Below are 55,292 nucleotides of genomic sequence, written 5' to 3' on the forward strand. Positions count from 1 at the left end.
AGGCCGTCGCCGTCGCCAACAAGATCGTCAGCCAGAAGATCAAGTACGTGATCGGTCACGTGTGCTCGGGTTCGACGATCCCGGCATCGGACATCTACGAAAACGAAGGCATCGTGATGGTCACGCCGTCGGCCACCGCGCCGCAGCTGACCGAAGGCAAGAAGCGTCACTTCATCTTCCGCACGATCGGCCGTGACGACCAGCAAGGCCCGGCCGCCGCGCAGTACATCATCAACCACGTGAAGCCGAAGAAGGTCGCGGTCCTGCACGACAAGCAGTCGTACGGCCAGGGCATCGCAACGTCGGTGAAGAAGGACCTCGAAGCCGCGAAGATCCCGGTCGTCCTGTTCGAAGGCATCAACGCCGGCGATTCGGACTACTCGGCGATCATCACGAAGCTGAAGTCGCAAGGCGTCGACTTCGTCTACTTCGGCGGCTACCACCCGGAAATGGGCCTGCTGATGCGCCAGGCGCGCGAGCAGGGCGTGAAGGCCACGTTCATGGGGCCTGAAGGCGTGGGCAACAAGGACGTGACGGCCATCGCCGGCCCGGCTTCGGAAGGCATGCTGGTCACGCTGCCGGCCGACTTCTCGGCCGACCCGGCCAACGCAGCGCTGGTGAAGGCGTTCGCGGACAAGAAGCGCGATCCGAACGGCCCGTTCCAGATGCCGTCGTACGCAGCGGTGAAGATCATCGCCGACGCGATCGCCGGCGCGAAGTCGACGGACCCGACCAAGGTCGCCGCGTACATGCACAAGACGACGTTCGACACGCCGATCGGCAAGGTCGCGTATGACGCACAGGGCGACCTGAAGGCGTTCAAGTTCGTCGTCTACACGTGGCACAAGGACGCGACGAAGACCGCCGCCAAGTAAGACGGAGTACCCGCCCGCGCGCACCCGCCCTGTCCGAGACCCGGACGGGGCGCGTGCGCATTGGGTCGCGCATTCCCCGTGCGCGACCAAAGCGGGCGGCCCGAGACGACACCGTGCGTTGCGCGCGGCCGACCGCCGTGATCCGGCGACGGCATGCGACACAGCGCCAACGGGAGCTTCCCGCACATGACTGACTTCTTTCCGCAATTCGCCCAGCAGCTGGTCAACGGCCTGACGCTGGGTGCGATCTATGCGCTGATCGCCATCGGCTATTCGATGGTCTACGGCATCATCGGCATGATCAACTTCGCCCACGGCGAGATCTACATGATCGGCGCGTACGTGGGCCTCGTAACCCTCACCGCCATCGGCATCTCCGCAGGTTATCCGCTGCCGCTCGTGCTCGGCGCCGCACTGATCGTGTCGGTGATCGTCACGGGGCTGTACGGCTTCGCGGTCGAACGCGTCGCGTATCGCCCGCTGCGCGGCGGCCCGCGCCTCGTGCCGCTGATCTCCGCGATCGGCATGTCGATCTTCCTGCAGAACTACGTGCAGATCGGCCAGGGCGCGCGCGACGTATCCGTGCCGATCCTGATCTCCGGCGCATTCGACATCCCGCTCGGCGGCAACTTCGACGTGACGATCCCGTATGCGCGTCTGCTGATCGTCGGCGTGACGATCGTGCTGATGATCGCGCTCACGCTGTTCATCTCGCATTCGCGGATGGGCCGTGCGTGCCGTGCGTGCGCCGAGGACATGAAGATGGCGAACCTGCTCGGCATCGACACGAACCGCGTGATCTCGTTCACGTTCGTGCTCGGCGCGATGCTGGCGGCCGTCGGCGGCGTGCTGATCGGGCTGACGATCGGCAAGCTGAACCCGTACATCGGCTTTGTCGCAGGCATCAAGGCGTTCACCGCCGCGGTGCTCGGCGGGATCGGCAGCATCCCGGGCGCGATGCTCGGCGGCGTGCTGCTGGGCCTGGCTGAAACCTTCGCCGCAGGCTACATGCCGGCCGAGTACAAGGACGTCGTCGCGTTCGGCCTGCTCGTGCTGATCCTGCTCTTCCGCCCGACCGGCCTGCTCGGCAAGTCGGACATCGAAAAGGTCTGAGGGAGACGCAGATGAGTCAAGTCATTTCCGTTCGCCGCCCGGCCGCCGACGCGTCGGTCGGCCAGGCGCTGAAGAATGCCGTGGCCGCCGCGATCCTGACGGCGATCCTCACGATTCCGGTGCTCGGCCTGCAACTGAAGCTCGACGGCTATCAGGTGGTGCTCACGCCGCACTGGCGTCCGGTGTGGATCGCGGTCGCGGGCGTGTTCCTGTTCCAGCTGTTCAGGCCGTGGCTCGTGCGCGCGAAATCGGCGGTGAAGCTGCCGGCGATGCCCGCGATGGGCGCGCAGCAGCAGCGCGTGATCATCTGGGTGATGCTCGCGGTCGGGTTCGTGTGGCCGTTCTTCGGCTCGCGCGGCGCGGTGGACGTCGCGACGCTCGCGCTGATCTACGTGATCCTCGGCCTCGGGCTGAACATCGTGGTCGGTTTCGCGGGGCTGCTGGATCTCGGCTATGTCGGGTTCTACGCGGTCGGCGGCTATACGTACGCGATGCTGAACCAGTATTTCGGGCTGTCGTTCTGGGAGTGTTTGCCGATCGCGGCCATCGCGGCGGCGACGTTCGGCTTCCTGCTGGGCTTCCCGGTGCTGCGTCTGCGCGGCGACTATCTCGCGATCGTCACGCTCGGCTTCGGCGAAATCATCCGCCTGCTCGCGAACAACCTGACCGACCTGACAGGCGGCCCGGACGGCATCTCGAGCATTCCGAAGCCGACGGTGTTCGGCTTCGAGATGGCGCGCACGGCGAGCGTCGAAGGCGCGAAGACCTTCCATGAACTGATCGGGCTGGAATACAGCGGCGAGCACATGGTGATCTTCCTGTACCTGATCGCGCTGCTGCTGGTGGGCTTCACGCTGTTCGTGACGAGCCGCCTGATCCGCATGCCGATGGGCCGCGCGTGGGAAGCGCTGCGCGACGACGAGATCGCATGCCGTTCGCTGGGCCTGAACCCGACGCGCATCAAGCTGTCGGCGTTCACGCTCGGCGCGGCATTTGCCGGCATCGGCGGCGCGTTCTTCGCGGCGCGTCAGGGCCTCGTGAATCCTGAATCGTTCACCTTCATCGAATCGGCGCTGATCCTCGCGATCGTCGTGCTCGGCGGGATGGGTTCGCAGCTCGGCGTGATTCTCGCGGCGATCCTGCTGACCGTGCTGCCGGAAGTCGCGCGCGGGTTCGCCGAGTACCGGATGCTGATCTTCGGTCTGGTGATGGTGTTGATGATGATGTGGCGTCCGCAGGGCCTGTTGCCCGCGAGCCGTCCCCACGTGGAGTTGCCGCAATGAGCGCGAATGCAGAACTGTTGAAGGTCGCCGGGCTGCAGATGCGCTTCGGCGGGTTGCTCGCGGTGGACGGCATCGATTTCGACGTGCGCCGCAACGAAGTGTTCGCGATCATCGGGCCGAACGGTGCGGGCAAGACCACGGTGTTCAACTGCGTCGGCGGCTTCTACAAGCCGACCGGCGGCGACGTCGTGCTCGACGGCCATGCGATTGGCGGGCTGCCGAGCCACAAGATCGCGTTGAAGGGCCTGGTGCGCACGTTCCAGAACATCCGTCTGTTCAAGTCGCTGACGGTGGTCGAGAACCTGCTCGTCGCGCAGCATCGCAAGGTGAAGGCGGGGCTGCTGCCGGGCCTGTTCTCGACGCCCGCGTATCGTCGCGCCGAGAAGGAAGCGCTCGAACGCGCGGCGGTGTGGCTCGACCGGATGGGATTGAAGTCGGTAGCCAACCGGCAGGCGGGCACGCTGTCGTACGGGCACCAGCGGCGTCTGGAGATCGCGCGCTGCATGATCACCGAGCCGCGTCTGTTGATGCTGGACGAGCCGGCGGCCGGTCTGAACCCGCAGGAAAAGATCGAGCTGCAGCACCTGATCGACAAGCTGCGCCACGAGTTCGGCGTATCGGTGCTGCTGATCGAACACGACATGAGCCTCGTGATGGGCGTGTCGGACCGCATCCTCGTGATGGAGCACGGCCGGCCGATCGTGATCGGCACGCCGGAAGCAGTCCGTAACGACCCGCGCGTGATCAAGGCGTATCTGGGGGAAGAGTGATGCTGAAGCTGGAACAGGTCCATACGCACTATGGCGCGGTCGAGGCGCTCGCGGGCGTGTCGATCGAGGTGAACAAGGGAGAGATCGTCACGCTGATCGGCAGCAACGGCGCCGGCAAGACGACGCTGATGATGACGGTATGCGGCACGCCGCGCGCATCGTCGGGCCGCGTGCTGTTCGAGGGCAACGACATCACCGGGATGTCGACGCACCAGATCATGCGGCAGGGGATGGCGATCTCGCCGGAAGGGCGGCGCGTGTTCCCGAGCCTGACGGTGCTCGAGAACCTGAAGATGGGCGGCTTCTTCGCGAGCCGTCACGAGATCGACGACGGCATCGAGCACGTGTTCAAGCTGTTTCCGCGGCTGAAGGAGCGCGCGACGCAGCGGGCCGGCACGATGTCGGGTGGCGAGCAGCAGATGCTGGCGATCGGCCGTGCGCTGATGAGCAAGCCGCGCCTGCTGCTGCTCGACGAACCGACGCTCGGCCTCGCGCCGCTCGTGATCGCGCAGATCTTCGACATCATCCGCGCGATTCGCGACGAAGGCGTCACGGTGTTCCTGGTCGAACAGAACGCGAACAAGGCGCTGGGTGTGGCCGATCGCGGCTACGTGCTCGAAACGGGGCGCGTGGTGCTGGCCGACACAGGCGCGAACCTGCTCGCGAACGACCGGATCAAGCAGGCGTATCTCGGCGGTTGACGCGGGAAACCGCCGGCCTGCAACGGGCCGGCGGTGCTTGCCGCTTGCGCTTCGCATGCAGCATTCCGCATGCCGATGCAACGAGCCCCGTCGCGGCCTCGTCTTCTCTTTTCCTAGCTGATCCTGAACGTGCTTTTCAGCACGTCGCGCAAATGCAGCGCGGCGCGATTGCTGTCGTCCGTCAGGACGGTAATCAGATGCGGCGGCAGATCGGGTAGCGCGACTCTGGCGACATGGCTCGTCAGGTTGCCGGTCACGCGATCATGCTCGATGATCCCGACCGCGAGGCCGTTGGCGATACAGGCTTCGACGGCCGGCGAGCTGGCACTCTCGAGCAGTATCCGGTGCGCGATCTTCGCCTTCTTCAGCGCGGCCAACCCGATGTCGCGGTACGGGCAGCCCGGCAGCTGCACCGCGATCGGCAGCGGCGCGTCGGGATTGAACTTGAACGTGCGCGCGGCGACCCACACCGGATGCGTCTTGCCGAGCAGTTCCGCGTGCGGCAGCAGCTTCGGCGCGACGGCGATCGTGATGTCCAGCTGACCGCGGGAGAACAGCAGCTGCAGTTCGTCGCTGGCGCGCGCTTCGACGGTCAGTTCGAGCAGCGGCCGGTCGGCGGCGAAGCGCGGCAGGAATTCCGCCATGAAATGCGCGGCATACGAATCGGGGATGCCGAGCCGCAGCTTGCCGGTCAGCATCTGCGGCGACAGCGATTCGACGAGGCGGTCGTGGCTCGACAGAAACTCCACGGTGTCGCCGAGCAGCTTGTGGCCGAACTGCGTCAGTTCGACGGCCTGGTTGTTTCGCGTGAACAATCGCTGCGCGACCATCTCCTCGAGCTTCTGAATCTGCGCGGTGACGGACGACGGACTGCGGTTCACATAGGCCGCCGCATCCTTGAAGCGACCGAGCTTCGCGACGGCGTGGAAGGTATGCAGCAGGTCGATGTCGAGGGTGCGCGGCATGATTTGGATATTCCGAATCAGTGATTCAGGTAATGTCGATTGACGGAATTATTGGGTCTCCCTATTCTCAGGTCAACAGGCGGACAACGACAGGCATTCGATCGAGCGTGACGCGTATCGCAGGGTGCGCTTCAGGTTTATCCGGCGCTGCAACGCAGCCGCCGCGACGCATCGCTTCGCCTTGGGCTCGAACCGATTCGATTCGAGGATCTCGGTAATGCACGTACGTCCACGGTCACGTTCCGAGGGTCGATGTTTCCATGAAGCGCTTCCTGATCCAGCTCGCTTTTGTGTTGTCGTGGAGTTCCGGCTTCATCGGCGCCAAGATCGGCGCGCCGACGGCCGGCGCGTTCAATCTGTTGTTCTGGCGATTCCTGTTGGTCACGCTGTGTCTCGCGATCGTCCTCAACCGGCGGCTTGGGCGGCTGACGCTGGAAAAGCTCCGCTATCACGCGGCGATCGGCTTCCTGTCGCAGTTTCTCTATCTGAGCTGCCTCTACGTAGCGATCCAGCATGGCCTGCCGCCGGGCGTTGCCGCGATCATCGCGGCCTTGCAGCCGCTCATCACGGCCGCGATGACGACGTTCGATGGCAGCGAGCGTAGCGGGGTACGCCAGTGGGTCGGGCTCGTGGCCGGCTTCATCGGGGTCGGCATCGTGATCGGCGGACAATATGCACTGCAGACCGAATCGGTCGGCATCGTCATGTACCTGCTGCCGCTGGCGTCCGCGCTGGTGCTGTCGATCGCGACGATCTATCAGCGCCGGCGTGCGCTCACGACCGCGCGCGGCGACGAGGACGGCCTGTGCCTGCCGCTGTTCGTGCAGGCGAGCGTGAGCCTTGTGCTGTTCGCGGCGTGCGGGCTCGTCACGGGTGATCTGCATGTGCCGACCCAGCCGAACGTGTGGTTGTCCGTCGTGTGGCTGACGGTGTTCTCGACCTTCGTCGCCTACCTGACGTTGTGGGCGCTGCTCAAGCGCCTGTCCGCGACGCGCGTGGCGACCCTTGTTTATCTCGAACCGCCGGTGACGCTGACCTGGGCCGCATGGATGTTCGGCGACCGGATTCCGGTGACGACTTATCTCGGCATCGTCGTCGTCGCGATCGGCGTGTGGCTCGCCAGCAAGCACGGCGAACGGCCCGCGCGGGCCCGGCAGACGAAAATGGTGGCGGCCGGCCGCCAACGTACTGGTTGCGCGCGCGATTCCCGTGTAGTTTCTCGAGACAGCCCGACTTGCTAAGGAATCCGATGAAAGTGAAGCGAGTCGTCACCCATGTCGGCACACGATCGAGGTCGACGATGCCGATGAAGCGCTCGAACGTGTGCGTGCCGCCGGCATTCCCGTCGAATACGGGCCTGCCGACGAACCGTGGGGCGTGCCGTTTTTACGTCTGCGATCCGTCCGGCAAGCTCGTCAACGTGCTCGCTCACTGCTGACCCGAGGCGGCTTGACGCGCACCGACATGGGCGCGAACCGGCTTGCCAGCGACCGGATCAAGCAGGCTTGTCTGCGCGAGCGATGCAGGACGCCGCCGGCCTGCAACGGGCCTACAACGCGCAGGCATGTACGTACGTGCATGCTTCACGGACGGATGCGGTCCGTGCTTTTCGGCATGTCGCGCTCGGCATGAAAGACCGCCGGGCGCGTGTCCGCTCGCCGTCTATCCGTCGGCCGTGCATGGTCGCGCCATCGCTACCCCCACCCGATACACGAGCGACCATGCCGCGCCGGATACCTGTTGCTACTGGCCGCCACCATACAACTGGTTGAGACGCTGGAGTTCTCCCGACTTCTGCATACGCAGGTATTCATCCTTGACTTGCGCGCGCGTGAGCCCGGTCGGCCCGCCTGCCTGCGAACCGGCGCTGGGCATGCTGCCCATCGACGTCGCGCTGATCGCCGAGTCGGACGGCGTGCTCGACGCTGCCGCGGCACCCTCGTCCTGCGCCCGGGCGAGACCCGACGCACCCAACACACAAATGACGGCCAGTGCCGCCTTGCACATGCTCTTCATCGTGGCACCTCACATGAAAAAGCGATGCAACAACAACGACGCGGATCCGCATCGTCCGCGTATGTCGACACGCCGCATGCATGCGGCTGCCTTCGTCGCGCTCACCTGCATCGTGACGCGCGACGTGCCGGCATCCGCGGCCGACAGGCCTGCGCCTGCTACGCCCGCATGCGTCATGTCGATCCTCCCCCGGCAATTCCCCAACGTTTCCGGCGACTGATGCATCGGCATGCGCCGCTTCGCACCGGACAAAATCCCCATGCCGAACGCAGCAGCGGGTTCGTCACGCAAATACAGCCGGAATGGCGGAATGATAGAACTCGCATGCCGGTTTAACGCCCTCTCGAAAGGGGGTAATTGCCGTCGTTGTCATGTGGAATGTCTACACTGAACAGGTATCGCGGAACGTGTGAAGTCGTGCGTCTCGCCCCGGCCCGCGAGCGAATCCGGTGCATGTTCGAGGAGCGCATTCATGTCTGACAAACACGTCGCGCTTGCGAGTCATATTCGTCGGCTCTGTTCGCTTGCCGTCGAGCCGCGCTTGGTCATTCCTCATGTGATTGAGGCGGCCCGGCACATCGTCGGTGCCGATTGGGGCATGTTCTTCTATGCCGACGAGCACTACGCGGTGTCGGACGTGTGCAGCGAAAACGATGTGGTCTACACGTTGTTGCCGACGTATTTCGCGAACATCCACAACACGTCCCGGCAGGAGGTGCTGGGCATCACGTTTTCCGACGCGATGCGTCGCGGGCGCGGTTTCGACAACAGCGCGCACTACGACGATGCACTGCTGTCGAGCGAGATGTATGTGGACCTGTGGCGGCCGGTGTCGATGCGCCACTGTCTCGAGCTGACCGCGACGGATGGCACGCGCGGCTGGGGCAGCCTGCTGCTGTCGCGCGCACCAGGCGGCCGTCCGTTCTCGGACAAGGACCATCGCGACATCGAACCCGTGGCACGGCATCTTGCCCATGCGCTGTCGCGGCCCGTGCAGCCCATGCTGCACGAATCCGAATGCAGCGAGTCCGCGATCATGGTGGTCGACGACGACGGCCGGCTCCTGCTGCACAACGCAGACAGCATCCGGATGCTGTCGCTCGCAACCGGCGAGCCGCGCGCGTTTTATCATCACGAGCGCTTGCCGGATTGGCTCGCTCCGCTGCGGTCGAACATCAACCGCATCTGGCTTGGTTACCCGGCGCCACCCGCGACGCTCGAGCGTCGCAACCATGCGGGGCGTTTCCGCTTCAAGGCCTATCGATGTACCGACGCGGTCGCATTGCAACGCGATGCCGCGATCGTCATCTATATCGAACACTTTCCGCCGCTCAGCCTGATGGTCGAACGCCTCGGTTTCGCGTTCGGCCTGACCGAGCGGCAACGCGAACTCTGCGTGCCGCTCGTGCTGGGCCACTCGCACAGCGAGATTGCGCGTGATTTCGCGCTGCGCGACAGCACGGTCGTCGATCACGTTCGCAAGATCTATCGCCGGCTCAACGTCCACAATCATGACGAATTGCGCAGCGTGTTTCGAGCCGGGAGGCTCGACTAGGTTTTGAGGCGCGCGGCGCGGCACGCCTGGTGCGGCTCGAATCACGCCGCACGCTGTTTGCGCGCGACGTTGCGCCTGGCGTTTCGTTACAGCGCGCGCGCGATCGCCTGCTCCAGCAGCGACAGGCCGAGATCGATCTCTTCCTCGCTGACGGTCAGCGGCGGCGCGATCCGGAACACGCCGCCCATGCCGGGCAACTGCACGATGTTCATGCTGAGTCCGAGGTTCATGCACTCGCGCGTGATCTTCGCGCCGAGGCCGTCCGCCGGTTCCTTCGTCCGGCGATCCTTGACGATCTCGACGCCGAGCAGCAAGCCGCGCCCGCGCACGTCGCCGATGCAGTCGAAGCGTTCCATCAGGTCGAGCAGGCCGCGCCGCAGTCGGTCGCCCATCACGTTCGCGCGCTGGACGAGGCCGTCGCGCTGCACCACGTCGAGCACGCGCAGGCCGACCGCGGCGGGCAGCGGATCCGATACGTGCGTCGTATAGAACAGGTAGCCGAGCTCGTGCGCGCGTTCCTCGATCGCGGCGGACGTGACGATGGCCGCGAGCGGCAGCCCGGCGCCGAGCGTCTTCGACAGCGTGAGGATGTCGGGCGTCACGCCGTCGCGCTGGCACGCGAACATCGTGCCGGTGCGCCCGACGCCCGTCTGCGCTTCGTCGAGGATCAGCAGCATGCCGCGCGCCTCGCACTTGCGCTTGAGCGCCGCCATGTAGCCTTCCGGCAATTCGATGATGCCGCCCGAGCTGAGGATAGGCTCCGCGATGAACGCGGCGAGGTTGCCGCTCGACTGGCGGTCGATCAGGTCGAACGCGTAGTCGAGTTCCGCGAGATAGTCGTACGCGCCGTTGTGCTCGAAGCGCGGCCGGTACGTGAACGGTGCCGGAATCGCGAACGAGCCGACGGCGGCCGGGCCGACGCCTTTGCGCCCGGCGCTGTACGTGGCGGACGCCGCGGCGCCCGTCATCCCGTGCCACGACTGCGCGAAGCCGACGATCTCATACTTGCCGGTGACGAGCTTCGCCATCCGGATCGCCGCTTCGTTCGATTCCGCGCCGGTGCTCAACAGCAGCGCGCGGTCGAGCCCCGGCGGCGTGATGTCGGCGAGGCGCGTGGCAAGGTCGACGACCGGACGCGACAGCATGCCGCTGAACAGGTGGTCGAGCTTGCCCGCGTATTCGCCGATCACGGAGACGATCTCCGGATGGCTGTGGCCGAGCACCGCGCTCATCTGGCCCGACGTGAAGTCGAGGATCGCGCGGCCGTCCGCGTCGTAGACGAAGCTGCCTTGCGCGCGCTCGATGATCATCGGCTCGAACGTGCCGCCGTAGCGGATCAGGTGCTGTCTGGCGTTGCGCCAGAAGGTTGCGTCGTCGTTCAGGGACATCGGGCTTCTCCGGGCAAGGGCAGGGATCGCTTGCAGTCTAGGTGCCGGTCTGGTTTTATGGAAACGAATAATGCTTATGCAAGGTAGAAAAGGAGCTAATACCTTGGGACGCTCGCTTGAAATCGACCTGCTGCGCTCGTTCGTCGTGATCGCCGAAGTGCGCTCGCTCAGCCGCGCGGCGGCGCGGGTCGGCCGCACGCAGTCCGCGCTGAGCCAGCAGATGCGGCGGCTCGAGGAGGTCGTCGATCAGCCGCTGTTCCAGCGCACCGGCCGCGGCGTGCTGCTCACGCATCCCGGCGAGCGGCTGCTCGCGCATGCGCAGCGGATCCTGAGGCAGCACGACGAGGCGATGGCCGACCTGTGCGGCACGGGGTTGTCGGGCAGCATCCGCTTCGGTTGCCCGGACGATTACGCGGCCGTGTTCCTGCCGTCGCTGTTGCGGCAGTTCTCGAACCAGCATCCGCAGGCGATCGTCGAAGTCGTGTGCGGGCCGACGCCGCGCTTGCTCGAGCAACTCGACAAGCGGGCGGTCGATCTGGCGATGATCTCGTTGCCGGACGACGACGGGGCGGCCGATGATTTCATCCGTCGCGAGCAACTGGTCTGGATCGGCTATCCAGGGTTGGATGCCGCGCAGTTCGATCCGTTGCCGCTCGCGCTGTCGGATCCCGATACGCTCGATCACATCGCGGCCTGCGAAGCGCTCGATCGAGCGGGGCGCGATTATCGCGTCGCGTATGCGAGCAGCAGTCTCGCGGGGCTGACCGCGCTGGTGCGCTCGGGGCAGGCGTTCGCGGTGATGACGCAAACGGCGGTGCCCGCGGATCTGGCGATACTCGCCGGCGATCGCGGGTTGCCGCCGTTGCCGGCGGTGGGGATTACATTGAGGTTCGACCGGAAGCGGCCGTCGCATCTGACCGTGGCGTTTGCGGAGCATATTCGGGCGGTGTTGCCGGTGCTGTGAGGGCGACCGGGACATCTGCCCGGTCGGCCGATCAGCGGTCTCGCTTCATGGCGATGCGTACGCACCAGTCAGTTTGATTGCCGTTGATGCGTCTCGCGCATCGCTCTACATCGAATCCTGATTAGAGATAACGCACGATCGCGATCGAAGATGGAGAAGGCTCGCCGGCTTGTTCGCCGCTGGATTGGCAAAGCCGGGTTCGACGGGAGTTCGGTGTCGAATGGCCGGAGGTGATTCTCGATACGCCAAATATTACAAAATCAAATCTCAACGATATTTATGAAATAAAAAATAAATGTTGAAGTTTGCTTAATGAAATTAAATGGCGCAAAAAATACCGGCCATAGACTTCTTGATGACTCGTATATCAATCTTTGACGCGGAATATTGTTGTTTTGGAGATTACGTACATTCTCACGACTTGTTGATTTGGCTAGAATTGCGACGGCATAAAACGGGGAGCCGTCCCCGTGAGAGCGCGGGCCGCTGCGGGCTTGCAAAAACAAGAAGACGGATAATTAATGAACATGACCGAAGTGGTTCAGGCAATTCGTGGCGGCCTGATCCAGCAAGATCGCTTGCTCAAGACGAGTATTCCGGCGTTGCCAGAGAACGCACTCGTCCCGCGGCGTGCCATGACCCGTGCCGACCTCGGCCGCGACTTCAGTGTCACCCTGGATATGGTATCCGCGGCTGGCGACATCGAGCTCAAGGCGCTGATCGCACAACCGATGACGCTTTGGATTCAGCAAGCGAACAAGTCTTATCTGCCGATCAACGGATACATCCACACCGCTCGCAGGCTGGGGGCTGACGGTAGTCTGTCGAGCTATCAACTGGCTTTCGCATCGTGGATGCATTTCCTCAAGTTCCGCAGCGACATGCGGTATTGGCAGGACAAGAGTGTCGATGCCGTCATCACCGACGTATTCAATGCACATCCGCAAGCTCGCGGGCAGTTCGAATTCGCATTGCGCAAGCCACTACCTGCGCGTTCATACTGCCGCCAGAGCGAGACCGACTGGAACTTCGTCCATCGCTTGATGGAAGAAGAAGGCCTGTTCGGTTTCTGGCGGCAGAGCCAGGACGGGAACGCCCACCGGCTGGTCGTGACGGATGACATTTACTCGCTCGACGAGATGTCTCCGCATTCGGTCAGGTTCTCGAGGTCAGGCATCGGCGGCGAAACCAACACGTTCACGCAGTGGGCGGGATCGCGTACCTTGCAGAGTACGGTTCACACGACGCGTACGTTCGACTACAAGGCGCCATCGTCGCTCGTCAATCCCAAAGGCACGACATTGCCGACGATGTCCGGCCAGGGGGATTTGCCGGAGCAGGCCGAAGTCTACGAATACACGGGCGCGTATACCTACCTGGACCGGAATCGTGGCGAGCATCTTTCGAAGATGCACCTCGAGGAATGGGAGTCGCGGGCCAAGCGATTCTTTGGTGCCGGCAGTGTGCGGGCGATCGACGCCGGGTGCCGCTTCGTGTTGACGGGGCATCCTGAACACGAGCGCGATCCTGCCGGTCAACGCGAATTTGCTGCGATCAAGGTACAGCGGTATATCGAGAACAATTTGCCGCTCTCGAATCATGAGGCGAGCTTTCCGTACAGCCTGCAGGCCGAACTGACGCAGGCCAAGCGCGGGCAAGCGGGTGGCGTCGTTACGCATGCCGACGGTTCAGCCGGCTTTTATCTGGTCGAAGTCGAGGCGCAGCGTGTGATGGTCCCGTATCGGAGTCCGTTCGAGCACAAGAAGCCGCAGATGGAACTGGAGACGGCAATCGTCGTCGGGCCGCAGGGCGAAGAGGTGTACACCGACGCACTGAACCGGGTCAAGGTCATGTTCGTCTGGGATCGGCAGAACTCGGGAGACGTGAACGCATCGTGCTGGGTGAGGGTTGCGCAGTCGGATACGGGCGGAGGCTACGGTAGCGTTCATATTCCGCGAGTTGGTGAAGAGGTGCTCGTCGGCTACATAGGTGGCGACTGCGACAGGCCTATCGTGCTGCATCGCGTGTACAACGGGAACGTGCAGCCGCAGTGGCACAGCAACGGCATCTTGTCGGGCTATCGGTCGAAGGAGTATGCGGGCGCTGGTTACAACGAGATGGTTCTGGACGATGCGACCGCGCAGAACCGGGTTCGACTGTTCAGCAGCAGTTCGAACACGTTGCTTCATCTCGGCTATCTCGTCGATCAGGATGGCAACACTCGGGGCCCCTATATTGGTAGCGGCTTTGATTTGAAATCGGATGCCCACGGTGCGATTCGCGCGGCACAGGGCCTTTTCGTGTCCAGCTACGACGCCTCGGTCAAGCAGCCAATGGACGCACGTCATGCAACCGGGCCGCTCGTCAATGCACAAGGCGTGGTCCAGTCGCTTTCAGGTGCAAGCGTCAGGTCTCAAGCGGAAAGTCTCAATCCAGGCGGTGAAGCGTTGCGTGCATTCACCGACGCGACGCAGTCGAGCGTGGCCGGTACCTCTGCCGGCGGTCGAACCGCCGGTGGCGGTGTCGGCAGTGCGAACGGTTTCAAGGCGCCCATCATGTTGTTCGCGAGCCCGGCCGGCATCGCGACGTCGACTCAACAGTCGACGCAGATCGCGGCGGATCAGCACGTGAATGTCGTCAGTGGCGAAAGCACGCATCTGGCTGCGGGGAAATCACTGGTCGCAAGCGTTGCCGAAAAAATCAGCCTGTTCGTCAAGAACGCGGGGATGAAGCTGTTCGCAGCGAAGGGCAAGGTGGAGATCCAGGCGCAATCAGACAACGTCGAAATTATCGCCGATCAGGTGCTGAAGTTGATCAGCGCGAAGCAGCGGATCGAGATCACCGCAGCCGAAGAAATTGTATTGAACGCACGCGGTAGCTACATTCGAATCAGCGGTGCGGGAATCGAGCAAGGCACTCCCGCACAATGGACGGCGTATGCGGGCAATCATGCGCTGCCGGGGCCCAAGTCGCTACCTGTCGTCGTGCCCGGCTTCGATATGCCGAAGGCGTTCAGTAACCGGCTGGATGTCTACGATGTCTACTGGCAGAGAGCGTTCGGTGATGTGGAGTACACGGCGCGGCGGGAGAATGGCGACATTGTCGCGCAGGGGGCGCTGGACGAGCATGGTCGCACGTCGCGCCTGACGACGGACCAGCCAGAGACGCTCCAGGTACTCGTCGGTACTCAGGGCTCGTGGCTTGTCGAATGCGTCACGCCATCGGCCACCGATTCTGACGAGGTTATTTCAGACGACCCGAACCACTACGTCAATCAAAGCGCCTGACTGCCATCCGCCTTCATCCGAATAAACCATGAACACCCGGGACAACAACACCGATCCGCTGTCAGCCGTGACGGTCTATTTCAAGGACCATTTCGGTCAGCCGATCCAGGATTTGAAGATCGAAATCAAGGGGATGGAAGACCGTGCGAACCACGTCTATCACACCGCATCGACGAATGCGCAGGGCGCCATCCAGTTCTCGGTCCAGATGGGTGCAGCGCTATCCGTGCACGTGAAACGCTGGACCAGCGACACGATGAAGGAGGTGGCGCGACTCAACGCGTCTTTGTCCGAGATCTGCTTCAATCTGACGAGCCCGAAGACGAAGCATGACCTGCCGACCAAGGTCGACGATACGTCGAAAGGCGACTACTGGCGTGGCACGTACATTGTCAAGGCACACGACAACCTGACGACGATCGCGAAGAAGTATCACACGAGTGTTGATTTGCTCAAGCGCGTGAACCGACTGAAATCGGACCTCATTATGGTCGGTCAGAAGCTGAAGGTGCCGCCTGTCGAGTCGCGGAAATCTGACGAGCCTACGCCAAAGAAGCCCAGCCCAAAGGGTAGCCCGCCACACGACGACCACCCGAACAATGACCGTGGGGCGCCGACGTCGACGCCGCGTCAGGGTGCTGCACCGATCATCTTTCCGATACAGAGCCGTCCACTCAATGATGAAGGCGGTAAATACGGTACGGCGTCGTGCGACTACACGTGGACCAAACCGTTGCATGGCGGCGGCCATGAGCAGCCCAGATTCGGGGCCAATCGAGGGGGCGGCCGCAAGCACGCGGCTCGCGATCTATACGTGCAGGCGCACACGCCAATCGTCGCAATTGCACCTGGTGTCGTCATCAAGCGCGAGATGTTCTATTGCCAGACGTGGCAGATCAGTATCCACCACAAGACTTCCGACGGTCGCGAATTTATCGTCCTGTACGGAGAAGTCGATCCATCGTCGGCTACGGTGAAAGTTGGAGACACGGTCAGTCAGGGGCAAGTCATTGCGAACAGCGGTGTGCTGCTGAGGGATAACGGCGCACCGGTGCATATCGTAGGTAGCGAAAACGTGTCGATGCTCCATTTCGAAGCATATTCAGGTGCGCTTGGATTTGATCCGCATGCCAAATTGAATGGGAAGGCGGTGGGTGGACCATTCCAGCGGCGTGCCGATCTGATGGATTCGCTGGCGATTCTTCAGGAGGGCTACAAAGCTACATTCCTGGATGCGTTGCCGCTGAAACCTGTCGGCCAGCGTATCCCGATAGCCCAACTGAAGACGTCGGATCAAGGCAAGGCATTTATCAAGGGTTGGGAGGGGGTGCACTACGACACCTCGAAGGCGAACACCTACTATTACAACGACAGCAAGGGCTACTGCACGGTCGGTTGGGGGCATCTGATTGCCGAAAGTAGCTGCGCGGCGAACGGATACATCGCGATGTCAAGCAAGATAACTGTTGCCGAGGCGCAGACGTTGTTCGACGACGACGTCGCGGTGTTCGAGGGGCGCGTCAAGAATGCGATCAGCGTGCCGCTCTATCAGCATGAATACGATGCGCTTGTCTCCCTTGCCTTTAACATGGGCAGCCTCGGCAAGGCCCCCAATCTGTGCCGAAAATTGAATGGTGGAGACTACGCCGGCGCGCCCGTGGAGTTCCTCGATATCGAAAACAAGACGCGTCGGGAACGTGAGCACGATATGTTCTGCCAGGGCACGTACAATTCCAACCATTGAACGAACGACGTCGAATTTCGCCATGAAGAAACTCAAGCAGTGTCTACTCCTTTTGATGTCGGTACTTCTGTTGCCGGCCTATGCCGCTGCTCAGGACACGTATCGCATGACGGGGGCAGCCCAGTTCGAACAGGGCAGTGATACGCATAACCTGCCATTTCCGGTCAATCCGCTGACGGCGGGATCCCTCACGTTCGATGGCAGCGCGTTCGTCTTTCATTACACCGGGCACAGTTGCAGCGTAAAGGTCGACAAGAAGATGAAGTTCTATGTTGACCCGGTTATCTCGCACTCCTTTGGCTCGCGAGATAAATTCAATGCCTTTCTGAACACCAAGTTCCATGCGAAAGGTGCGGCGCTGACCGACACCTACATTCTCGGCGATGTCGACGCACCGCTTTGTCAGGGGCTGCGTTCCGCGATGATCTACCAATCGCCGGACGAAATGGTTCTGCTGGACGGCTCCTGGGCGTACCTGTTTGAGCGCCAGACGCACGCGCCCGTCAATGCGGAGCAGAGTTTCGATTGCGGCAAGGCCGGTACGAACGTCGAGCAGCTCATATGCAAGAATCCGGACCTGACCAAGCTGGATGCGACGGTCAATCGCGGCTACGTCGCGATGCTGCTGACTGACTCGAAGGAAATTTCATATCAGGACCCGGTGCGGCAGAATCAAATCAGCTGGATCCGGACTGTGCGGAACACGTGCACTGATGCCGCGTGTTTGCTGAAGGTGTATCGTGCCCGCGTCGCCTACATCAAGGGCAAGATAGCAGCCACCTACCCGTCTTATCCGGAAACCGACTCGAACCAGGACGGCGATTGATGCGCTTGTGCGGCCGCCCAGGCCGCACGAGCCCAATCCGTTCTCCACTCCAGAGGCAGGATGGCACTAACTATCATCGTGGTCGGCGATACGACGTCCCACGGCGGCCGCGTGATCAGCGGCTCGGACATCCATACCATCGGAGGCAAGGCGATTGCTCGCCTGCACGATCTCGTCGATTGTCCGCAAAAATATCCCGACGGCAAACCGCACGGAATCAACAGGATCATCGAGGCGCATCCGACGCTGACGATCGGCGGCGAACGAGTCGCGCTACATGGACACCACACCGAATGCGGTTGCGCATTGATCGGAAGTACCGCCGCGCGGGTAGGAGACTAGCGATGTGCTCGCGCCCGGCTCGCCATGGAACCGCCTGATACGCAGGTGAAATGGATGGCTGACTCGGGACGAGGATGACTTCTGGGTCCCGCAATAACGATGTGTGTCAGAGCGGCCGGTGAGAAAACACGGCTGAAGTGTCGCGATGAAGCAGTTGCATCATCGGATTGATTCTGGTGCCGACGGCGAGACTCGAACTCGCACAGCTTTCGCCACTACCCCCTCAAGATAGCGTGTCTACCAATTTCACCACGTCGGCACTTCAGTACTGCAAGGGCCGCAATTCTATCGTCACATTGCGCGTTTGTGAAGGGGGCATGACACGATTGTGCGGCACGCGAAAGCGATCCCGGTAAAATTGGTGCGATTGATCCGACGATCATCGCAATCGCAACCGCTTTCTCCCCGTGACGACCACTCTCGAACAACTGCAGGCCGGCCAGCTGGCGGGCGCCCGGCAACTCAAGCTCACGTGCGGGCTCACCGAATTCCCGCGCGAAATCCTCGATCTGGCGGACACGCTCGAAGTGCTCGACCTGTCCGGCAATGCGCTGTCCGCGCTACCGGACGATCTGTCGCGGCTGCACCGTCTACGCATCCTGTTCGCGTCGTCCAACCGCTTCACGGAATTTCCGGAAGTGCTCGGCACGTGCACGCAACTCGACATGATCGGCTTCAAGGCGAACCGGATCCGCACGGTGCCGCGCCATTCGCTGCCGCGCGCGCTGCGCTGGCTGATCCTGACCGACAACGCAATCGACGCGCTGCCCGCCGAGATCGGCGCCTGCTCGCGCCTGCAGAAGCTGATGCTCGCCGGCAACCGGCTGCGCGCGCTGCCCGCTGAAATGGCCGCATGCCGCGCGCTCGAACTCGTGCGTCTGTCGGCGAACCGGCTCGACGCGCTGCCGGACTGGCTGCTGCGGTTGCCGCGCCTCGCGTGGCTCGCGGCCGCAGGCAATCCGCTCGGCGCTGCGCCGGAGGCGGCCGCGTCCGCCGAGTCGGGCGTCGCGGACATCGACTGGACGTCGCTCTCCTGCGACCGGAAACTCGGCGAAGGCGCATCGGGCGTCATCTACCGCGCGCAATGGCACGCGGATGGCCAGGCGCCGCGCGCGGTCGCGGTCAAGCTGTTCAAGGGCGCGATGACGAGCGACGGCCTGCCCGATTGCGAAATGGCCGCCTGCCTGCACGCGGGACGCCACCCGAACATGATCCCGGTGATCGGCAAGGTGCGCGGTCATCCGGACGGCACGCACGGCCTCGTGATGGAACTGGTCGATCCGGCACGGACGAACCTCGCCGGGCCGCCGAGCTTCGCGACCTGCACGCGCGATGTCTATGCCGACGATATGCGGTTCACACCGGCGGCCGCGGCGCGGATCGCGCACGGCATCGCGTCGGTCGCCGCGCATCTGCATGCGCGCGGCATCCTGCATGGCGACCTGTATGCGCACAACATTCTGCACGACGGCGAGGGCGGCGCGCTGCTCGGCGATTTCGGCGCGGCGTCGGTCTACGACGTGAATGACCGCGCGCACGCAGCGCGGCTCGAACGGCTGGAAGTCAGGGCGTTCGGCTATCTGCTCGGCGAGTTGCTGGCGCGATGCGAGCCGCGTGCGCGGGAAGGGGCGCACGAACTTGAAGCGCTTGCGGCGGCGTGTCTGAACGAGGACGTCGATGCGCGTCCGTCGTTCGACGCGATTGCGGCTTCACTGGCTGCATCGAAGCGCTGACGAGCCGGACCCGTGGCGGCGCTTACGCCTGCCGCGCGGCCAGCAGCTTGATCCCGAGTCCGACAAACAGCAGCCCGCTCGCGCGCTTGGCCGCGCGCACCCAGGGGCTGACGCCGAAGCCGCGATGGAGCCGGCGCACGCCGAACGAATAGACGCTGTGGACGACGACGACGGTGCAGGCGATCGTCGCGTACATCACGACGAACTGCATCGCGAGCGGACGATCGTGCGCGATGAACTGCGGCATGAACGCCGACAGGAAGATCATCGTCTTCGGGTTGCTGCCCGATACGAACAGCGCTTCACGGAACAGCTTCCTGCGGTCGGGCTCGACGATTGCCGCGTTGCCGTCGGGCGAGCGTTGGCTGCGGCCGCCGCGCAGTTGCCGGATGCCGAGAACGATCAGATACGCCGCACCGACGATCTTCATCGCGACGAACAGCGGCGGCATGGCGGCGAGCACCGCGCCGACGCCGAGCGCGACCAGCATCACCACCACACCCTGCGCGACGAGGTTGCCCGCGATCGTCGCGGCGGTGCCGCGCGTGCCGTAGCGCACTGTATTGCGGATCACGAGCAGCACGTTGGGGCCCGGCGACAGCGTCGTCGCGAGATAGGCTGCGGCAAACAGCATCCAGGTCTGAATGGACATGCGGTGCTCCGGGAGACGGTTTCTGCGATCGGGGTGGCACCGCGCATGATGCCACGGCGCGGGTCACCCCGATGCGCAGCGTCAACGCGCGTCGCGCACGCAGTAAGGGGCGATCGACGACGGCGCATCAATTGCGGCGGGCCGCGTCATCCACGCGATCCACGCCGCCCACAGCCCGCAGACGATCAGCACGGCGACGTTCAGCGGCGTCCGGTAGCGGACGATCAGGTCGGCCAGCGGCAGGCGTTCTTTCATGTTCGTCTCCATCGGTCGTGGCGCTGGTCGCGTTACTGGCCGGCGTACGACGGCGCCTTCGCGTCGCAGGTCACGGACACCGTCGAGCCGTCGGCGAAATGCAGCCGGAACGGAATCTTCGCGCCGGGCGTGACGGGCTGGCTCGGGTCCTCCAGCATCACGTGATAGCTCTTCGGCTTGAACACCAGCGTGCCGTGTGCGGGGACGATGACCGTGTCGACGTGCACCATCTTCGCGGTGCTGCCGTTCGTCAGCGTTTCATGCATCATCGCCATCCCGTATGCGGGGGTGTCGATGCCCGTCAGCGTGGCGGGCGCGTCGCCGTCGTTCTTCAACGTGAAATAGCCGGACGACGGCACCGTTGCCGGCATCGTGCGGATCCAGCATGCGTCGGCCTGTACGGCGGACGCGGCGAACGTGGCGGGCGCTTGCAGCGCGAACAGTGCACACAGCAGGGCGGCCGGAATCGAGCGTTTCATCAGGTGTTCTCCTTATCGAAAGTACGGGGTGCAGAGGGAGCGGCGGTGCGCTCCTGACGGTGTCGGGATGCGTGCGTCACTTCAGCGTGAACGCGTAGTGCCCCTGGGTCCGGTGGCCGTCGCTGGCCACGGCGACCCATGCGACCGTGTAGGTGCCGGCCGTCAGGCTCGTCAGCGCGACGTGCATCCGCTTGCGGTTGCCATCGTCGACGACGGCCTTGCCGGTCGCGACCGACTGGCCGTGGCTGTCGGTCACGGCGATCGAGCTGAATGCCGGTTCCAGTGCTTCGTCGAAATCGATCGTGACGGCTTGCGGTGCGGCGGTGAGCGTGTCGCCGGCGGCCGGCTGCTGCGTTTTCGGAAATGCGTGCGCGTGGGCGGCCTGGACGATGACGAAGGTCAGTGCGGCGACGGCGCCGCGGAAAAGCGTGGCGGTTTTCATGGATTGAGAAAGCTGTTGCGAATCGAGTGGGAGGAAATGTCGTCGAGATGCACGCGAACCCGCAGCAGGGTCTCGATGTGACCGTGCCGGGAGTCGAACGCATCGCCGACGCTGCGGTCGTCGATGGTCAGCGTGACGGGGCGCATGCGATTTCCGGGCAGCACGCATGCGCATGCGCATGCTCATGCGCGGCGGCGGCGCAAGCGCACGGCGCCATGCGGCGCGCGGCAATCAGGGGCGACATGATCGTCCTCGTGAACGTGACACGACACGGGCGCCGGCAGGGCGCGCGCGAACGGCGCGATGCGTTCAGGCATCGCGCGCTGGGCTACGGTTCAGGCGGAGGCGGGTGGGGCGCGCGGCTGCGCGGCCGTGAGCGGCAACGCGCGGCGCAGGCTTTCGAAGCGGGTTGCCGCGCGATGCTGGATGACACGCACATGGGCCGCGAACGTCAGTTCGGGCGCGGGCAGCGTGGGAGTGTGGGTGAGCAGGCTGCAATAGCCGCACGCCTGCAAATGGGCTTGCAGGCTCTTCGATGACGAATGCGTCTGATCGTTGCCGGCAGCCGGGCCGGCCGTGCAGTAACCGGCGAGCAGGGCATCGACGCGGCCTTGCGTCGTCAGCGCCTGCGAGATCGTCGGCGCGAGCGCCGTCATCAGGATGGCGAGCATCCCGATCAGACTGCCGATCTTCCGGAGGCGACGACTGAGCATGCGATGAGCAGCGGCGTGAGGACTGCGATGGGGCGGATTATGCCACGCCCCCCGCGATGCCGGCATCCGCGCATCCACATGCCGGGGATGGCGGGCACGGGCCTGCTACGCGTGCGTCGCCAGATATTTCGTGATCAGCATCATCTGCGCGGCCCAGCCGTGATCGTTCATTTCGCGTGCCTTCGCGCGGCGCGCTTCGATCAGTTGGTCGAACCCCGTTTCGGTGACCGTGAGCCGCGTGCCGCCGTTTTGCTCGGCGATCGAGAACGTGACGAGCGTCATCGGCTCGGCCGAATAGTCGAAGTTCGGATCGATCGCGAATGGATGCCAGCGAAACGAGAACAGTTGCTTCGGCTCGACGCGCTCGACGACGATTTCGAATACAGCGCCCGCATAGGGCTCCTGCGCCTTGGCGACGTCGTCGTCGACGCGGGTCGGCGTGATGCGGCCGAACAGCGGCTGGCCTTCCGTGAACGGCCCGTCGAAGGTGACACCGAACCACGTGCCGAATTCCCCGGAATTGCTGATGGCTTCCCACACGCGCGCCGGCGGCGCGGCGAGCACGGCCTGTTTCTCGATGCGATCGGTTGACTGGGTCATCACATTCTCCCGACGGGCGTGCCCGTCACGGTTGCGGGACGGCGCGCAACGGCGCGCCGCGTTCAGTCGATCATCTCCGCGTCGGGCACGTCGAGCACGACATCCGACGTCGCGACGGCCACGCACGGCAGCGTATAGCCGTCGGCCTTTTCCTCGCGGCTCAGCCCCGGCCATTCGATCGTGTAGCGTACGCTGCCGCTGACGATCCTGCACAGGCAGCTTCGGCACGTGCCGTTGCGGCACGAACGCGGCAGCCTGACGTGCGCGAACGCGGCGGCTTCGAGCAGGGTCAGCGAATCGGGTGCGTCGAACGTCGCGCCGAGCGGCTCGATGCGCACGAGAGGCGGGTGGTCGGGATCGGTCATGGGGCGAAACGGGCGGGGGCAAGGCAAGCGCCAAGCATACCCGAAGCCGCATGCGGCCGGCGCCCGTCGGGCGGCCGGCCGGCGACGTCAATGGCGGCGCAGGTAGCGGTACACGGTATTGCGGGCGAGCCCGAGTTCCCGCGCGGCCGCCGACACGTTGCCGCCGTGCCGCGCGAGCACCGCATCGATCACCGCGGCCTGGTGGCTCTGCAGCGTCGTCGTCTCGCTTGCGTCGGCCGGTTCGGCGGCGGGCGCCGTCGGGACATCGTCGCAGTCGAGCCAGAAATCGTCGGGCAGATGCGCGAGCGCGATCTCGGCTTCGTCTTCGGCGAGCATGCCGGCGGTGCGCAGCACGTTGGTCATTTGCCGCAGGTTGCCGGGCCAGCGGTGGCGCATGAATGCGTCGAGCACGTCGGGCGCGAGACGGCACGGCATCGGCTCGCTGCGCGCGAGCCGCGCGACGATGCGCTCGACCAGCGCCGGCAGGTCGGTCCGGTCGGCCAGCGCCGGCAGCGTGACCGCGAGCCCGTTGATCCGGTAGAACAGGTCTTCGCGGAATGTGCCTTCGGCGATCATCGCGCGCAGGTCGCGGTGCGTCGCGCAGACCACGCGCACGTCGACCGGCACCGCGCGCGCGCCGCCGAGCGGCATCACCGCGCGTTCCTGCAGCACGCGCATCAGCCGGACTTGCTGGGCGAGCGGCATGTCGCCGATTTCGTCGAGAAACAGCGTGCCGCCGTCGGCCTGCGCGATCTTGCCGGGGCTGCCGCGCTTGCGTGCGCCGGTGAAGGCGCCGTCTTCATAGCCGAACAGTTCGGCCTCGATCAGCGAATCCGGCAGCGCCGCGCAGTTCACCGCGACGAACGGGCCGTCCGAGCGCGGCGACGCGTGGTGCAGCGCGCGGGCGAGCCATTCCTTGCCGGTGCCGGTCTGGCCGAGGATCAGCAGCGGCAGGTCGCGTCCGCGGATCTTCGCGACGCGTTCGAGCACGGCAGCCATGCGTGCGTCGCCGGTGTCGAGCGTCGCGAACGTGATTGCATCGGGATCCGGCGCGGGCACGCGCGCGGCGGGCGCGGGCGGTGTGACGGCGACCGTCGTCTTGTGCGCTTCCGCGAATTCGCAGCGCGCGAGCACGCGCACGCCGGTCGACAGCGTCAGGCGGAACGATGCACCGGGCGCGCGCGCCGCTTGCTGGGCGAGCTGGCCGAACTGCATGCCGAACAGCGCATCGCAGCCTTGATGCTGCAATGCATCGAACGTTGCGCCGAGCTGGAATTGTGCGCTGCGGTTCGCGGCGATCAGCCCGCCGTCCGGGCCGAATGCGACGAGTCCGGCGAACAGCGAGTCGACGCAATCCTCGTGTGCGTGAAAGCGCAGCCGCAGCGCCTGCGCGCACTGGTTCGCGAACAGATGGTTCTCGATCAGCTGCGCGGACATCCGCACCAGCGCGAGCGTATGGGAGCTGAACCCGCGCGGGTCGCCGCTTACGTCGAGCGCGCCGAGCGTGCGGCCGAATGGATCAATGATCGGCGCGCACGAGCAGGTGAGGATGTGGTTGGCGCGCAGGAAGTGTTCGGCGCCGTGTACCGCGACGGCCTGGCCGGACGCGAGTGCGGTGCCGATTGCGTTGGTGCCGCGTGCGCCTTCGGCCCACGATACGCCGTTGCACAGCGCGACGCGGTTCGCTTTCTCGATGAAGTCCGCGTCGCCGATGCTGTGCAGGATCACGCCGTCGGCATCGGTGAGCACCACGAGGCTTTGTGTGTCGGCGATCTGTGCGTGGAGGTCCTCCATCACCGGGCGCGCGTGCGCGAACAGTGAATGGTTGGTGTCGAGCAGTTCGCGCAGTGCGAGCCGCGACAGCGGTGAGAAATCGGGGCGCTCGTTCGCGCGCAGGCCGACCGCGGTCGAACGCGCATGGGCCTGCGCGAGCAGGTCGATGCGGCCCGTGGTGGCGGGCAGCACGAAAGATTGAGGCATGCCTTGTCTCCTGTCGGCCAGAGTTAGCGCTTCAGCGCTTACTCTGGTCCCATGCTTCGCGGTCGGCCCAGGTCGGCACTTCAGCGCTTACTCTGGTCCCATGCTTCGCGGTCGGCCCAGGTCGGCACTTCAGCGCTTACTCTGGTCCCATGCTTCGCGGTCGACCCAAGTTGGTGCTTCCGCACCGCAACAACCCAAACCTTGGTCGCCGTCTCGATATCGCACCATCATACAAGCGCCGCGCGCGTTGCGCGACCGCGAACAAAATCCCCTTGCTTTTAAGCGTGCGCCTGCAATGATTGAAACGGAACACGCACGCGTCGTGTTCCGCATCGCAACATGCATGCGACGTGACATGCATCCGTTCGGGAGACGCATCATGGTTCGAACGGAACTAAGAGTCGTGCTGGCGGCCATCGCCACCTTCATCATGCTGGGCGGCATCGCCGTGGCGATCCACGGTTTGCTGTTCGATCTGAGCACCGCGGTTCGATACGGGGCCGCCGCCATCGCGGTGGGCGCCACGACCGCAGCGATCTCGCTGAACATCTGGCCGACCGACCCTCACTGACGCCGTTTGACTGATGGTGCCGGATGCCGCGCAGGTCAGACGAAATGCGCGTCGGAACGACGCACATCGCAAATTTTGCCTCTTGCGTGAAACCGTCTAAAGTGAAGGCAACCGGCATGCATTGTCCGCGCCATACCCCCGCGCATCGTGCCTCTGTCGGTCAGCCCGCGTACATTTTCGTCCGGCCGGTAGCGGACGACGGACGCGGTCATTCGCTTTCTACCGGCGATAGGCGGCTCCCATGCAGATCCATTTCACGAACGAGAAGCCCGAATATTCGGGGCGCGATTTGATGCTCGGGTTCATGGCGTTGGTCAATGGCGAGCGTGTCCAATGTCAGATCACAGCCGAGGCGCTGGAGGACCATTTCGGTGCGGCATCGCCGCGCTTCGAGGACATGGTCGGTGCGTACGATCAGCATCGTGAACGTATCGAGGCGGCCGCACGGCGGCTGTTGTCCGAAACGCGTGCGCAATGCGTGACGCTGCGTAGCGGCTACGTGCGCTTCTACGAAGCGAACTGGCGCTGAACCGGACGACCGGGCAGCGACTGTGCGGGCGCCGGTTACCGGCGCCCGTGTCATATCGGCGCATGCGTGCCGGGTCGTGCGCACGCGCGACGCTGCGCGCGTCGCCTCCCTCTGCGTCTGTCATGCCGCACCGGTGAGCGCATACGCGCCACCGGCTTCGCCGTGCGTTCGCGCGATGCGCGCGAAGCCCGTTTCGGCGAGATGCATGCCCGCAATCAACAGGTTGTCCGAGGCCGCTTTGGCGAGCGTGGTCGCGCGCGTCACGACGGCCAGCGCCGGATCGTGATCGAACGCGATCGACACGTCCGGACGCATGACCTGAATCGGTGCGAAGTGCACGAGATCGCCCCAGATCAACAGACGTTCGTCATGCGATTCGACCCGATACCCCGTATGACCGGGCGTATGTCCCGGCAGCGGCACCGCGGCGATGCCGGGCAGCACGTCGCCCGCTTCGATGGCGCGCAGCCGGGGGCGACAGGCATCGAACGCGCGCCGCGCGATCCGGAAATTGCCGCGGGCCCGTTCGTTGGCCTGCTCGAACGCTGCGTCGTCCAGCCAGAACGCAAGCTCCCGTTCGTGAATGAGCACCTCCGCGTGCGGGAAGGCCGGTTGCCCGTCCGCGTCCAGCAGGCCGCCGATGTGGTCGGGGTGTGCGTGCGTCAGCAGGATCGTGTCGATGTCGCGCGCGTCGATGCCGGCTTGCGCCAGCGACGGCATCAGCAGGCCGCCCCAGTTCCGGATGCCGCCGGCACCGGTGTCGACGAGCACGGTACGGCCGTTCCCGCGGATCACGTAGCAGTTGATATTGACGCTCGACGGTGCGGCGATGCCCGCGCGATGCATGATGCCGGTCGCGTCGTCGACCTCGATGTTCGACAGCAGGTCGAGGCCGGCGGTCAGCGTGCCGTCGCTGATCGCGACGACGGAGAAATCGCCGACCTGACGGCACGGAAACGGGAGGCGGGGAAGGGAGGCGCTCATGGCTCAATGTCGGGCGTGAAGGTGGTCGGCGTCGTAGCCGAAGCAGCGGATGCGCGCGACGCATCCGGTGTGGCGAAGCATCTCGCGATCGAGCGAGACCATGAAACGGTCCATTAATTCAGCGGTACGAAACGGTTGGATGCGATAGCGGATTTCGGCGCTGACGGGATGTCCGCAGCCGTGCCGGACCGGAACGTGGATGACGTGGACCGTGCCGGGTGCGGCCTGCAACACGTCGGTACAGAGCGTCGTGCAGGCCGACGACAACGCGTCGAGCGCGGCGTTCGACGGCATGTTCGCTTCCGCGATGAAAATCGTGACGCTGGGCATGGCAGGCCCCCTCAGCGTGCAGCCGGGCTGACGAGCGGCTCGCCCATCGGCGCATAGAGCCGGATCGCGGCACCGGATGCCTCGGACGCGTGCCGCGCCTGATCGTGATCGAGGACGGCCAGCCACCGGGATGCCGGCTGATGGTCCAGCGCGACAGCGTGAATGACTGTAGCGGCGATGCCCGCCTGCGCGAACGGAGCCGCGTTTTCGCAAACGGCCAGCCATTGATGACCGGCGACGACCGGCGCGGGTGCCGCGCTGTCGTACACGTTGCGTCGCCACTCGACGATGTGCGGCTGCCAGCGCGCGAAGTTGCCGCCGCCGTTGTCGCGATACGCGGCCGACGCCAGCACGTCGGCGCTGTCGATCGTGTGCAGCGCGAGGTAGACGGGGCCGTCGCCGCCGGCGGCGCGCAAGCGTTGCGACGTGCGAAAACCCGGCACGGAGATCAGCGCGGGAAGCTTGATCCGGCTGTAGAAGTCGTTCCATTCGGCTTCGGTCGCGGGATCGGCGAAGCTGCATTCAACGGCATAGATCATGACACCTCCAACGGGGTAGCGAGCGGCCTTCGGCACCTATTGCCGCTCGACGGGTTGAGTTTTTGTCATGATAATTAGCCATAGAACGGGCGAAAAACGATGATTCATCACCGTTCATTGATCTTTGGTCAAGCTTCGGCCGACCACCGCAGAACCGGGAGCAATCGTGACGCGACGCAGGATTCCGAGCAATTCGGCATTGATGGCATTCGAGGCCGCGGCGCGGCATGGCAGCTTCGCGCGTGCCGCCGACGAACTGGCGTTGACGGAAGGGGCGATCAGCCGGCAGATCGGCCGGCTCGAGGCGTTTCTGGGCGTCGCGCTGTTCGAGCGGGTCGGCAACCGCGTGCGGGTGGCGCCGAACGGCGTGCGCTACGCGGCGCAGGTTCGCGAAGTGCTGGACCGGCTCGAGCGCGACAGCCAGTACATGATGGGGCAGCCCGGTGACGGCGGCAGTATCGACATTGCGGTGACGCCGACGTTCGCGACACGCTGGCTGATTCCGCGGCTCGCGCGGTTTCAGGCGCAGCATCCGAACATCACGGTGCATTTCGCCGATCGCGCCGAGCCGTTCGTGCTGGCCGGCAGCGGTTTCGATGCAGCGATTCACTTCGAGCATCCGGCATGGGCCGGCATGCATACGTACCGGTTGTGCGAGGAGGTGCTCGTGCCGGTCTGCCATCCGTCGCTGCTCGCCGGCGGGGATCCGGACGCGCTGCTCGGCACGCTGCCGCGCCTTCACAAGCGCCAGACGCCCGATGCGTGGTCGGCGTACGTGCACGAAACGGGGTTGCCGGTGAGCAATCCGGCCGCCGGCGCGCGCTACGATCTTTACTCGATGCTGATCGCGGCCGCCGTGGCCGGGCTGGGCGTCGCGCTGGTGCCGCGGCTGTATGTCGGCGCCGAGCTCGAGCAAGGCATGCTCGCGGCGCCCTGGCCGGACGGCCGCGACGTGGTCAAGCGGTTCTGTCTCGTGCTGCCGGATGCACTGGAACTTGGCGAAGGGCCGCTGCAGACCTTCACACGCTGGGTGCTCGGCGAGGCGCAGGCGTGATCGGGTATCGTCGGCGCTGCACGCGCACTCAAACGAAAACGCCACCCGAAGGTGGCGTTGTTTCATCGTGCATCGCGCCGGGGCGCGTGCATCACTCGCTGCCGAGGTAGAAGAAGCGGAACAGGAACACGGCCGCGATGATCCACACGATCGGCTTGACCGAGCGGGCCTGGCCCGTCAGCAGCTTGAGGCCGCCGTATGCGATGAAGCCGAAGGCGACGCCGTTCGCGATCGAGTACGTGAACGGCATCAGCAGCGCGGTCAGCGCGGCCGGCACGGCTTCGGTCGCGTCGTCCCACGGCACGTCGACCATCTCGCGCAGCATCAGGCACGACACGTACAGCAGCGCGGGCGCGGTCGCGTAGGCCGGTACGACACCGGCGAGCGGGGCGATGAACAGGCACGCGAGGAACAGCACGGCGACGGTGAGCGCGGTCACACCCGTCCGTCCGCCAGCCTGCACGCCCGACGCGCTTTCGATATACGCGGTGGTCGACGACGTGCCGAGGATCGAGCCCGCGACGATCGCGGTGCTGTCGGCGAGCAGCGCCTTGTTCAGGCGGTTCATCTTGCCTTCGACGAGCAGGCCCGCGCGATTCGCGACGCCCATCAGCGTGCCGGTCGCATCGAACAGCTCGACGAGGAAGAACACCAGGATCACGTTGATGATGCCGGTCGACAGGGCGGCGCGGATGTCGAGCTTGAACAGCGTCGCGTCGATCGACGGCGGCGCGGAGAACACGCCGTGGAACTGGTTGTCGCCGAAGAAGAACGACAGGATCGTGACGCCGATGATGCCGATCAGGATCGCGCCGCGCACGCGCAGGTGGTCGAGCGTGACGATCGTGAAGAAGCCGATGATCGCGAGGATCGTGTCGTGCTTGTGCAGGTCGCCGAGCGCGACGAGCGTGGCCGGGTTGCCGACGATCACGCCGGACGTCTTCAGCGAGATGATGCCGAGGAACAGCCCGATGCCGGCGGTGATCGAGATGCGCAGCGATCTCGGAATGCCGTTGACGATCGCCTCGCGCACGCGGAACAGCGTGACCAGCAGGAACAGGCAGCCGGAGATGAACACCGCACCGAGCGCGGCCTGCCACGTGAAGCCCATCCCCTTGACGACCGTGTACGCGAAATACGCGTTCAGGCCCATGCCGGGCGCACACGCGATCGGGTAGTTCGCGTACAGCCCCATGATGATCGACGCCAGCGCCGCGACGAGGCAGGTCGCGACGAACACGGATTCCTTCGGCATGCCGGCGTCGCCGAGGATCGCGGGGTTGACGAAGATGATGTAGGCCATCGTCAGGAACGTGGTGACGCCCGCGAGTATTTCGGTGCGGAAGTCGGTGCCGGCTTCAGCGAAGCCGAAATACCGCTTGATGGATTCCATGAAGGCGTTTCTCCGGTCGGGTTGTCGTGTTGCTTGTTATGCCGAATTGTTGTAAAGGCAGCGCGCGGCCGGCTTACTGTAACCAGCCACTATTGCCGAACTATCGGCGGATTGTAATAGCGCGGATAGCTCGGACGATATAGTCGTGGGGCTCGATCGGCTGCGCTCGCGCGGACGGTCAGGCAGCCCTGCCGCGCGAGGAAGGCGCGCATTTTACCGGTTCGCGCGAAGCGGGCAGGTGGAAACGATGGAAACGGTTCGAAAGCGGGGGGGCCGGTATCGGCCGATGCGGGCGCAACGAGATGGCGCCTGCATGTGGCGCGGCTGCCACGTGATGACATGTGACTGAAACGGAGCGCCCGCATGCTGGGCGAACGCGGCGCACATGCGAGGTACGCGTGAACGCGCGAGCGTGGCCGCGGCGAATGCGCAGCGGCGTGCATCGGCCATTCGTCAGTCCAGGCGGTTGCAGCGATCGGGCTATCGTGCGCCGAAGCCGTTCCGTGCGCAACTGTCATTTCGTGATGCGGGTCCGACTGTGGTTTCTGTGTAAAAGATTGCAAGACCCCATCGCATAAACCGGCAACTCTTTCTAGGATAGATACACCGCGCACACACGCCGGCCGGTTGTTGCCGACGCGGGGGAGTCGCAGTCCGTGCGGGTCAGGCGGTGAAGTGCGGTGACGGTCGCTGCGCGTTCGGGCAGGCGCGACCGATTGCGATTGCCCGATGCGGGTTCGTCCGTAATCACGGAGGTCAGCATGTTGAACTGGATCAGTCGTTGGGCGATGCGGCACGCTCCCACGCCGGAAAAAACCGCTGCGTCGATGCTCGTGACGGCGCGTATGGAACTGTTCGCAGCCGAACAGCGCGTCATCGATGCGAAATTACAGGCGGATTACTGGCGCACACGTGTGTCATTTCTCGAGGAGGTGCAAAAGCAAGGCATCGACCCGTGGGTGACCTCGCAGGCGGCGCAACGCCCCGATCTCGATTCCACGCCTCGCAGCACGGGCCCGCGTCTCGCCGCCAGCACCTGATACCCTCGATGCATTCGAGGGCCGCGCACGGCGCGCGATCGCTCGCGGCACGCACGCGCGTGCCGCGTCATTCGATGCGCACCTGCGACGCATTGCGCCGCGGGTGCGTCCGTTTCCACGGGCTGTGATCGCGCGCATTGCGTGACACCCGTTCTGCGCGTGAGCGCGCATCATCATTCTTCCGTTCTCCGCCATCGTCCGACGAGCAAACGTTGCACTTGCGCGAGCGTGCGCTTGAGCCGTTCGCCGCGTCGCACGTAGGCGAGCGTGATCGATGCTTCGGCCGATCGTGCGTCATCGGTGCCGAGCCAGATGCGATCGCCGCGTGCGATGCGCAGCACGTCGCCGGGTTGCACCCAGTAGTCGTCGACGCTCGGCGGACGCGTGACCCACAGTGGCGCGCCGTGCGCGCGAATTTCCGCATCGCCGGGCGCACGCCAGGTGAGTGTCGTGCGCGGCGCAACCGCGAAACGGATCACGACGGTCGGTAACGCGATCGTGCCGGTGCGGCGCAGATCGGGACGGTCGAACAACGGGCTTGCCTGGTCCATCGTCTTCTCCATTCATTGAGCCGGACGGATGACGTGCACCAGAACAAAAAGGCCTCATCCGTTTCCGGTGAGGCCTTGTGTGACATGCGGTACTGCTCGGATGCTAACGCACAAGCGCCTCCCGTGAACCATTCTTTCGAATGTTCATCGGGCAATGATTCGCGATGGCGATGTGCTTGAACGTAGGCATGCGAACGAGTTTGTCGATGTCGTACGGCGTTGTCAACGACTATTTTCGAGACAGATGGCGATCACGCGTCGCGCTGGGCGAGCCCGTTGACGAGCAGTTCGGACAGCAGGCCCGTCATCCCGTTCGGATGCGTGGCGGCGTGTGCCTTCAGTTGTTCGACGAGCTCGGCGTTCAGCTTGCACGCGAACGGCACGAGGCCCTGTTCCTGGTCGAGCTTGCGCTGCGCGCGGCGATCGAGCTTCGCTGCGTCGTCGACGCCCTTGCCGAAGCGCGCGGAGCTCGACTGCTTCATCGACTGCGTCAGCTTGAGCGCCTTGTTCTTTTCTAGATCGGTTTTCTTCATGGCCATCGCGGCACCTCCGGGAAATGAAGCCGCGATTGTACGCATTTCGGCGGGCGACGCCCGCCGGAACCGTCATGAAGGCGATTGCGCAACGGATACGCAACCTGCTACGCAGCCGATTCCGTGCCCTTCGCCGTGCCCCAGTTGCCGCCGTGCGCGGCCGCCTGCGCGGCCGGCGAGCGGGCGAGATACGCGAGCGCCTGCTCGGTCGAGCCTTCATGGTGCGGCGTATAGCCCGGCTTGAAATAGCGCAGCGCCGCGCCGATCACTTTCCAGAACGACGGCAGGTGCCCGCGCCGCGAACCCTTCCACCACGACAGCACGAAGCCGGGATAGCGGCCGGCGGCGGGGTCGCGCCGGTACATGAACCGCGCGCCGCTCGTGATGAAGTAGAGCAGCAGCGCGATCACGAACGCCATGTGCACGCAGCGCTCCAGGTAGGTGCCGCCCATGTGGTTGTAGATGTCGAACGCGACGGTCCGGTGTTCGACTTCCTCCGCGCCGTGCCAGCGCAGCAGGTCGACCATCGTCGGGTCGGCGTGGCCTTCGTCGAGACCGTGCGCATTCAGCACCCAGTTGCCGAGATAGCCGAAGAAATGTTCGAGCGATGCGATCACCGCGAGCTGCTGTCGCAGCCAGAAGCGCGTGTGGCCGATCTTCAGCCCGAACGGCGCTTCGCCGAGCACGCGCGTGAACAGCCAGTTCAGCTTCTGCGTGAACGGTTTCGTGTCGATCCCGTGCCGGTCGTAGTAGTGCTTGAGCACGCCGCCGTGCGAGCGCGAATGCACGGCTTCCTGGCGCAGGAAACCTTCGGCTTCGTCGCGCAGGCGTGCATCGGTGATGTGCGGCAGCGCCTTGTTGTACACGCGGCAGAACCACAGCTCGCCTTCCGGGAACAGCAGGTTCAGCGTGTTGATGATGTGCGTGCTGCCCGGGTCGTTCGGCACCCAGGTGATCGGCGTGTCGCTGAAGTCGAACTTCACGTGCCGGGCCTTGATCTTGTGGTAGTCGGCGGTAGCGGTCATCTGTGTCTCCGTTGCTGTGCGGCGGCCTGCGCCGTCAATGCGATGCCATGCTGATGCGGGCGAGCATCCGGCCAAGCCACGGCATGAAGCGGCCGACGAAGCGCAGCAGATGCGCTTCGGTGCCCACCGCGACCACCGGCCGGTTGCGCAGCACGCCGTCGACCATCGCCTGCGCGACGGTTTCGGGCTTCAGGCCGCGCATCTGGTACAGCTTCGTCGCGCGTTTGCGCAGCCGTGCCTCGTCCTGTGCGTTGGCGCCCGCGTATTGCGTCGACGCCATGATTCCGGTTTCCGCGAAACCCGGGCAGACGGCCGTCACGCCGATGCCTTTTTCCGCGAGCTCCGCACGCATGCATTCGCTGAGCATCAGCACGGCGGCCTTCGTCGTCGCATAGGCGGGCAGGTCGCGCGACGGCCCGAACGCGGCGGCCGATGCGGTATTGACGATGTGGCCGCCGGTGCCGCGCGCGGCCATCTGCTGCGCGAACAGCCGCGAGCCGTGAATCACGCCCCACAGGTTCACGTGCAGGATGCGCTCCCAGTGCGCGGCGCTCGTATCGAGCATGCCGCCGGCCATGCCGATGCCCGCGTTGTTGATCACGACGTCCGCGCCGCCGAGTTCGGTGCCGACCCACGTCGCGAGCGCTTCCATGTCGTCGGCGGACCCGACGTCCACGCGTTTCGCGTGGGCTTGCGCACCGGTCAGCCCGAGCAGCAGCGCGGTGCGCTCGGCGCTCGCGAGATCGATGTCGCACGCGACGACCGTCGCGCCTTCGCGGGCGAACGCGAGCGCCGCGCAGCGGCCGATGCCGCTGCCCGCACCCGTGACGACCGCGACCTTGCCGCTGAAGCGGCCGCTGGTTGCGCGGCGGCGTGCATTCGCGAGCGCAGGCGGCTCATTGCCCGATTCGACCGTGTCGATCAGCTGCTCGGCGAGGCCGGCGAAGCGTTCCGGGTCGGCGAGCGGCAGCCAGTGGCCGGCCGCGACTTCGCGACGGTAGTACTGCGGGACCCAGCGCGACAGGTTCTCGGACAGCGCCGGGCTCACGTACTTGTCGCCGAGCGGCACGAGTGTCTGCACCGGCGCATGCGCGTAGCGTTCGCGCGGCGCGAAGAGGCAGCGGATGAAGTTCGCGCGATACAGGCGCACGCCGCGCGCGCCGTCGTCGGCCTGCGTCGCGCGTGCTGCCGCTGGCGTCTTCTCGACCCGGCGCAGCAGGCCCGGCCATGCCCGGCCGAGCCACAGCCGCCAGCCGAGCTCGGGGATGAATGGCAGGTGGAACAGGTACACGTACCACGAGCGCACGAGCTGGCCGCCGAGTTTGCCGAGTGACGCAGGTGTCGGGTGCAGCACCCGTTCGCGCAGCCAGAAGCCGACGTGGTCGAGGCACGGCCCCGAGCACGACGTGTACGACGCGATACGGCCGGCGAGCCGCGGATCGGTGACGAATTCCCAGCCCTGGATCGAGCCCCAGTCGTGCGCGATCAGGTGGACCGCGCGCCCCGGGCAGAGCGCGTCGATCACCGCGACGAAGTCGTCGGTCAGCTTGGCGAGGTGATAGTCGGCCGTGCGTTTCGGCGCGCCGGACAGGCCCGCGCCGCGCACGTCGTACGCAATCACGTAGTGCTTGCGCGCGAGCAGCGGCGCGACCTGCTGCCACACGCTGCTGTCGTCGGGATAGCCGTGCACGAGCACGACCGGCGAGCGGGACGGGTCGCCCCAGGTCCTGACCGCGAGCGTCAGGTCGCCGGAGGCGACGGCCGTCTCGCTGTGGACCGATTCGAACAGGGCCAGCGGCGCTTCGTCGGAAAGAGGCTGCATCGTGAGTCCGTCGTTCAGGGATTCGGGGAAGGGCGCGGGTGCGTCAGGCGGCGGCCGGCACGCTCGCGACGGCCTGCGCGCGTTCGGCCTGGCGACGCTGCCAGCGGCGCACGTGCGGCAGGTCGTCGTCGAGCCAGTACGCGTCGTCGTCGGTGATCACCAGCAGTTCCTCGAATTTCGCGCCGACACCGGCGAAGCCGAGATGCGGTTCGACGGCCCACAGGCCCGGCACGGGCGCATGCTCGGAGCGGCGGTCGATCGACCACAGCGGCGACCAGCCCTGCTGCTTGGCCGCGCGGCCCTGGTCGAGCAGCAGGTTGCGCGTTGCGTTCAAGCCGAAGCGCGCGACGAAGCGCGGCTTCGACAGCTTGTGGATCTTCGCGACGCGATGCGCGAGCACCTTGAACGGGTACGCCTTGTGGCGCGGTTCGACGCCCTGGCGGCGGCACAGCGCGTCGACCGCCTGCGCGACCTCGGCCATCGAGCGGCGCTCCTTCACGAGGCGCACGATCATGTCGCGATGGTCCATCAGGTCGTCCTGCAACTGCTCGAGGATGGGGTTGTGGCCGAGGCAGTGCGCGTAGCCGACGTCGGCGACGACGCCGTCAAGCACGGGCGCGACGTCGAGGATCACCGGCATGTCGGTCTCGAGCTGACGGTTGCTCGGGAAGAACGCGAGATTGAAGCCACCCATGTGCTTCAGGCCGGAGAAGCCTTCGAACGCGGTGCGGTCGCCGAACCACGCGAACGGCTTGTGCAGCCAGTCGTGCACGCCGTTGTCCTGCAGCCATTCGGTCAGGAGGCGCGCGGCTGCCTTCTCGGTGATGCCGGGGTAGAGCATCGCGCCGATCGTTTCGACACAGCGGTAGGCAAGCTGCTGGACCGCGCGGAATTGCGGCAGCTCGTCGAGGTGGACTTCCGGCAGCGGGTGGTCGGCCATGATGCGTCTCCGTCTCCAGGTGGGGTGCCGATCCGGAACGCGCCCGCCGATGTCGCCATCACGGGTTATTCAGTCAGCATTTAATGTGTCATTGATTGATGTAAAGATCATAGACGGTTCCGCGTGCCGGGAAGTGAGGATTTGTCCTAATGGAAGGGGGAAATGGAGGGAGGGCTCTAGAGGGGCCGAGGGCACGCGAGTCCGGGGACCGATACGCCGCAGCTGTCTCGGCGTACCGGCCGGGATGTCTCCGGCCGGCCTGCGCGCGGGCTTCCCGAGCCGATGATCCGGAAATCCCGGCGGGCGAACGGGCGACGTCGGGCAGGCGCCACCGTCACCGTTCCGGCTTCGACCCCAAGCGATCCAGCAACGCCCCCAGCAGATCGACCGGCAGCGGAAACACGATCGTCGAATTCTTGTCCGCCGCGATCGTCGTCAGCGTCTGCAGGTAGCGCAACTGCATCGCCTGTGGCTGCAGCGCGAGCCGCTGCGCGGCCTGCAGCAGCTTCTCCGATGCCTGCAGCTCGCCTTCCGCATGGATCACCTTCGCGCGCCGCTCGCGCTCGGCCTCGGCCTGTCGCGCGATCGCACGCACCATCGTCTCGTTCAGGTCGACGTGCTTGATCTCGACCGTCGACACCTTGATCCCCCACGCGTCGGTCTGCGCATCCAGCGTCTTCTGGATATCCGCGTTCAACTGCTCGCGCTCGGCGAGCAGCGCGTCGAGTTCGTGCTTGCCGAGCACTGCGCGCAGCGTCGTCTGCGCGAGCTGGCTGGTCGCCTCGACGTAGCGCGCGACCTGGATCACGGCCTTCTCCGGATCGACGACGCGGAAATACACCACTGCATTGACCTTCACCGACACGTTGTCGCGCGTGATCACGTCCTGCGACGGCACGTCGAACACGACGGTGCGCAGGTCGATCCGCACGACCTGCTGGACGATCGGGATGATCAGCACGAGCCCCGGCCCCTTTACCTTCCAGAACCGGCCGAGCATGAACACGACGCCGCGCTCGTACTCGCGGAAGATGCGGATCGACGACGCGGCGAGCACGACGATGAAGACGATCAGGACGCTGCTGAAGCCGAACGTGTAACCGATCATGAAGGTTCTCCCTGACGTGGGTTCTGCGGTCGCGCGTCGTACAACGGCGCGACGGTGAGCATCAGCCCGTGCCGGCCGGTGACGCGCACGCGGCAGCCGGCGGCGAGCGGTTCGCTGCTCGCGACGCGCCAGCGTTCGCCGTGCACGAGCGCCCAGCCCGCGGCCGACGGCGCGGGGCCGGCGGCGCCATGCGGCTGATCCGGATGGAGGCCGTCGTCGAGCACTTCGCCGATGCTGCCGAGCATGGCCTCGGCGCCGGTCACGACCGGCCGCCGCCGCGCGCGCAGCGCGACGCTCGACACGCCGGCAACCAGCAACCCGCCGCCGACCGCGAGGCCCGCGATCACCGGCCACGGAATCCCGTAGCCGGGCACGTCGGTGTCGATCAGCATCAGCGCGCCGATCGTAAACGACACGATCCCGCCGAAGCCGAGCACGCCGAAGGTCGGCAGGAACGCCTCGGCGACGAGGCAGCCCAGGCCGAGCAGCACGAGCCCGAGGCCCGCATAGCTGATCGGCAGCAACTGCATCGCGAACAGCCCGACCAGCAGACAGATCGTGCCGGCGACGCCCGGCAGCACGAAGCCGGGGTTCGCGAATTCGAAGAACAGGCCGTAGATGCCGATCGTCAGCAGGATCAGCGCGACGTTCGGGTCGGCGATGATCGACAGGAAGCGGCTGCGCCAGTCGGGCGCGAGCACGACGAGCGGCGCATGCGCGGTCGCAAGGTGCAGCGTGCCGGCGGTGGTCGTCACGGTACGGCCGTCGAGCTGGCGCGCGAGATCGGCGGGATCCTGCGCGATCAGGTCGACGACATGCTGCGCGCGCGCTTCGTTCGCCGACAGGCTCACGGCTTCGCGCACCGCGCGCTCGGCCCACGCGGCATTGCGGCCGCGCAACTGCGCGAGGCCGCGGATGTACGCGGCGGCGTCCTGCGTCGCCTTGCGGATCTCGGTGGATTGCGTGTCGTTCGGCAGCTCGGCGGCTGGCGTCGCGGATGCGCCGGACGCACCGGCTGCGCTCGACGCTCCCGACGCCCCGGCGGGCGGCGGCCGCGTCGCCCCCGGCGCGCCGCCGCCGATCCCGAACTGCACGGGCGATGCCGCGCCGAGGTTGGTGCCGGGCGCCATCGCGGCGATGTGGCTCGCGTAGACGATATAGGTGCCCGCGCTGGCGGCCCGTGCGCCGCCCGGCGCGACGAACGCCGCGACCGGCACCGGCGACGCCAGGATCGCCTTGATGATCTGCCGCATCGACGTGTCGAGCCCGCCGGGCGTATCGAGCTGCAGGATCGCGAGCGGCGCGTGTTCGTGCGCGGCGCGCTCGAGCGAGCGGACGATGAAATCGGCGCTGGCCGGCCCGATCGCGCCGTTGACCGGGATCACGACGACCGGTGGCGTAGCGGCGGGAGCGGCAGCGGGAGCCGATGCAGGCGGCGCGGCGAGCGCCGCGCATACGACGAGCAGCGCCGCGAACAGTGCGGCGCGCGCGACCCGCGCGGAAAGCGGGTGACGGGGGCGGCCGTCGGGGGAAGCGGGCGGCGGCCCATGACGATGAATGCGCATCGGGGCGTCCGGGCGGCGCGCGGCCGCACGCCGTCCGGCTCGCGGAAAGGGCGTTGGCCCGATGCTTGAAGATTAGGCGGTTTCGGCGGAAAGCGCGAAGGCGGGGTCGCCGGCCCTGTACTCAGCCTGCGCTGCCGCCCCCGCGCGCGAGCGCTTCTTCGCGATACTCGGCCGGGCTGCGCCCGCTCCACTTGCGAAACGCGCGGTAGAACGCACTCGGCTCCGCGAAACCGGTGGCGGCGGCGACGTCGGCGATGGTGCGCGACGGATCGGCCAGCGCCTCGAACGCGAGATCGCGCCGCAGCGTGTCCTTGATCGACTGGTACGCGTGGCCTTCCTGGTGCAGCTTGCGGCGCAGCGTCGCTTCGGCCACGTGCAGCCGCGCGGCCATCCCGCCCGCGCCGGGCCACGACGCCGGCGGCATCCCGCGCAGCACGGTGCGCACGCGCTGCGCGAGCGCGTTCGGGTTGCGGTACTTGACGATGAAGCTGGCCGGCGCGTTGCGCAGGAACGCCTTCAGCGTCTTCGCGTTCTGCATGACCGGCAGCGTCGCGAATTCGGGATCGAAATCGACATACGAATCGGGCTGGTTGAACCGCATGTCGTCGCACAGCATCGACGGATATTCGTGATCGGTGGGCGGCGTGTCGCAGCGGAAGCTCGCGTGCAGCACCGGAATGCGTCGCCCGATCAGCCAGCAGGTGAGCCCGTAGACGATGATGAAATAGGTCGCGTACGTGAACATCGCGGGCGCCGCGGCGCTGTTGCGGTGCACGAAACGCAGCCGCACGCGCTGCGGATTGGCATCCAGCTCCGCGTGCAGGTCGTCGAGCACGCAGTGCATGAAATTCACCGCGCGCGCCATCGCGTGCAGCCCGTCCTGCGCGGACAGCGCGGCCTGGCTCATCGCGATGAAGCTGCCGCCGCGCATCGGGTGGCGATCCTGCCCGAAAAACTCGTCGTCGAGCGCGCGCGCAATGGCGTTCCACAACGCGCCGTATTGCTGCGCCGACACGCGCGCACGCGGCTGCGCCAGCAGCGCGGACGCGATGCCGGCCTGCGCGAGCAGCGGCTCGGCCGCGACGCCGCGCCGGGTGGCGAGCGCGACGCTGTACGCGACGAGGCTGATCGCGACGGTTCCCTTGTCTTCCTGCTTCATCGGCGCCGCCGGTATGGCAAAAACGCTCAGTGTAAATGAGCGGCGCGAGCATCGAACAGTCGCGCGTGCTTGCCTACACTTGTTGCATCGAAACGGAAGGTCGGTCGCGATACGCGGCCGCGGGAGACAGCAGCACCATGGACGAGCTTTATACCGAAGACCAGCGGATGATTCGCGACGCCGCGCGCGCCTTTGCCACCGAGGTGCTGGCACCGAACGCCGCGCAGTGGGACCACGATGCGCAATTGCCCGACGCCGTCGTCGCGCAGCTCGGCGAACTCGGCCTGCTCGGGATGATCGTGCCGCAGGAGCTGGGCGGCGCCTATACGGATTACGTCGCGTATGCGCTGGCGATGGAAGAGATCGCCGCCGGCGACGCCGCGTGCGCGACGATGATGAGCGTGCACAACTCGGTCGGCTGCGGGCCGATCCTCGGTTTCGGCACGCCGGCGCAGAAGGATCGCTGGCTCGCCGAGATGGCGGCGGGCCGCATCATCGGCGCGTTCTGCCTGACCGAGCCGCAGGCCGGCTCCGAAGCGAACAACCTGCGCACGCGTGCGGAACTGCGCGACGGCAAATGGGTGCTGAACGGCGCGAAGCAGTTCGTGACCAACGGCCAGCGTGCCGGGGTCGCGATCGTTTTTGCCATGACCGACCCGGAAGCCGGCAAGCGCGGCATTTCCGCGTTCCTGGTGCCGACCGACACGCCGGGCTTCATCGTCGGCAAGCCGGAGAAGAAGATGGGCATCCGCGCATCGGACACGTGCCCGATCACGCTCGATAACTGCGCGATTCCCGAAGAAAACCTGCTCGGCAATCGCGGCGAAGGGCTGAAGATCGCGCTGTCGAACCTGGAAGGCGGGCGCATCGGCATTGCCGCGCAGGCGCTCGGCATCGCACGCGCCGCGTTCGACAAGGCGCGCCGCTACGCGGGCGAGCGCGTGCAGTTCGGCAAGCCGATCGCCGAGCATCAGGCGATCCAGCAGAAGCTCGCCGACATGGCCACGCAGATCAACGCGGCGCGCCTGCTCGTGCATCACGCGGCGAAGCTGCGCACCGCCGGGCTGCCGTGCCTGTCGGAAGCGTCGCAGGCGAAGCTGTTCGCGTCCGAGATGGCCGAGCGCGTGTGTTCGGATGCGATCCAGATTCACGGCGGCTACGGCTACCTGGCCGATTACGAAGTCGAGCGTCATTATCGTGACGCGCGCATCACGCAGATTTACGAGGGCACCAGCGAGGTGCAACGGATGGTGATTGCGCGACAGCTTTGAGTCGCGATGTTCGTTGCGCAGACAACGATATGAACGCGCAGCGCACGAGGGTAGCGCGGTGAACGCGGCACGCAACGACGTGACCGTGCGCCGCGCGACACGGAGCCGGGCATGGGCTGCAGCGCATGCGCCGGTTGACCGCCGGGTTTGGAGACTGGAGACGGAGACGACACGATGACGGTACAGGCATTCCTCGACGCACGCGACTTCCTGCTGCGCCATCGCACCGACTACGAAACCGCTTATCGCGATTTCGAATGGCCGGTGCTCGATGCGTTCAACTGGGCGCTCGACTATTTCGACCCGATGGCGCGCGGCAACGACAAGCCCGCGCTATGGATCGTCGACGCGGCAACCGGTACGGGCGATCCGTATTCGTTCGCGCAGATGTCCGAGCGCTCGTCGCGCATCGCGAACTGGCTGCGCGGGATCGGCGTCGTGCGCGGCGACCGGATCCTGCTGATGCTGCCCAATCGTGTCGAGCTGTGGGACGCGATGCTCGCCGCGATGAAACTCGGCGCGATCGTGCTGCCGGCGACCACGCAGCTGTCGGCCGACGACGTGCGCGATCGCGTGCAGATCGGCGGCGCGAAATACGCGATCGTCGACGAGAACGAAACCGCGAAGTTCGAACAGGCCGATCTCGGCCTCGAGCACAGGATCGTCGCCGGCGCGCCGCGCGCAGGCTGGCTCGCGATGAACGACGGCTATGCGGCGAGCGCCGCGTTCGAGCCGGACGCCGTCACGCACGCGAACGATCCGATGCTGCTGTATTTCACGTCGGGCACGACGTCGAAGCCGAAGCTCGTCGAGCATACCCATCGCACCTACCCGATCGGGCACCTGTCGACGATGTACTGGGTCGGCCTGCAACCCGGCGACATCCACTGGAACATCAGCTCGCCGGGCTGGGCGAAGCACGCGTGGAGCTGCTTCTTCGCGCCGTGGAATGCGCAGGCGTGCGTGTTCGCATTCAACTACGCGCGCTTCGAGCCGAAGGTCGTGCTCGATGCGCTCGTCAAATACCAGGTGACCACGCTGTGCGCGCCGCCGACCGTGTGGCGCATGCTCGTGCAGCAGCCGCTCACGTCGTTCGACGTGAAGCTGCGCGAGATCGTCGGCGCGGGCGAGCCGCTGAATCCCGAGATCATCGAGCGCGTGAAGAAGGCGTGGGGCATCACGATTCGCGACGGCTACGGCCAGACCGAGACGACCTGCCTGATCGGCAACTCGCCGGGCCAGCCGGTCGTCGCGGGCTCGATGGGCCGGCCGCTGCCCGGCTACCGGATCGCGCTGCTCGACCCGGACGGCGTGCCCGTTGGCGAAGGCGAGATCGCGCTGCCGATCGGCCGCGACGTGACGCGCCCGGTCGGCCTGATGAACGGCTATGCGAACAACCCCGATGCGACCGCGCATGCGATGCGCGGCGGCCATTACCGCACGTCGGACATCGCGATGCGCGGCGACGACGGCTACTACGTGTACGTCGGCCGCGCGGACGACGTGTTCAAGTCGTCCGACTACCGGCTGAGCCCGTTCGAACTCGAGAGCGTGCTGATCGAGCATCCGGCGATCGCGGAAGCGGCTGTCGTGCCGAGCCCGGACCCGGTGCGGCTGGCGGTGCCGAAGACCTTCATCACGCTGCGGCAGGGCTACGAGGAAAGCCCGGCGCTCGCGCTGGAGATCTTCCGCTTCTCGCGCGAGAAGCTCGCGCCGTACAAGCGCATTCGCCGGCTGCAGTTCGCGGAGCTGCCGAAGACCATCTCGGGGAAGATCCGCCGCGTCGAACTGCGCCGCCGCGAGATCGAGCGCGGCGACGACGCGAGCGCACGCATGCCCGGCGAGTACTGGGAAGAGGATTTTGCCGCGGAACTGAAATGACCGGTCGCGAGCGGCGCGCCGCCCGCGGCCTGACTGAACCGAACCGGCCGCGCGTTGCATGACGCCACGCGGCCCACTGCAAGGAGAGAGCACTGATGAACGCGAATCCGACGCCCCGCTCGGGGCAAGACGTGCCGACGGTCAAGCTGCTGATCGACGGCGCCTTCGTCGAGTCCACCACCAGCGAGTGGCGCGACATCGTCAACCCGGCGACGCAGCAGGTGCTCGCGCGCGTGCCGTTCGCGACCGTCGCCGAAGTCGACGCGGCCGTGCAGGCCGCGCATGCCGCGTATGCGACGTGGAAGAACACGCCGATCGCCGCGCGCATGCGCATCATGCTGAAGTTCCAGGATCTCGTGCGCGCGAACCAGCAGCGCATCGCGAAGACGCTGACGGCCGAGCAGGGCAAGACGCTGCCCGACGCCGAAGGTGACATCTTCCGCGGCCTCGAAGTGGTCGAGCATGCGTGCTCGGTCGGCACGCTGCAGCTCGGCGAATTCGCGGAGAACGTCGCAGGCGGCGTCGACACCTACACGCTGCGTCAGCCGCTCGGCGTGTGCGCGGGCATCACGCCGTTCAACTTCCCCGCGATGATTCCGCTGTGGATGTTCCCGATGGCGATCGTGTGCGGCAATACGTTCGTGCTGAAACCGTCCGAACAGGACCCGCTGTCGACGATGGCGCTCGTCGAGCTCGCGGTCGAAGCCGGCGTGCCGAAGGGCGTGCTGAACGTCGTGCACGGCGGCAAGGAAGTCGTCGACGCGATCTGCACGCATCCGCTCGTGAAGGCGATCTCGTTCGTCGGTTCGACGAACGTCGGCACGCACGTGTACAACCTCGGCAGCCAGCACGGCAAGCGCGTGCAGTCGATGATGGGTGCGAAGAACCACGCGATCCTGCTGCCCGACGCGAACCGCGAGCAGGCGATCAACGCGCTGGTGGGCGCCGGTTTCGGCGCGGCCGGCCAGCGTTGCATGGCGACCTCGGTCGCGGTGCTGGTGGGCAACGCGCGCGACTGGCTGCCGGACATCGTCGCGAAGGCGAAGGCGCTGAAGGTCAACGCGGGCTCGGAAGCGGGCACCGACGTCGGGCCGCTCGTGTCGCGCGGCGCGAAGGCGCGGGTGCTGTCGCTGATCGAGGCGGGCATCAAGGAAGGCGCGAAGCTCGAGCTCGACGGCCGCGGCGTGAAGGTCGCCGGCTTCGAGGAAGGCAACTTCGTCGGCCCGACGATTTTCTCGGGCGTGAAAACCGACATGTCGGTCTACACGCATGAAATCTTCGGGCCGGTGCTGGTCGTGATGGAAGTCGACACGCTCGACGACGCGATCGCGCTCGTCAACGCGAACCCGATGGGCAACGGCGTGGGCATCTTCACGCAGAGCGGCGCGGCCGCGCGCAAGTTCCAGAGCGAGATCGACGTCGGCCAGGTCGGCATCAACATCCCGATCCCGGTGCCGGTGCCGTACTTCAGCTTCACCGGTTCGCGCGGTTCGAAGCTCGGCGATCTCGGCCCGTACGGCAAGCAGGTCGTGCAGTTCTACACGCAGACGAAGACGGTCACCGCACGCTGGTTCGACGACGACACGACGGCCGCCCCGGTGAATACGACGATCCGGCTGCATTGACGACGACGCAGGCGATCGGCGCGGCGCGCCGATCGTGAGCGAAGCATGGGATGGGAGACACGCAATGAAAATCGGTTTTATCGGTCTGGGCCACATGGGCGCGCCGATGGCGCTGAACCTGTTGAAGGCCGGCAATGAAGTGCACGCGTTCGACCTGAGCGCCGACGCATTGCGCGCGCTGCAGGACGCTGGCGCGCAGGTTGCCGCGTCGCCGCGCGATGCCGCGTCGGGTGCGGCGTTCGTGATCACGATGCTGCCGGCCGCACCGCACGTGCGCTCGGTGCTCGCCGGCGAGAACGGCGTGCTGGCCGGCCTCGGCGCCGGCGCGACCGTGATCGATTCGAGCACGATCGATCCGGCGAGCGCGCAGGCATTTGGCGCGCTGGTGCGCGAGCACGGCGGCGCGTTCGTCGATGCACCCGTGTCGGGCGGCACCGGCGGCGCGGCGGCCGGCACGCTGACCTTCATGGTCGGCGGCAGCGACGTCGACTTCGAGCGCGTGAAGCCGGTGCTCGCCGGGATGGGCAAGAACATCGTCCATTGCGGCCCGACGGGGATGGGGCAGGTTGCGAAGGTCTGCAACAACCTCGTGCTCGGCATCTCGATGGCGGCCGTGTCGGAGGCGATGTCGCTCGGCGTCGCGCTCGGCATCGACCCGAAGGTGCTGGCCGGCATCGTCAACACGTCGACGGGCCGCTGCTGGAGTTCGGACACCTACAACCCGTATCCGGGCGTGATCGCCACGGCGCCGTCGTCGCGCGGCTACAGCGGCGGCTTCGGCACCGACCTGATGCTGAAGGATCTCGGCCTCGCGAACGATGCCGCGAAACAGGCGCGCCAGCCCGTGTACCTCGGCGCGCTCGCGCAGCAGCTGTACCAGACGATGAGCAGCCGCGGCGACGGACAACTCGATTTCTCGGCGGTGATCCGCCTGTATCAACCGCCTACGAAGAAGGACGCCTCATGATCGAACTGGACTACGTCGACGACGGCGCGATCGCGTGCGCGACGCTCAAGCGTCCGCCCGCGAACGCCTTTACCGCCGACGGTCTGCAGCAGCTGCAGCAAACCGTCGCCGAACTGAATGCGAACCCGCGCGTGCGCGCGCTGGTGATCACCGGCGACGGCCCGAAGTTCTTCAGCGCCGGCGCCGACCTGAACACGTTCGCCGACGGCGACCGTGGCGTCGCGCGTGCGATGGCCGCGCGCTTCGGCGCGGCGTTCGAGGCGCTGCATGACGCGCGCGTCGTGACGATCGCGGCGATCAACGGCTATGCGATGGGCGGCGGTCTCGAATGCGCGCTCGCGTGCGACCTGCGCATCGCCGAGACGCATGCGCAGATGGCGCTGCCCGAGCCGTCGGTCGGCCTGCTGCCCTGCGGGCTCGGCACGCAGACGCTGCCCTGGCTCGTCGGCGAAGGCTGGGCGAAGAAGATCATCCTGGCCGGCACGCGCGTCGATGCGGCCACCGCGCTGCGGATCGGCCTCGTCGAGGACGTGGTCGAGAGCGGCACGGCCCGCGATGCGGCGCTGGCGCTCGCGCGCAACGTTGCGCGGCAGAGCCCGCACGCGGTGGCATACAGCAAGGAGCTGATCGGCCTCGCGCGTCGCGGTGTGCCGCGCAGCGCGGCGCTTGCCGTCGAGCGCGAACGCTTCGTCGACCTGTTCGACACGAACGATCCGCGCGAAGGCGTGGCCGCATTTCTCGGCAAGCGCGCGCCGCAATGGCATCCCGATGGAGAGGCGCAACGATGAGCACGCCAGCCATGAATCATGACAGCGTCGCGCAACCGGCACCGGAGGTGCTGTTTCGCGTGGTGAACCGCGTGGGGTTGATCACGCTGAACCGGCCGGCCGCGCTCAATGCGTTGTCGTATCCGATGATCGGCGAGCTGGCCGCATTGCTCGAACGCTGCCGCGCCGACGACCAGATCGTCGCGGTGGTGCTGCGCGGCGCGGGCGAGAAGGGCTTCTGCGCGGGCGGCGACGTGCGTGCGCTGTACCGGATGGTCACGCAGCGCGAGACCTGGCTGCCATTCTTCGTCGACGAATACCGGCTCGACTACGCGATCCATACGTTCCCGAAGCCGGTCGTCGCGCTGATGGACGGCGTGACGATGGGCGGCGGGATGGGGCTCGCGCAGGGCGCGGCGCTGCGCGTCGCGACCGAGCGCAGCAAGATCGCGATGCCCGAGACGCGCATCGGCCTCGTGCCCGACGTCGGCGCGACGCATTTCCTGTCGCGCATGCCGGTCGAGGTCGAACTGTACGTCGGGCTGACGGGCGCGATGCTGTCGGGCGCCGACGCGCTGAGCGCGAAGCTCGCAGACCTGTGCGTGCCGTCGTCGTGGCTCGATACGTTCGAGACGCGCATCGAAAGCATCAAATGGGACGGCGACGTATTGCCGGCGCTGCGCAAGGTGTTCGAGCCGCCGTGCAACGTCGTGCCGCACGCGGCGCTCGACAGCCAGATGCCGTGGATCGTCCGTCACTTCGACAAGCGCTCGACCGTCGAGCGAATTGTCGCGACGCTCAAGCAGGATCTCGCGCGCGACGAGCTGTCGCGCGAGCACCGTCGATGGCTGCAGGCGACGCTCGATGCGCTCGTCGGCCATTCGCCGACGATGCTGTGCGTGACGCGCGAAGCGCTGCTGCGCGGCCGGCAGATGACGCTTGCCGAGTCGTTCCGGATGGAGCTCGGCATCGTTGCGCGCGCCATCGAGGAAGGCGACTTCTGCGAAGGCGTGCGCGCGCATCTCGTCGACAAGGATCGCAAGCCGCGCTGGGCGCCCGCGTCGCTCGTCGAGCTGCGCGCCGAGCGCGTGCGGCATTTCCTGACGTCGCCGTGGAAGGTGTTCACGCATCCGCTCGCCGATCTCGGCGCGGCGTGACGACCCGACGCGCCCGCGCGGCGCGTCGGTTTCAACCGGTTTCCTTTCTTCGCGTCGCCGGTCAGCGCTCGATCATCGGCGGCACCGCCTGCACGAGCGCGTCGATCACGCAGCGCGTCTTGCGCGGCAGATAGCGCGTTTTCGGCCAGATCGCGTGAATGTCGCCTTCGCAGACGAAGCAGCGATCGAGCACGACGACCATCTCGCCGCGCTTCACGTAATGGTCGAGCAGCCAGCTCGGCAGCCACGCGATCCCGAACCCCGACGCGCCGGCCGCCGCGATCGCCTGCACGTCGTCGAAACTCAGTTGATGCGGCATGTCGATGCGCACCGTCGAGCCGTCCGGCGCGCGCAGGTCCCACGGTTGCGTGACGCCCGAGCGTGAATACGCGATCGTCCGGTGCTGCTTCAGGTCGTCGAGCGTTTGCGGCATGCCGTAGCGCGCGAGATACGACGGCGCCGCGCCGAGGCTGCCGTATTGCGTGCCGAGCCGGCGCACCGCGAGGCTCGTGCTGTCCGCGAGCGTGCCGATGCGCACCGCGAGATCGATCCCTTCCTCGACGAGATCCACGAAACGGTCCGTGATCGATACGTCGATCCGCAGATGCGGATAGGTGCGGGCGAGGTCGAGCACGATCGGCGTCACGCAGTGGTGCCCGAACGCGAGCGGCACGCTCAGCCGCAGCTTGCCGCGCGCTTCGTTGCGGCCGCAATCAAGATCGGCTTCGGCCGCTTCGAGCTCCGCCAGCGCGCGCACGCAACGGTCGTAGTACGCCTGGCCGTCGTCGGTCAGGCTCTGGCTGCGCGTCGTGCGCTGCAGCAGCCGCGCGCCCAGCCGCTTCTCGAGCCGCGCGATCGCCTTGCCGACCGCCGAGCGCGTCATGTCGAGCCGTTCGGCGGCAAGCGCGAAGCTGCCGGATTCCACGACCTGGACGAAGGTCGTCACGCCGTCGAGTCTGTCGGTCATGATGGTTACGTTGATTGCGTCCTGTGATTCCCCAGTTTTGAGAAATACAAGCGCCAATGGGGAGGGAAATTCTCACTATAGTACCGATTCCCCTATCGCGTGTGTCGCCGGCCGCACGCGGCGAATCCCTCTCACCTGGAGGCGCGCGGCCCGTTCCACGGCCGTCGCGCATGACGCATGACGCTATCCGACTCCCGCAGGAATGCGGTCGCGCTCGCGGCCGTTTGTCTCACGTCGCTGATGTTCGGTCTCGAGATCTCGAGCGTGCCGGTGATCCTGCCGACGCTCGAACACGTGCTGCACGGCGACTTCAACGGCATGCAGTGGATCATGAACGCGTACACGATCGCGTGTACGACGGTGCTGATGGCGGCCGGCACGCTCGCCGACCGGTTCGGCCGCAAGCGCGTGTACGTGATCGGCACCGTGCTGTTCGGCGCGACGTCGCTGCTGTGCGGGCTCGCGCCGAACGTGCCGGTGCTCGTCGCCGGCCGGCTGCTGCAAGGCGCGAGCGGCGGCGCGATGCTGATCTGCCAGATCGCAGTGCTGTCGCACCAGTTCCGCGAAGGGCGCGAGCGTGGCCGCGCATTCGGGATCTGGGGGATCGTGTTCGGGATCGGCCTCGGCTTCGGGCCGATCGTCGGCGGCGCGATCGTCGCGCTGGCGAGCTGGCCGTGGGTGTTCCTCGTCCATGCGCCGCTCGCGGCCGTCGCACTCGTGCTGATCGGCGGCGCGGTGCAGGAGTCGCGCGATCCGCATGCGGGCACGCTCGACGTGGCCGGTATCGTCACGCTGTCGCTCGCCGTGCTCGGGCTCGCGTTCTATATCACGCAAAGCGCGGAGCTGGGGCTCGCGAGCGCGGCCGGCCTCGGCGTGCTCGGCGCGACCGTGCTCGCGGCGATCGGCTTCGTCGTCGCGGAGCGCGTGAGCGCGCGGCCGATGTTCGACTTCTCCGTGTTCCGGATCCGCGCATTCACCGGCGCGATCTTCGGCTCGATGGGGATGAACTTCAGCTTCTGGCCGTTCATGATCTACCTGCCGATCTGGTTCCAGGTCGCGCTCGGCTACGACAGCGTGACGGCCGGCCTCGCGTTGCTCGCGTACACGCTGCCGACGCTCGTCGCGCCGCCGTTCGGCGAACGGCTCGCGCTGCGCTACGGGCCCGGTGTGGTGATTCCGGGCGGCTTGTTCACGATCGCGGCCGGCTTCGCGCTGATGCGGATCGGCAGCGGCGTCGATCACGCGAGCTGGCTCACGATGCTGCCGGGTTGCGTGATCGCCGGCATCGGGCTGGGGCTCACCAACACGCCGGTCACGAACACGACGACGGGCGCGGTGCCGAGCACGCGGGCCGGGATGGCGTCGGGCATCGACATGAGCGCGCGGATGATCTCGCTCGCGCTGAACATTGCGGCGATGGGCTTCGTGCTGGTCGCGGGGATCGTCGCGAGCCTGAAGGCCGGCGTCGCGGGGGCGGTCGATGCGGCGGCGCTGCGCACGCTTGCGCAGGAGATCGCGTCGGGGCGCACCGACGGGCTGCAGGCGATCGCGCCGGCGCTTGCAAAGGCCGATCCGGGCGGCACCGCGCTGCATGCGGCGCTCGTGCACGGGTTCGGCTGGGTGATGGTGTACGGCGCGGCCGGCGTGGCGTTGCTCGCGACCGCGAGTGCGGTGGCGTTCGCGCCGGCGCGGCGTGGGGCGACGGTGTGTGAGTGACGCGGGATGCGCCTCGCGTTGCGTGCCGCGTGCCGCGTCAGCGTTGCGCGGCCACGATCGTCATCATCGGCCGGTCGCGTTCCTCGTCGAGCGCGGGGATCGCGTCGACCTGTTCCGCCGTCGGCCCCCATTCGTTCAGGTGCGTGAGCGTGAAGCCGCTGCCGATCAGCAGGTTCACGAGCGTGCCGAGCGTGCGGTGCTGCTTGACGACGCCCGGCGCGAGCCAGTCCGTCACGCGTTCGCCTTCGCGCTGATAGCCGTCGATCGGCCAGGACCGTTGGCCGTGCGTATCGACGACGAAGCCCGGCCGGCGCGGCGCGGTGTAGATCGGATGCTCGATCGAGAACACCAGCCGGCCGCCCGGCACGAGTGCGCGGTGAATCGTGCGCAGCAGCGTGTCGAGATGAACGATGTAGTGGAACGTGAGCGAGCTGTACGCGAGATCGAACGCGGCGTCGGGCAGCGCGAGCGTTTCGAGGTCGGCGCGGCGATACGTGATCGCCGGGTGCGCGGCCGTCGATGCCGCGCGTTCGAGCATGCGTTCGGACACGTCGACGCCGAGTACGCCGGCTGCCCCCTGTTCGACGGCCCAGCGGCTGAACCAGCCGTAGCCGCAACCGAGATCGAGCACGTTCAGCCCGTGCAGCGCCGGCAGCCGCGCGCGCAGCGCGGGCCATTCGGGTGCGCCGTCGAGCCCGTGCACCGAGCGGTTCAGGCGGCTGTAGCCTTCGAAGAAGGCGGGATCGTCATAGATGTTCTGCGTCATCCGGAAGGCCTCGTGCGAACCGGGCGCGCGGCGTTGCGCGGCCGATTCCGCGAGCTTACGCGCCAGCGTTGCGTGCGTCGATCCTGCTTCGCGTGTCCCCATCGACGATCGTTCGCAGTGCCGCGAACAGCGGCGTGGCGTCGGTGTAGCGCCGGCCGTAGCCGAGATTGAACGCGTAATCGAAGTCGGGCGGGTTGCTGCCCTGGTTGTGCTGCAGGATCGTCTCGAGCTTGTCGAGCGCCTTCGCGGCACGCGCTTCCGGCGACGCGGCGGCCTCGTATTCGTCCCACAGCGCGACGATCTCGTCGCGCGGCGTGCGATCGAGGCCGGCCGTCAGCGTCAGCAGGTCGTCGCGTTCCTGCGTGCTCTTGTCCGGATGCGCGGTCTGCTCGATCGCCGGGATGTCGCCGTGCAGCGCTTCGCCGAGGTCGTGCACGACGCACAGCTTCAGCAGTTTCAGCGTGTCGACGCCCGGCAGTGCGTCGGCGAACACGAGCGCCATCAGGCACAGCCGCCAGCTATGCTCGGCCGTGCTTTCGGGACGGCCGGACGATGTGTGGCTGCTGCGCAGCACGTCTTTCAGGCGTTCGGCTTCGCGCAGGAAATCGAGCCGCGCGTGGAGGGTGTCGAGGGTCATGGCCGGAGGCGTGCTTGAGTCGAGCCGCCAAGCGTACGCCGTGCACGCGCGATGCGTCCACGCATGAAATATGCGTGCCAGGCGCCGCGGCTGGCGCGAGCGCTACAGTGTTTCGACGAGCCGTGCGGCCGAACCGTCCGACAGCATCATCCGCGTCCACCGGCAGGTGCTGCCGCGGATCGGCACGACGCGCGATGCATTGGCGCCGGTCGCGAATTCGACGCTCGGCGGCCCGGCACGATCGTGCCAGCCGAGCGGATCGAGCGCGGCCTCCATGCGGACGATCTCCGGCGACGCGTAGCGCCACAGCGACGTGCCGAGCAGCGTCGGTAGCGGTTGCGAAAATTCGGCCGCGCGCGCCGGCGAGCACGCGAGCAGCCGATGTGTGAGGTCGCAGACGAGGTGCATGCGCCCCGTGCTGCCCGCGATGAGCCGCGCGAGCGCCTGGTCGCCCGCCGAATCGAGCCGCGCGGCGAGCAGCCGCTCGGCGCTCGCGCGCTCGTCGGGCGACATCTGCTGGATGCCGGCTTCCCAGCGCGAGATCGTCGATTGCGCGACGCCGAACAGCTCGGCCGCATGGCTCTGCTTCACGCGGTGCAGCGTGCGCCAGCGCTTCAGCTGCGGGCCGAGCGGCGGGGTGTGAAGCGGCGAGGGCGTCATGGCGATGCTCCGGTTGGCGTGTGTGGTGCGAGTGCGGGCATGGCGGACGACCGTCGCCGGCGGCCGTTACATGATCCGCAGGCCGCCGTTCGCCTGGATGGCGACGAGCGCGATCGGCACGAGTACGATGCCGCCCAGCACGAGCACGCCGTCGGCGGCGACCGTGACCGGTGTCGCGAGGATCCGCAAGCCCATGCCGACCGCGGACGGCGATTCGGTGATGTACACGACGTAGCGCTGATTGAAGGCCTGCGCCGTCTTGTCGTCGACCTTGTCCCTGGCGGCGAAGCCGTCGGTCGAGTAGCGCTTGCCGCTGATGTCGCCTTCGAGCACGAGACCGGCTTGCGCGACGGTGAAGCCGTCGGCGGTTGCGGCCTGTTGCTCGTCCGCCGAGGCTTCCTTCGGCAGCACGATCCGGTAGTGGCCGGTCACGCTGCTGCCGCTCGCGTGAAAACCGGCGAACGCGGTGTGCAGCACCTTCCGGTAGCCGGACAGCAGCACGGGCCGCAGCGAGGCTGGCAGATCGAAAATGTAGTGGTAATCCGTACCGAGCACGACGAGCTTCTTGCCGTCTTCGGTGATCATGAACGCGGAGACCTGTTCGTGGTACTGGGTGTCCTTGTACAGCTTCGGCGTGAAACAGCCGGACAGCGGGAGGCAGGCCGCAGCCATGCCGGCGGCCAGCAGGCGCCGGCGCGTGTTCGATATGCGCATTTCTTGTTGTTCCGTCTTTGCGGTTTGAGATGGCTTTCGCCCTCGGAGCGGCGATTCTCGCGTATCCGGCGCGCGTTGTCGAACGGGAAATCTGCCGCGGCAGCGAACGGCGCGCGGCGCGTGCGGCGGATTCGGCCGTGCGCACGGCCGGTCGGAGCGGGCGCCCGCGCCGCGCCGGCATTGTTTTCGGCGGGCTTTCAACCGGCCCCTCCATATCTTATTATTCGGCCAGAGCGGCGCGCGCCGGTCGCGATCGGTCATGTCAATGCATGCCGACGCATGATGCGCCGGCAAGCATTGCCGAGTTTCGATTGCCGCGCCGTACGATGCGCGGTCGACAAGACAGGGCACGCGTGACCAGCGCGTATCCCAAAAAAATATGCGAGGGCGCGATGGTACGACTGGTCTTGCTGCTGCTGGGCATCGAATATCTGCGAACGCGCTGGCGCGGGCTGACCGTGCTGGGCTGGCTGTGGGTTGCCGCGGGTGTGGGCATCTTCGTCGACGCACTCGACGGCGCGCTGCATTTTCCGATCGAGGTGTTCGCGTGGCTGTTCCTGATCGAGGGGCTCGCCACGCTCGCGGTGGCCGGTAGCGGCGTCGGCGGGCAGCGCATCCTGCGCTACGTGAAGGGCATCGTGGTGGTGGTTGCGGCCGGGCTCGTGTTCGCGGGCCATCATCACGGCCACTTCCTGCTTTCGATGATCTTCGGCACGCTGTTCCTCGTCGACGGGGTGCTGCAATGCACCTCCGCATGGATGGTGCGTTACCGGCGCTGGAACGTCGCCTTCGCGTGGGGCGTCGTCGAGATCCTGCTCGCGATCTTCTTCTACCAGCCGTACCCGACGCACTATGCGGGCACCGTGCCGTATTGCCTTGGCTTGCTGCTGATGTTCGGCGGGATGCACATGCTGAACCTCGCGTCGCGCGTGCGGCGGCTGACGCGCAACCCGGCGTTCGTCACGTCGCCCGCGCCGGCGCTCGTGCCCGACATCGACGCCGCACCCGACATCCCGCGCTTCACGCAATCCGAATGGGACGGCCCGCCGGCCGATCACGAGCGCGCGCTCACCGTGCACGTGTGGACGCCGACCGGCACGTCGAAGGCAGAAGCGCAGCGCTATCCGGTGATCGACCGCTATATCGCGGCGGTGGACGTCAACGGCGTGATCTCGACCGGCCATGCGGCGCTGGAGTCGCCCGAGGGCATCTACATCAGCCTGTATCCGGCCGTCGAAATCGATCGTTCTCCGGACGAGTTCACGCGGATCCTGCGTGCGACGCGCGAGAACGACGTGCCCGGCCTGTTCCAGCCCGACTACGCGACCGAGTCGAAGGCGTGGTGCCCGTCGACCGTGCGCGTGCGGATCCGCAACTACGATCCGGCCAAGCTCGACGCATTCTGGTCGTCGTATCGGCAGACCGAGCTGTACAACCTCACGCACCGGAACTGCTCGAGCACCGTGTCGAACGCACTCGAAGCCGCGCTGGACGGCGCGGTGTGGCGGCTCAAGGGCACGCGGGCCGGGTGGGGCGCGTTCGTGCGGCTGCTGCTCACGCCCGAGCTGTGGGTGGCCGCGCAGATCCGCAAGCGCGCGGTGACGATGGCATGGACGCCCGGGCTCACGCTCGACTATGCGCGTGCGCTCAGCATGCTGGCCGATCCGCGGCCGTTCGCGTGGTGGAAGGTCGCGCGTTCGGCCGTGAGGGCGATCATGGCGTCGCGTCGCGCGTGGCGCCAGCAGGACAGTGCGGCATTGTCGCCGGGTGGATCGGAAGCCGCGTCGATGAAATAATCACGTGGCGCCGGACGAGGGCCCGGCGCGACAGGGGCCGCCGTCGGGCGATTCGGCGCAGCGGCCCGCCATCAGAACCTGCATGACGAACAGCAATGAACACGACGAGCGCATTCCGCATCCTGATTCCCGTTTCCCTGGCGCTGGCGGGCGCCGGTCTCGCGCATGCGAGCGCCG

The 55,292-nt window shown here is 66.3% G+C and carries 56 protein-coding genes, 1 tRNA gene and 1 pseudogene (2 of these 58 cut by a window edge); 28 read left to right on the plus strand and 30 right to left on the minus strand.

What is annotated here, in order from left to right; genetic code table 11:
- From BX604_RS14160 to BX604_RS14180, 5 genes are all read left to right on the plus strand, one after another.
- A protein-coding gene (locus tag BX604_RS14160) for a branched-chain amino acid ABC transporter substrate-binding protein (protein ID WP_098552872.1) crosses the window boundary here: on the plus strand, positions 1-875 show its 3' portion. It extends 244 nt beyond the left edge of the window; 875 of the gene's 1,119 nt are visible here — the last part of the coding sequence; the start codon falls outside the window, past its left edge; it ends in the stop codon at positions 873-875.
- 186 nt (positions 876-1,061) lie between these two features.
- The gene (livH, locus tag BX604_RS14165; protein ID WP_098551342.1) at positions 1,062-1,988 is read left to right on the plus strand and encodes a high-affinity branched-chain amino acid ABC transporter permease LivH; all 927 of its coding nucleotides are present in this window, start codon (positions 1,062-1,064) and stop codon (positions 1,986-1,988) included.
- Between the two features lie 11 nt (positions 1,989-1,999).
- A complete protein-coding gene (locus BX604_RS14170; RefSeq protein ID WP_098551343.1) occupies positions 2,000-3,271 on the plus strand; it encodes a high-affinity branched-chain amino acid ABC transporter permease LivM in 1,272 nt (423 codons plus the stop codon).
- The gene (gene livG, locus BX604_RS14175) at positions 3,268-4,041 is read left to right on the plus strand and encodes a high-affinity branched-chain amino acid ABC transporter ATP-binding protein LivG (RefSeq protein ID WP_096501696.1); all 774 of its coding nucleotides are present in this window, start codon (positions 3,268-3,270) and stop codon (positions 4,039-4,041) included. The genes BX604_RS14170 and livG overlap by 4 nt, the downstream gene beginning before the upstream one ends.
- Positions 4,041-4,742, plus strand: coding sequence for an ABC transporter ATP-binding protein (locus BX604_RS14180; protein WP_096501694.1), 702 nt, complete (start codon positions 4,041-4,043; stop codon positions 4,740-4,742). Before livG ends, BX604_RS14180 begins: the two co-directional genes overlap by 1 nt.
- Positions 4,743-4,855: 113 nt before the next feature.
- Here the strand turns inward: BX604_RS14180 and BX604_RS14185 are convergent, their stop codons facing one another.
- On the minus strand, positions 4,856-5,707 hold the full coding sequence (locus BX604_RS14185; protein WP_098551344.1) for a LysR family transcriptional regulator: 852 nt from the start codon (positions 5,705-5,707) through the stop codon (positions 4,856-4,858).
- 260 nt (positions 5,708-5,967) lie between these two features.
- Between BX604_RS14185 and BX604_RS14190 the strand changes: the two genes are divergently transcribed.
- Together BX604_RS14190 and BX604_RS14195 are read left to right on the plus strand one after the other, a co-directional pair.
- Positions 5,968-6,948, plus strand: a complete 981-nt coding sequence (locus tag BX604_RS14190; RefSeq protein WP_098551345.1) for a DMT family transporter — start codon at positions 5,968-5,970, stop codon at positions 6,946-6,948.
- A 43-nt stretch (positions 6,949-6,991) separates the two neighbouring features.
- Positions 6,992-7,145 (plus strand): annotated as a pseudogene (locus BX604_RS14195) (VOC family protein); the annotation flags it as partial.
- A gap of 305 nt (positions 7,146-7,450) precedes the next feature.
- Here the strand turns inward: BX604_RS14195 and BX604_RS39590 are convergent.
- Positions 7,451-7,582: a hypothetical protein gene (locus BX604_RS39590; RefSeq protein WP_257146316.1), complete on the minus strand. Its 132-nt coding sequence runs from the start codon at positions 7,580-7,582 to the stop codon at positions 7,451-7,453.
- Here BX604_RS39590 and BX604_RS39595 point away from each other — a divergent pair.
- Positions 7,581-7,943, plus strand: coding sequence for a hypothetical protein (locus BX604_RS39595; protein ID WP_257146317.1), 363 nt, complete (start codon positions 7,581-7,583; stop codon positions 7,941-7,943). The genes BX604_RS39590 and BX604_RS39595 overlap by 2 nt on opposite strands.
- A 252-nt stretch (positions 7,944-8,195) precedes the next feature.
- The gene (locus BX604_RS14205) at positions 8,196-9,278 is read left to right on the plus strand and encodes a helix-turn-helix transcriptional regulator (RefSeq protein ID WP_098551347.1); all 1,083 of its coding nucleotides are present in this window, start codon (positions 8,196-8,198) and stop codon (positions 9,276-9,278) included.
- A gap of 86 nt (positions 9,279-9,364) precedes the next feature.
- Here the strand turns inward: BX604_RS14205 and BX604_RS14210 are convergent, their stop codons facing one another.
- Positions 9,365-10,666, minus strand: coding sequence for an aspartate aminotransferase family protein (locus tag BX604_RS14210; protein ID WP_098551348.1), 1,302 nt, complete (start codon positions 10,664-10,666; stop codon positions 9,365-9,367).
- A 76-nt stretch (positions 10,667-10,742) separates the two neighbouring features.
- Here BX604_RS14210 and BX604_RS14215 point away from each other — a divergent pair, with 76 nt between their 5' ends.
- The 5 genes from BX604_RS14215 to BX604_RS14235 all read left to right on the plus strand — a co-directional run bounded on the left by BX604_RS14215 (position 10,743) and on the right by BX604_RS14235 (position 17,829).
- Entirely contained in the window at positions 10,743-11,630 is an 888-nt protein-coding gene (locus BX604_RS14215; RefSeq protein ID WP_179894803.1) for a LysR family transcriptional regulator, read from the plus strand.
- A gap of 521 nt (positions 11,631-12,151) precedes the next feature.
- On the plus strand, positions 12,152-14,917 hold the full coding sequence (locus BX604_RS14220; protein ID WP_098551350.1) for a type VI secretion system Vgr family protein: 2,766 nt from the start codon (positions 12,152-12,154) through the stop codon (positions 14,915-14,917).
- A 28-nt stretch (positions 14,918-14,945) separates the two neighbouring features.
- Positions 14,946-16,661: a glycoside hydrolase family protein gene (locus BX604_RS14225; RefSeq protein WP_098551351.1), complete on the plus strand. Its 1,716-nt coding sequence runs from the start codon at positions 14,946-14,948 to the stop codon at positions 16,659-16,661.
- 22 nt (positions 16,662-16,683) lie between these two features.
- Positions 16,684-17,487 carry a lysozyme inhibitor LprI family protein gene (locus BX604_RS14230; RefSeq protein WP_098551352.1) on the plus strand — a complete coding sequence of 268 codons (804 nt, stop codon included), beginning with the start codon at positions 16,684-16,686 and terminating at the stop codon, positions 17,485-17,487.
- A 60-nt stretch (positions 17,488-17,547) separates the two neighbouring features.
- On the plus strand, positions 17,548-17,829 hold the full coding sequence (locus tag BX604_RS14235; protein WP_098551353.1) for a PAAR domain-containing protein: 282 nt from the start codon (positions 17,548-17,550) through the stop codon (positions 17,827-17,829).
- Between the two features lie 174 nt (positions 17,830-18,003).
- Here the strand turns inward: BX604_RS14235 and BX604_RS14240 are convergent.
- Positions 18,004-18,088, minus strand: a tRNA-Leu gene (locus BX604_RS14240).
- A 148-nt stretch (positions 18,089-18,236) separates the two neighbouring features.
- Between BX604_RS14240 and BX604_RS14245 the strand changes: the two genes are divergently transcribed.
- Positions 18,237-19,562, plus strand: a complete 1,326-nt coding sequence (locus tag BX604_RS14245) for a leucine-rich repeat-containing protein kinase family protein (RefSeq protein WP_098551354.1) — start codon at positions 18,237-18,239, stop codon at positions 19,560-19,562.
- Between the two features lie 22 nt (positions 19,563-19,584).
- Here the strand turns inward: BX604_RS14245 and BX604_RS14250 are convergent, their stop codons facing one another.
- The 9 genes from BX604_RS14250 to BX604_RS14285 form a co-directional block, all read right to left on the minus strand.
- Positions 19,585-20,214 (minus strand): LysE family translocator, encoded by a 630-nt coding sequence (locus BX604_RS14250; RefSeq protein ID WP_098551355.1) that lies wholly within the window; start codon positions 20,212-20,214, stop codon positions 19,585-19,587.
- A gap of 81 nt (positions 20,215-20,295) precedes the next feature.
- A complete protein-coding gene (locus tag BX604_RS38960) occupies positions 20,296-20,469 on the minus strand; it encodes a hypothetical protein (RefSeq protein ID WP_175777121.1) in 174 nt (57 codons plus the stop codon).
- Positions 20,470-20,501: 32 nt separating this feature from the next.
- A complete protein-coding gene (locus tag BX604_RS14260) occupies positions 20,502-20,948 on the minus strand; it encodes a copper chaperone PCu(A)C (RefSeq protein ID WP_098551357.1) in 447 nt (148 codons plus the stop codon).
- Positions 20,949-21,024: 76 nt separating this feature from the next.
- Positions 21,025-21,390 (minus strand): copper resistance CopC family protein, encoded by a 366-nt coding sequence (locus BX604_RS14265; RefSeq protein ID WP_098551358.1) that lies wholly within the window; start codon positions 21,388-21,390, stop codon positions 21,025-21,027.
- Positions 21,387-21,536: a hypothetical protein gene (locus BX604_RS38965; RefSeq protein WP_179894804.1), complete on the minus strand. Its 150-nt coding sequence runs from the start codon at positions 21,534-21,536 to the stop codon at positions 21,387-21,389. The genes BX604_RS14265 and BX604_RS38965 overlap by 4 nt, the downstream gene beginning before the upstream one ends.
- A 189-nt stretch (positions 21,537-21,725) precedes the next feature.
- Entirely contained in the window at positions 21,726-22,103 is a 378-nt protein-coding gene (locus tag BX604_RS14270) for a DUF2946 domain-containing protein (protein WP_098551359.1), read from the minus strand.
- A 105-nt stretch (positions 22,104-22,208) separates the two neighbouring features.
- The gene (locus BX604_RS14275) at positions 22,209-22,703 is read right to left on the minus strand and encodes an SRPBCC family protein (RefSeq protein WP_098551360.1); all 495 of its coding nucleotides are present in this window, start codon (positions 22,701-22,703) and stop codon (positions 22,209-22,211) included.
- A gap of 62 nt (positions 22,704-22,765) precedes the next feature.
- Positions 22,766-23,068 (minus strand): 2Fe-2S iron-sulfur cluster-binding protein, encoded by a 303-nt coding sequence (locus BX604_RS14280; RefSeq protein WP_011659384.1) that lies wholly within the window; start codon positions 23,066-23,068, stop codon positions 22,766-22,768.
- Positions 23,069-23,155: 87 nt separating this feature from the next.
- Entirely contained in the window at positions 23,156-25,048 is a 1,893-nt protein-coding gene (locus tag BX604_RS14285; protein WP_098551361.1) for a sigma-54-dependent Fis family transcriptional regulator, read from the minus strand.
- Between the two features lie 379 nt (positions 25,049-25,427).
- On the opposite strand from BX604_RS14285, the gene BX604_RS14290 reads away from it, so the two are divergent.
- Entirely contained in the window at positions 25,428-25,619 is a 192-nt protein-coding gene (locus tag BX604_RS14290) for a DUF2964 family protein (RefSeq protein WP_098552873.1), read from the plus strand.
- Positions 25,620-25,860: 241 nt separating this feature from the next.
- Positions 25,861-26,148, plus strand: a complete 288-nt coding sequence (locus BX604_RS14295) for a DUF1488 domain-containing protein (RefSeq protein WP_096501666.1) — start codon at positions 25,861-25,863, stop codon at positions 26,146-26,148.
- 120 nt (positions 26,149-26,268) lie between these two features.
- Here BX604_RS14295 and BX604_RS14300 read toward each other — a convergent pair whose 3' ends face one another.
- From BX604_RS14300 to BX604_RS14310, 3 genes are read right to left on the minus strand one after another with little or no spacing between them, the layout of a single operon-like run.
- Entirely contained in the window at positions 26,269-27,132 is an 864-nt protein-coding gene (locus BX604_RS14300; RefSeq protein ID WP_098551362.1) for an MBL fold metallo-hydrolase, read from the minus strand.
- 3 nt (positions 27,133-27,135) lie between these two features.
- Positions 27,136-27,462, minus strand: coding sequence for a hypothetical protein (locus BX604_RS14305; RefSeq protein ID WP_098551363.1), 327 nt, complete (start codon positions 27,460-27,462; stop codon positions 27,136-27,138).
- Positions 27,463-27,473: 11 nt separating this feature from the next.
- Positions 27,474-28,001 carry a sugar ABC transporter gene (locus BX604_RS14310; RefSeq protein ID WP_098551364.1) on the minus strand — a complete coding sequence of 176 codons (528 nt, stop codon included), beginning with the start codon at positions 27,999-28,001 and terminating at the stop codon, positions 27,474-27,476.
- 202 nt (positions 28,002-28,203) lie between these two features.
- Between BX604_RS14310 and BX604_RS14315 the strand changes: the two genes are divergently transcribed.
- A complete protein-coding gene (locus BX604_RS14315) occupies positions 28,204-29,055 on the plus strand; it encodes a LysR substrate-binding domain-containing protein (protein WP_098551365.1) in 852 nt (283 codons plus the stop codon).
- A 91-nt stretch (positions 29,056-29,146) separates the two neighbouring features.
- On the opposite strand, the gene BX604_RS14320 is transcribed toward BX604_RS14315, so the two are convergent.
- Positions 29,147-30,448, minus strand: a complete 1,302-nt coding sequence (locus BX604_RS14320; RefSeq protein WP_098551366.1) for an NCS2 family permease — start codon at positions 30,446-30,448, stop codon at positions 29,147-29,149.
- 761 nt (positions 30,449-31,209) lie between these two features.
- Here BX604_RS14320 and BX604_RS14330 point away from each other — a divergent pair.
- Positions 31,210-31,488, plus strand: coding sequence for a hypothetical protein (locus tag BX604_RS14330; RefSeq protein WP_006480752.1), 279 nt, complete (start codon positions 31,210-31,212; stop codon positions 31,486-31,488).
- 173 nt (positions 31,489-31,661) lie between these two features.
- Here BX604_RS14330 and BX604_RS14335 read toward each other — a convergent pair whose 3' ends face one another.
- The 8 genes from BX604_RS14335 to BX604_RS14370 form a co-directional block, all read right to left on the minus strand.
- Entirely contained in the window at positions 31,662-32,039 is a 378-nt protein-coding gene (locus BX604_RS14335) for a DUF2917 domain-containing protein (RefSeq protein WP_098552874.1), read from the minus strand.
- A gap of 251 nt (positions 32,040-32,290) precedes the next feature.
- Positions 32,291-32,578 (minus strand): hypothetical protein, encoded by a 288-nt coding sequence (locus BX604_RS14340; protein ID WP_098551367.1) that lies wholly within the window; start codon positions 32,576-32,578, stop codon positions 32,291-32,293.
- 101 nt (positions 32,579-32,679) lie between these two features.
- Positions 32,680-33,597 carry a metal-dependent hydrolase gene (locus BX604_RS14345; RefSeq protein WP_098551368.1) on the minus strand — a complete coding sequence of 306 codons (918 nt, stop codon included), beginning with the start codon at positions 33,595-33,597 and terminating at the stop codon, positions 32,680-32,682.
- Positions 33,598-33,631: 34 nt separating this feature from the next.
- Positions 33,632-35,419 carry an SDR family oxidoreductase gene (locus BX604_RS14350; RefSeq protein WP_098551369.1) on the minus strand — a complete coding sequence of 596 codons (1,788 nt, stop codon included), beginning with the start codon at positions 35,417-35,419 and terminating at the stop codon, positions 33,632-33,634.
- Between the two features lie 43 nt (positions 35,420-35,462).
- Complete coding sequence (locus BX604_RS14355; RefSeq protein WP_098551370.1) at positions 35,463-36,359, minus strand: M24 family metallopeptidase; 897 nt, start codon at positions 36,357-36,359, stop codon at positions 35,463-35,465.
- A gap of 334 nt (positions 36,360-36,693) precedes the next feature.
- Positions 36,694-37,467 (minus strand): slipin family protein, encoded by a 774-nt coding sequence (locus tag BX604_RS14360; protein WP_098551371.1) that lies wholly within the window; start codon positions 37,465-37,467, stop codon positions 36,694-36,696.
- Positions 37,464-39,032 (minus strand): NfeD family protein, encoded by a 1,569-nt coding sequence (locus tag BX604_RS14365; protein ID WP_098551372.1) that lies wholly within the window; start codon positions 39,030-39,032, stop codon positions 37,464-37,466. Before BX604_RS14365 ends, BX604_RS14360 begins: the two co-directional genes overlap by 4 nt.
- Before the next feature lie 121 nt (positions 39,033-39,153).
- Entirely contained in the window at positions 39,154-40,191 is a 1,038-nt protein-coding gene (locus BX604_RS14370; RefSeq protein WP_098551373.1) for an AraC family transcriptional regulator, read from the minus strand.
- A gap of 137 nt (positions 40,192-40,328) precedes the next feature.
- Between BX604_RS14370 and BX604_RS14375 the strand changes: the two genes are divergently transcribed.
- The 6 genes from BX604_RS14375 to BX604_RS14405 all read left to right on the plus strand — a co-directional run bounded on the left by BX604_RS14375 (position 40,329) and on the right by BX604_RS14405 (position 47,859).
- Complete coding sequence (locus BX604_RS14375) at positions 40,329-41,462, plus strand: acyl-CoA dehydrogenase family protein (RefSeq protein WP_098552875.1); 1,134 nt, start codon at positions 40,329-40,331, stop codon at positions 41,460-41,462.
- 174 nt (positions 41,463-41,636) lie between these two features.
- A complete protein-coding gene (locus BX604_RS14385) occupies positions 41,637-43,343 on the plus strand; it encodes an AMP-binding protein (protein ID WP_098551374.1) in 1,707 nt (568 codons plus the stop codon).
- Positions 43,344-43,438: 95 nt separating this feature from the next.
- Positions 43,439-44,968, plus strand: coding sequence for a CoA-acylating methylmalonate-semialdehyde dehydrogenase (locus BX604_RS14390; RefSeq protein ID WP_098551375.1), 1,530 nt, complete (start codon positions 43,439-43,441; stop codon positions 44,966-44,968).
- 64 nt (positions 44,969-45,032) lie between these two features.
- Positions 45,033-45,935: a 3-hydroxyisobutyrate dehydrogenase gene (gene mmsB / locus BX604_RS14395; protein ID WP_098551376.1), complete on the plus strand. Its 903-nt coding sequence runs from the start codon at positions 45,033-45,035 to the stop codon at positions 45,933-45,935.
- Positions 45,932-46,723, plus strand: a complete 792-nt coding sequence (locus tag BX604_RS14400) for an enoyl-CoA hydratase (RefSeq protein ID WP_098551377.1) — start codon at positions 45,932-45,934, stop codon at positions 46,721-46,723. Before mmsB ends, BX604_RS14400 begins: the two co-directional genes overlap by 4 nt.
- Complete coding sequence (locus BX604_RS14405) at positions 46,720-47,859, plus strand: enoyl-CoA hydratase/isomerase family protein (protein WP_098551378.1); 1,140 nt, start codon at positions 46,720-46,722, stop codon at positions 47,857-47,859. Before BX604_RS14400 ends, BX604_RS14405 begins: the two co-directional genes overlap by 4 nt.
- Positions 47,860-47,920: 61 nt before the next feature.
- On the opposite strand, the gene BX604_RS14410 is transcribed toward BX604_RS14405, so the two are convergent.
- Positions 47,921-48,826, minus strand: a complete 906-nt coding sequence (locus tag BX604_RS14410) for a LysR family transcriptional regulator (RefSeq protein WP_098551379.1) — start codon at positions 48,824-48,826, stop codon at positions 47,921-47,923.
- Between the two features lie 177 nt (positions 48,827-49,003).
- On the opposite strand from BX604_RS14410, the gene BX604_RS14415 reads away from it, so the two are divergent.
- Entirely contained in the window at positions 49,004-50,542 is a 1,539-nt protein-coding gene (locus tag BX604_RS14415) for an MFS transporter (protein WP_098551380.1), read from the plus strand.
- Positions 50,543-50,579: 37 nt separating this feature from the next.
- On the opposite strand, the gene BX604_RS14420 is transcribed toward BX604_RS14415, so the two are convergent.
- The 4 genes from BX604_RS14420 to BX604_RS14435 form a co-directional block, all read right to left on the minus strand.
- Positions 50,580-51,308, minus strand: a complete 729-nt coding sequence (locus tag BX604_RS14420; protein WP_098552876.1) for a class I SAM-dependent methyltransferase — start codon at positions 51,306-51,308, stop codon at positions 50,580-50,582.
- A 55-nt stretch (positions 51,309-51,363) separates the two neighbouring features.
- The gene (locus BX604_RS14425) at positions 51,364-51,945 is read right to left on the minus strand and encodes an HD domain-containing protein (RefSeq protein ID WP_098551381.1); all 582 of its coding nucleotides are present in this window, start codon (positions 51,943-51,945) and stop codon (positions 51,364-51,366) included.
- A gap of 102 nt (positions 51,946-52,047) precedes the next feature.
- Positions 52,048-52,605, minus strand: coding sequence for a helix-turn-helix domain-containing protein (locus BX604_RS14430; RefSeq protein WP_098551382.1), 558 nt, complete (start codon positions 52,603-52,605; stop codon positions 52,048-52,050).
- Positions 52,606-52,671: 66 nt separating this feature from the next.
- Complete coding sequence (locus BX604_RS14435; RefSeq protein WP_098551383.1) at positions 52,672-53,319, minus strand: hypothetical protein; 648 nt, start codon at positions 53,317-53,319, stop codon at positions 52,672-52,674.
- Between the two features lie 392 nt (positions 53,320-53,711).
- Here BX604_RS14435 and BX604_RS14440 point away from each other — a divergent pair, with 392 nt between their 5' ends.
- On the plus strand, positions 53,712-55,115 hold the full coding sequence (locus BX604_RS14440) for an HdeD family acid-resistance protein (protein WP_098551384.1): 1,404 nt from the start codon (positions 53,712-53,714) through the stop codon (positions 55,113-55,115).
- A 95-nt stretch (positions 55,116-55,210) separates the two neighbouring features.
- Positions 55,211-55,292, plus strand: the 5' portion of a protein-coding gene (locus BX604_RS14445; RefSeq protein WP_098551385.1) for a hypothetical protein. The gene runs 497 nt beyond the window's last position; the window shows 82 of its 579 coding nt (coding positions 1-82); its start codon is at positions 55,211-55,213; the stop codon falls past the right edge of the window.

It is taken from the genome of Burkholderia sp. JKS000303 (genome assembly GCF_002563755.1).
GTDB classification, from domain to species: Bacteria; Pseudomonadota; Gammaproteobacteria; order Burkholderiales; family Burkholderiaceae; genus Burkholderia; species Burkholderia anthina_B.

Bases quoted from the DNA above. Each gene is read 5' to 3' on its own strand.
- livH (WP_098551342.1), top strand. From the start codon at position 1,062: ATGACTGACTTCTTTCCGCAATTCGCCCAGCAGCTGGTCAACGGCCTG.
- BX604_RS14170 (WP_098551343.1), top strand. From the start codon at position 2,000: ATGAGTCAAGTCATTTCCGTTCGCCGCCCGGCCGCCGACGCGTCGGTC.
- livG (WP_096501696.1), top strand. From the start codon at position 3,268: ATGAGCGCGAATGCAGAACTGTTGAAGGTCGCCGGGCTGCAGATGCGC.
- BX604_RS14180 (WP_096501694.1), top strand. From the start codon at position 4,041: ATGCTGAAGCTGGAACAGGTCCATACGCACTATGGCGCGGTCGAGGCG.
- BX604_RS14185 (WP_098551344.1), bottom strand. From the start codon at position 5,707: ATGCCGCGCACCCTCGACATCGACCTGCTGCATACCTTCCACGCCGTC.
- BX604_RS14190 (WP_098551345.1), top strand. From the start codon at position 5,968: ATGAAGCGCTTCCTGATCCAGCTCGCTTTTGTGTTGTCGTGGAGTTCC.
- BX604_RS39595 (WP_257146317.1), top strand. From the start codon at position 7,581: ATGCTGCCCATCGACGTCGCGCTGATCGCCGAGTCGGACGGCGTGCTC.
- BX604_RS39590 (WP_257146316.1), bottom strand. From the start codon at position 7,582: ATGCCCAGCGCCGGTTCGCAGGCAGGCGGGCCGACCGGGCTCACGCGC.
- BX604_RS14205 (WP_098551347.1), top strand. From the start codon at position 8,196: ATGTCTGACAAACACGTCGCGCTTGCGAGTCATATTCGTCGGCTCTGT.
- BX604_RS14210 (WP_098551348.1), bottom strand. From the start codon at position 10,666: ATGTCCCTGAACGACGACGCAACCTTCTGGCGCAACGCCAGACAGCAC.
- BX604_RS14215 (WP_179894803.1), top strand. From the start codon at position 10,743: ATGCAAGGTAGAAAAGGAGCTAATACCTTGGGACGCTCGCTTGAAATC.
- BX604_RS14220 (WP_098551350.1), top strand. From the start codon at position 12,152: ATGAACATGACCGAAGTGGTTCAGGCAATTCGTGGCGGCCTGATCCAG.
- BX604_RS14225 (WP_098551351.1), top strand. From the start codon at position 14,946: ATGAACACCCGGGACAACAACACCGATCCGCTGTCAGCCGTGACGGTC.
- BX604_RS14230 (WP_098551352.1), top strand. From the start codon at position 16,684: ATGAAGAAACTCAAGCAGTGTCTACTCCTTTTGATGTCGGTACTTCTG.
- BX604_RS14235 (WP_098551353.1), top strand. From the start codon at position 17,548: ATGGCACTAACTATCATCGTGGTCGGCGATACGACGTCCCACGGCGGC.
- BX604_RS14250 (WP_098551355.1), bottom strand. From the start codon at position 20,214: ATGTCCATTCAGACCTGGATGCTGTTTGCCGCAGCCTATCTCGCGACG.
- BX604_RS38960 (WP_175777121.1), bottom strand. From the start codon at position 20,469: ATGAAAGAACGCCTGCCGCTGGCCGACCTGATCGTCCGCTACCGGACG.
- BX604_RS14260 (WP_098551357.1), bottom strand. From the start codon at position 20,948: ATGAAACGCTCGATTCCGGCCGCCCTGCTGTGTGCACTGTTCGCGCTG.
- BX604_RS14265 (WP_098551358.1), bottom strand. From the start codon at position 21,390: ATGAAAACCGCCACGCTTTTCCGCGGCGCCGTCGCCGCACTGACCTTC.
- BX604_RS38965 (WP_179894804.1), bottom strand. From the start codon at position 21,536: ATGCGCCCCGTCACGCTGACCATCGACGACCGCAGCGTCGGCGATGCG.
- BX604_RS14270 (WP_098551359.1), bottom strand. From the start codon at position 22,103: ATGCTCAGTCGTCGCCTCCGGAAGATCGGCAGTCTGATCGGGATGCTC.
- BX604_RS14275 (WP_098551360.1), bottom strand. From the start codon at position 22,703: ATGACCCAGTCAACCGATCGCATCGAGAAACAGGCCGTGCTCGCCGCG.
- BX604_RS14280 (WP_011659384.1), bottom strand. From the start codon at position 23,068: ATGACCGATCCCGACCACCCGCCTCTCGTGCGCATCGAGCCGCTCGGC.
- BX604_RS14285 (WP_098551361.1), bottom strand. From the start codon at position 25,048: ATGCCTCAATCTTTCGTGCTGCCCGCCACCACGGGCCGCATCGACCTG.
- BX604_RS14290 (WP_098552873.1), top strand. From the start codon at position 25,428: ATGGTTCGAACGGAACTAAGAGTCGTGCTGGCGGCCATCGCCACCTTC.
- BX604_RS14295 (WP_096501666.1), top strand. From the start codon at position 25,861: ATGCAGATCCATTTCACGAACGAGAAGCCCGAATATTCGGGGCGCGAT.
- BX604_RS14300 (WP_098551362.1), bottom strand. From the start codon at position 27,132: ATGAGCGCCTCCCTTCCCCGCCTCCCGTTTCCGTGCCGTCAGGTCGGC.
- BX604_RS14305 (WP_098551363.1), bottom strand. From the start codon at position 27,462: ATGCCCAGCGTCACGATTTTCATCGCGGAAGCGAACATGCCGTCGAAC.
- BX604_RS14310 (WP_098551364.1), bottom strand. From the start codon at position 28,001: ATGATCTATGCCGTTGAATGCAGCTTCGCCGATCCCGCGACCGAAGCC.
- BX604_RS14315 (WP_098551365.1), top strand. From the start codon at position 28,204: ATGGCATTCGAGGCCGCGGCGCGGCATGGCAGCTTCGCGCGTGCCGCC.
- BX604_RS14320 (WP_098551366.1), bottom strand. From the start codon at position 30,448: ATGGAATCCATCAAGCGGTATTTCGGCTTCGCTGAAGCCGGCACCGAC.
- BX604_RS14330 (WP_006480752.1), top strand. From the start codon at position 31,210: ATGTTGAACTGGATCAGTCGTTGGGCGATGCGGCACGCTCCCACGCCG.
- BX604_RS14335 (WP_098552874.1), bottom strand. From the start codon at position 32,039: ATGGACCAGGCAAGCCCGTTGTTCGACCGTCCCGATCTGCGCCGCACC.
- BX604_RS14340 (WP_098551367.1), bottom strand. From the start codon at position 32,578: ATGGCCATGAAGAAAACCGATCTAGAAAAGAACAAGGCGCTCAAGCTG.
- BX604_RS14345 (WP_098551368.1), bottom strand. From the start codon at position 33,597: ATGACCGCTACCGCCGACTACCACAAGATCAAGGCCCGGCACGTGAAG.
- BX604_RS14350 (WP_098551369.1), bottom strand. From the start codon at position 35,419: ATGCAGCCTCTTTCCGACGAAGCGCCGCTGGCCCTGTTCGAATCGGTC.
- BX604_RS14355 (WP_098551370.1), bottom strand. From the start codon at position 36,359: ATGGCCGACCACCCGCTGCCGGAAGTCCACCTCGACGAGCTGCCGCAA.
- BX604_RS14360 (WP_098551371.1), bottom strand. From the start codon at position 37,467: ATGATCGGTTACACGTTCGGCTTCAGCAGCGTCCTGATCGTCTTCATC.
- BX604_RS14365 (WP_098551372.1), bottom strand. From the start codon at position 39,032: ATGCGCATTCATCGTCATGGGCCGCCGCCCGCTTCCCCCGACGGCCGC.
- BX604_RS14370 (WP_098551373.1), bottom strand. From the start codon at position 40,191: ATGAAGCAGGAAGACAAGGGAACCGTCGCGATCAGCCTCGTCGCGTAC.
- BX604_RS14375 (WP_098552875.1), top strand. From the start codon at position 40,329: ATGGACGAGCTTTATACCGAAGACCAGCGGATGATTCGCGACGCCGCG.
- BX604_RS14385 (WP_098551374.1), top strand. From the start codon at position 41,637: ATGACGGTACAGGCATTCCTCGACGCACGCGACTTCCTGCTGCGCCAT.
- BX604_RS14390 (WP_098551375.1), top strand. From the start codon at position 43,439: ATGAACGCGAATCCGACGCCCCGCTCGGGGCAAGACGTGCCGACGGTC.
- mmsB (WP_098551376.1), top strand. From the start codon at position 45,033: ATGAAAATCGGTTTTATCGGTCTGGGCCACATGGGCGCGCCGATGGCG.
- BX604_RS14400 (WP_098551377.1), top strand. From the start codon at position 45,932: ATGATCGAACTGGACTACGTCGACGACGGCGCGATCGCGTGCGCGACG.
- BX604_RS14405 (WP_098551378.1), top strand. From the start codon at position 46,720: ATGAGCACGCCAGCCATGAATCATGACAGCGTCGCGCAACCGGCACCG.
- BX604_RS14410 (WP_098551379.1), bottom strand. From the start codon at position 48,826: ATGACCGACAGACTCGACGGCGTGACGACCTTCGTCCAGGTCGTGGAA.
- BX604_RS14415 (WP_098551380.1), top strand. From the start codon at position 49,004: ATGACGCTATCCGACTCCCGCAGGAATGCGGTCGCGCTCGCGGCCGTT.
- BX604_RS14420 (WP_098552876.1), bottom strand. From the start codon at position 51,308: ATGACGCAGAACATCTATGACGATCCCGCCTTCTTCGAAGGCTACAGC.
- BX604_RS14425 (WP_098551381.1), bottom strand. From the start codon at position 51,945: ATGACCCTCGACACCCTCCACGCGCGGCTCGATTTCCTGCGCGAAGCC.
- BX604_RS14430 (WP_098551382.1), bottom strand. From the start codon at position 52,605: ATGACGCCCTCGCCGCTTCACACCCCGCCGCTCGGCCCGCAGCTGAAG.
- BX604_RS14435 (WP_098551383.1), bottom strand. From the start codon at position 53,319: ATGCGCATATCGAACACGCGCCGGCGCCTGCTGGCCGCCGGCATGGCT.
- BX604_RS14440 (WP_098551384.1), top strand. From the start codon at position 53,712: ATGGTACGACTGGTCTTGCTGCTGCTGGGCATCGAATATCTGCGAACG.